Origin of the sequence: Streptomyces sp. NPDC056580 (assembly GCF_042793175.1) — a bacterium.
GTDB lineage: Bacteria > Actinomycetota > Actinomycetes > Streptomycetales > Streptomycetaceae > Streptomyces.
In genome coordinates this window covers 312,384-356,044 of sequence record NZ_JBHTVE010000010.1, presented here as the reverse complement: position 1 = coordinate 356,044, position 43,661 = coordinate 312,384, and the positions used below count along the sequence as shown (strand labels likewise).

Below are 43,661 nucleotides of genomic sequence, written 5' to 3'. Positions count from 1 at the left end.
GGTTACATTCCGAACCCGGAAGCTAAGCCTCACAGCGCCGATGGTACTGCAGGGGGGACCCTGTGGGAGAGTAGGACGCCGCCGAACAAATATTGGGAAAACCCCCGCATCGAAAGATGCGGGGGTTTTCTGCGTTCACGGTCCATTAGGGTCTGGGTATGCGCTACGACCTCGTCATCTTCGACAACGACGGCGTCCTCGTGGACAGCGAGCCGATCTCGAACCGGCTCCTGGCCGCCCATCTGACGGAGCTGGGGCACCCGACGACGTACGAGGACTCCATCCGGGACTACATGGGGTCGGCGATGCACAGGATCCACGACCTGGTCCTGGAGCGGACGGGGGAGCGACTCCCGGACGACTTCGACGACGTCTTCCACGCACGCGTGTTCGCCGCGTTCGAGCGGGAGTTGCGGCCCGTCGCCGGCGCCGGCGGGGTGCTGGAGAAGCTCGCCGCGGACGGGGTGCCGTACTGCGTGGCGTCGTCCGGGAGCCATGAGCGGATCCGGGTTGGCCACCGGACGACGGGACTCGACCGCTGGTTCACGGAGGACCGGATCTTCAGCTCCCAGGACGTCGGACGGGGCAAGCCGGCCCCCGACCTCTTCCTGTACGCGGCCGAACGGATGCGCGCCGCCCCCGAGCGCTGCCTGGTGGTGGAGGACTCCCCGCTGGGGGTCCAGGCGGCCGCGGCGGCCGGGATGGACGTGTACGGGTTCACCGCGATGACCCCGGCGGAACGGCTCAGCGGCGCCGACCAACTCTTCTCCACCATGGGCGAGTTGGCTGACCTGCTGGTATGACGGGCGCCATCGGCCGGTGCCTGACATCTGTCATGCGGACCTCCGGACGATCGTTCCTACCGCGGGGCCCCGCCCGGCGGCGAGGCTGGGGGCATGACGAAGACCACGGGGAACCAGGACCGGACCGACGAACCGCGCCACGCGCAGGGCCCGGGCCCGCTGCGGAACCTCAAGCCGCTGCTGGTGGACGTGGCGCTGCCGATCGGCTCCTACTACCTCCTCAAAGGGGCCCTCGGGATGGGCACCTTCGGGGCACTCGCCTGGAGCAGCGTGGTGCCGGCGGTGCGGACCGTGTGGGGCGTGGTCAGAGAGCGGACGGCCAACGCGTTCGCCCTCCTCACCCTGGTGGTGAACGTCGTGAGCCTGGTGGCCGGATTCGTGTCCGGCGACCCGCGGCTGATGCTCGCCAAGGACGGCGCCGTCAGCAGCGCCCTGGCGATCGGCATCCTCGTCTCGGTGGCGCTCGGCAAGCCGGCCATGACCGCCGGGATGAAGCCCTTCCTCGTCAAGGGCGACGCGGCCCGTGAGGCTGCCTGGGAACGCCTGGCCGGCGGCACGGCGGCCGGCTCGGAGGCCTTCCGGCGCAAGGAGCGGACCTTCTCGCTGGTGTGGGGCACCGCGCTGCTGCTCGAGTGCGTCGCACGGGTCGTCGGCGCCTACACCGTCCCGGTCGACACCATGGTCTGGCTCGGCACGGTCATCATCGCGGTGGTGCTGACGGCGGCGTTCATCGTCGGCGGCGGCCTCGCGGCCGAGCCGATGGCGCGGCTGCTGACCGCCGAGGCCAAGGCGGGCGGCGCCGAAGCAAGCGCGGGCGGGGCGGAGGCCGACGGGGCCGGTCCGCGGCACGGGCTGGCCGTCGCCGCCTGAACCGCACCGGACCGGGAAGCTGAACGAGATTCACCTTTGACTTGATCTACCCACGGGTAGCCCGGGGCCCTACGCTCGCCGCCATGACTGATGTGCTGCGGCGCGGCAGGGCCTCGCTGGCGTTCGGCTTCTTCGCCCAGGGCGCCGCGTTCGCCCTGCTGGTGACGCGCATCCCGGCCATCCAGGACCGCTACGGAATCTCCGACGCGCTGCTGCCGGTCTTCCTGGCCGCCGTTCCGATCCTCGCCGGAGCCGGCAGCGTGACGACCGAGCACCTGGTGAAGCGGATCCGGCCCAGCCGGCTGCTGCGCTGGTCGCAGCCGGTGGTGCTGCTGGCGCTGGTCGGCGTCGGGGCCGGTGACCGGATGGCCGGGGTGGCCGTGGCCCTCGCCGTGTTCGGGCTGGCCGTGGGCGCGCTGGACGCCTCGATGAACATGCTCGGGGTGAGTCTGCAGCGGGCGTACGGGCGCAGCATCATGCTGAGCTTCCACGCGGCCTACAGCCTGGGCGGGATCGTCGGCGCCTCGCTCGCCTGGGCCGGGGCGCACTGGCACCTCGCGCTGTGGGTGTCGTACCTGCCGGTGGCGGCCGTGCTGCTGCCGGCGACGCTGGTGGGCAGCCGGTGGTACGTCGACGGGGTCGCGGAGCCCGCGGCGGAGCAGCCGGCCGGGCAGGGCGGGGGCGTCGTCTTCAAGCTGCTGCTGCCGCTGTGCCTGGTCATGACGTTCGCCTACATCGGGGACTCGACCGTCTCCAACTGGAGCGCGAAGTACCTGAAGGACGTGCTGGGCAGCTCGGAGCAGCTCGCGACCGTGCCGTACAACGTGTACATGGTGACTACGCTGGCCGGGCGGGCGATCGGCGACTTCGGGGTACGGCGGTTCGGCGCGGCCGCGGTGGTCCGGCTCGGGGCGCTGGTGGCGGCCGGCGGGTTCGCGGTGGTGGCCGCGGCACCGGACGCGTGGCTGGGGATGCTCGGGTTCACCCTGCTGGGGCTGGGCCTGTGCGTGCTGGTGCCGCAGACGTTCGCGGCGGCCGGCCGGCTGTTCCCGGGGGCCTCGGACGCGGCGATCGCACGGCTCAACATCTTCAACTACGTTGGTTTCCTCGTCGGTTCGCCTCTGGTGGGCGCGCTCGGGGACGCCTGGAGCTACCGCGGGGCCATGCTCGTGCCGATGGCGCTGGTGCTGGTGACCCTCGTGTACGCCAGGTCGTTCGCGGCTCAACCGGACCGATACGGTGGCGGGCATGAGCGGCCGCGCACAGCTGATGTGGGACGAGGCAGTAACGGGCTATGACTTCGGCCCGGGCCATCCGATGGATCCGGTCCGGCTGGAGCTGACCCGGAAACTGGTGGGCGCCTTCGGGCTCGACCGGGAGCTGCGGGTCGTCGCGGCGAAGCCGGCCGGGGAGTCGACGCTGCGGCTGGTCCACCGCCCGGACTACATCGAGGCCGTGAAGGCGGCGTCCGCCGATCCGCGCTCGGCCCGCGGGGAGTACGGGCTCGGCACGGAGGACGACCCGGCGTTCGCCGGGATGCACGAGGTGTCGGCGCTCATCGCGGGCCAGTCGGTGGGGGCCGCGGAGGCGGTGTGGCGCGGGGACGCGCTGCACGCGGTCAACTTCACGGGCGGGCTGCACCACGCGATGCCGGGCGGCGCGTCGGGGTTCTGCATCTACAACGACGCGGCGCTGGCCATCGCGCGGCTGCTGGAGCTGGGCGTCGAGCGGGTCGCCTACGTGGACGTCGACGTGCACCACGGGGACGGGGTGCAGGCGGCGTTCTGGGAGGACCCGCGGGTGCTGACGATCTCGATGCACGAGCATCCCCGTACGTTGTTCCCGCAGACCGGGTGGCCGCAGGAGACCGGGGCGGGGGCGGGGGAGGGCACGGCCGTGAACGTGGCCCTGCCGGCCGGCACCGGGGACGCCGGATGGGTGCGGGCGTTCCACGCGGTGGTGCCGGAACTGCTCGCCGGGTTCCGGCCGCAGGTGCTGGTCTCGCAGCACGGGGCCGACACGCACTTCGAGGATCCGCTGGCGCACCTCGCGGTGTCGCTCGACGCGCAGCGGGCGGTGCAGGTCGCGTGCCACGAGCTGGCGCACGATCACGCGGACGGGAAGTGGGTGGCGCTGGGCGGCGGCGGTTACGCGGTGGTCGAGGTGGTGCCGCGGTCGTGGACGCACCTGGTGGGCATCGCGGCGGGGCGGGAGGTCGATCCGGCGGCGGTGATCCCCGAGGAGTGGCGGCAGGAGGTGTTCGCACGGACCCGGCAGCCGGCCCCGCGGCGGATGACCGACGGGCGGTGGCCGGTGTCGCACGCGCCGTGGGAGTCGGGCTACGACCCCGCCGACCGCTTGGACCAGGCGGTGCTGGCCACCCGCCGCTCGGCCTTCCCGCTGCGCGGGCTGCTGCCCTGAGCGCCCGGGGCGCCCACTGGGCCGACCGTGCGGTGTTCCCCCGTTCCGCCTCCGCGTCGCCGCCGAGTGCGTCACCATCGCATCCGTGCTGACCCCCGACGGCCTTCGTGCGCATCTGCTGGCTGCCCGGCTGGCCGGGGAGATCGGGACCTCCCGCGAGGTGAGTCTGCGCCGGTACCGGCTGTTCGCGGCCCGGGATCCGCGGGTGCTCATCGGAATCGACCCCGAGGCGCCCTGGGGGCAGCGGGATCTGCTGGCCCTGATGGCGCGGAGGTGCGGTGTCTCGGCCGACCCCCGGTGCACCGCCGGCCCGGACGTGATCGATCCGGAACGGACGATGGCCGCGCTGGAGGCGTTCGCGGAGCGGATCCGGAGCGTGGCCCGGCGGGGCGCGCCGGTGCTGCTGGGCACCGGGCATCCGCACCGGCTGCTCGGGTTCTACGCCCGCTTGGCGGACGCGTTGTCGGCGGCGGGATGTGAGGTGCTCACCCCGGCGCAGGGTCGCTGTGTCGACATATTGACCCGGTTCGGTCTACGCACGCACCGCGTCGACTACGTCCGCGGGGTTGGCCTGGTGCGGGAACCGGGGAGCGGGCGCCCCGGTCGTGAGCCGGGTGCGCACTGCCACTCACCACTGCCGGTTCGGGTCGCCCTGGACGCCGCCGCGGAGGCCGGCGGACCGCTGCCCGAGCTGGTGATCGGTGACCACGGCTGGGTCTGCGGTGCTGGTCAGCTCGGGTTCGAGGCGATCGGCCTGGCCGACACCGACGATCCGGCGCTTTTCGTGGGGGAGGCGCAGGGGGCCGTGTCCGTGGCCGTTCCGGTTGACGACGGGATGCCGTCTGGTCACTACCTGCCGCTGGCCCGCTACGTACTCAATCGAGCCTGTCTGTCACAGTAGCCGCTGATGGGTGCACCTCTTCCCCACTCGCATCACCCGCCCCTACATTGGGGAGTGAGCACGCAACGACGAAGAGTCACCGGAAGGGGAAGCCGGTGGCCGTCGAGTGCGGAAGGTTCAGGTGTGTCATGGCTGCAGCTGGCGAAAGGCCTCTGAACGAGGTTCAGTTCCTTACCGTGGCGGAAGTCGCCTCGGTGATGCGAGTGTCGAAGATGACCGTGTACCGGCTGGTGCACAGCGGTCATCTGCCCGCGATCCGGGTCGGGCGGTCCTTCCGCGTCCCGGAGCAAGCGGTACACGAATACCTCCGCGAGAGTTATGTGGGGGTGGAGACGGCCTGACGGCGCTCGGGGAGACCCCGAGCAACCCCTCGATTACAAGCTCGGCGCTCGACCGGGTAGGCTGACCCCTCGTAGGTCGTGTGGGCCCATGGCGCCCAAACAACCGAGTGATGAGAAGTGAGCGAGGGTAGTCGTGGGCTCTGTTATCAAGAAGCGGCGCAAGCGGATGGCCAAGAAGAAGCACCGCAAGCTGCTCAAGCGCACGCGCGTTCAGCGCCGCAACAAGAAGTAAGCGGCAGCGCGAGAGCGTGTTCTGTGGCCCCCCGCCTGAAAAAGGCGGGGGGCCACAGTCGTGTCCGGAGCCGGCGCCGCCCGGGGCTCAGGAGACCGCGGCATATTCCGACTGGGGAAAACTGGTCACGTCGCGCATCGGGGGGCCATCACAGCGCAACATCCAACCGCTAAGTTTGCCGACACGGGGAACGCGGCAGGGACCGGTTTCCGCACGAGGTCGGGAAGGAAGGCGCTGATCTTGGGCAAGGTCGTGCTCGTCACCGGAGTGGCCCGGCAACTGGGCGGCCGGTTCGTCCGGCGGATCCAGCGTGACACGGACGTGGACCGGGTGATCGCCGTGGACGCGGTGCCGCCGGCGCACCACCTGGGCGGAGCCGACTTCATCCAGGCCGACATCCGGCAGCCCGGCATCGCCCGGGTGCTCGCCGAGACGGGCGCCGACACGGTCGTCCACCTGGACGTGACCGGAACCGCGCTGGGCGGCGGCAGCCGGGCCACGGTCAAGGAGACCAACGTCATCGGCACCATGCAGCTCCTCGGCGCCTGCCAGAAGTCGCCGACCGTGCGGCGGCTGGTGGTCAAGTCCAGCACCAACGTGTACGGGTCGGCGCCGCGCGACCCGGCCGTGTTCACCGAGACGACCCCGGCCAAGTCGCTGCCCAGCGGCGGGTTCGCCAAGGACACGGTGGAGGTCGAGGGGTACGTGCGCGGGTTCGCGCGGCGGCGGCCGGACGTCGCCGTGTGCGTGCTGCGCTTCGCCAACATCCTCGGGCCGGCCGCCGACACCCCGCTCGCGGCGTACTTCGCGCTGCCGGTGCTGCCGACCGTGTTCGGCTACGACCCGCGGCTGCAGTTCGTGCACGAGGACGACGTCATCGACGTACTGCGGCTGGCCTCCCACGAGCCGCGCCGGGGCACCCTGAACAGCGGCACCTTCAACATCGCCGGGGACGGCGTCCTGCTGCTCTCGCAGTGCTCGCGGCGGCTCGGGCGGCCCACGGTCCCGTTGCCGCTGCCCGCCGTCACCTGGGCCGGCTCATTGGTGCGTACGCTGGGAATGACGGACTTCTCACCGGAACAGATCCGGCTGCTCACCCACGGCCGGGTGGTGGCCACCGACCAGATGCGCGAGACGCTGGGCTTCCAGCCGAAGTACACGACGGCGGAAGCGTTCGCGGACTTCGCGAGCGGCCAGGGCCCCGGCCTGTTGCCGCCGGAGGCCCTCGCGGGGGCCGTGGACCGGGTCGCGGCGCTCGCCGCCAAGGGCGGCGGGCACATCCCGACGCAGAGCGCCAACTGAGGAGCGCAGCAACGATGGCGGACGCCAAGGTCATTCCGTTCGACGACGACCGGTCCCGCGGGAGCGCCGCCCAGCGGCCCGCGCGGCGCCGCGGCACGGGCAACCGGCGCGGGGCGGCCGGGGAGACGGGTCCGGTCCGCGAGGTCCAGCCCCTGCCCACCAGGGCGGCCGCGCAGGACGACGTCCCGGGGACCGGGGAGGGCCGGCCGCCCGGCCGGCCGGACGACGACGGGAGCCTGGAGCGGCGCGTCGCGAGCGGCCTCGCGTTCCTGCGCCGCCGGCTCACCGGGGACTACGAGGTCGACGACTTCGGCTACGACGAGGAACTGACCGACCAGGTCCTGATGTCGCTGCTGCGGCCGGTGTACGAGAAGTACTTCCGGGTCGAGGTGAAGGGCGTCGAGAACATCCCGGCCGAGGGCGGGGCGCTGATCGTCGCCAACCACTCCGGGACGCTGCCGCTGGACGGCCTGATGATGCAGGTCGCCGTGCACGACAACCACCCGGCCGGCCGGCACCTGCGGCTGCTGGCCGCCGACCTGGTCTTCGTGCTGCCGCTGGTCAACGAACTCGCCCGCAAGCTGGGCCACACCCTCGCCTGCGCGGAGGACGCCGAACGGCTCCTGGCGCAGGGCGAACTGGTCGGCGTGATGCCGGAGGGCTTCAAGGGCATCGGCAAGCCGTTCAGCGAGCGGTACAAGCTCCAGCGCTTCGGCCGCGGCGGTTTCGTCTCCACGGCCCTGCGGCAGGGGGTGCCGATCATCCCGTGCTCGGTCGTGGGCGCCGAGGAGATCTACCCGATGCTCGGCAACGCCAAGACCCTGGCCCGGCTGCTGGGCTTCCCGTATTTCCCGCTGACGCCGACCTTCCCGTGGCTCGGGCCGCTCGGGGTGATCCCGCTGCCCACCAAGTGGACCATCCAGTTCGGCGAGCCGATCCCCACGGACGCCTATCCGCCGGAGGCGGCCGACGACCCGATGCTGATGTTCAACCTGACCGACCAGGTCCGCGAGCAGATCCAGCACACGCTGTACAAGCTCCTGGTGCAGCGGCGGTCGGTGTTCTTCTGAGGGGTGTTCACCTGGTACGGCGACGGGGGCGGCCCCTGCTCGGAAAGGGGCGCCCCCGTCGCTGTCGTACCGCGCTGGTCCGCGCTAGTCCGCGTTCTGGCTGTCGATGCCCAGACCGGGCAGCAGGCCCGGGAGGAGCGGTGGAAGCGTGACGTCCGGCGCGCTCGTCGAGGGCTTGCCGGTGGTCGGGGAACCACCGTCGCCGCCGAGCTTCGGCGGGTCGAGCAGGCCGCCCGTGTCGCCCCCGATCAGGCCGCCGCCGCTGTCGTGGGTGGCCGGGCCGGTGGGGGTGCCGGAGCTGGTGTGCTCCCCCGCGGACGGCGTGCCGCCGCTGCTGGGCGCCGTCGGGTGCTGGCTGTCGGTGGAGCCGGTGGGCGCCTTGCCGGAGCCCTGCCGCTTGCCGTCGCTCGTCGACGCGGGCGGTTGCGGCAGCAGGGACTGCAGCGGCGCGACCTCTTCGTCTATGGCGTCGAAGACCGACGACACCTCCTGTTTCACGTCGCCGAGCTGCAGGGGCAGCCTGTCGCTCAGCGCACTCCAGGCGTCCCGGTGGGACTGGGAGAAGCTGGACAGCGCCTGGATCGGGCCGAGCGAGTCGGGGTCCCGTTCGTAGGCCGCGTGCAGCAGGCGGTGTCCCTCGGTGACGTCGTTCCGCATCCCGGAGAGGGTGCGGCGGATCTCGCCGATGGACTCGTGGTCGAGCTGGCCGCCGCGGCCGCGCTCCATCAGCCGACGGGCCTCGTTCAGCCGGGTGGAGGCCTGGTCGAGGTACGTCTGACCGCGCTGGTCGTCGCCGTCGCTCAGGTAGTTGAGCCGGAAGTCCTCGATGCCCCGCTTGAGGCCGTAGAGCGAGTCACCCGGCAGCGCGTCGGAACTCGCGGCGGCGACTCCGCCGAAGGCCCCGGCGGCCACGCCCACGCTCAGTCCGCCGGCCGCGAGCCCCTTGGTCAGTTTCGAACGCGGCCGGAGCTTGCCCAGCGGGCTCGCCCGGTGCGCACCGCGCCCGCGCGAGCGCTGCTCCGGTACGGCTGTATCCGCCGCCCCGCCCTCCTGGAGCATGGCCTCCATCGCGGCCACGAGCTGGGCGCGCTGGACGACCTTGACCTCGGGGTCCAGCTCCGGCCTTGGCAGCGCGCCGAGGTCCGCTGCCAGGGCCAGGAGCTCGCCCCGCTCGGACTGTTCCTCGGCGGTCGGCGGCGATCCCGCCGCTGCGGACTGCTCGGCCGCCGTGTCCCGGTCGGACTGCTCCTCCAGCGCCTGGGCGAAGGCGTTCGCCCGCCGGTGCGCCGATACGTTCGCGATCACTGGCGGCACCTCCTCTCGTCATGACGGTCGACTCCCCAGGGGGTCCTGAGGGTTGCACGCCCGCGACCTCTTCCACACGATCGAGCGAGGGGTCGGCCAGGGCGTGACCACAGGGAGCCTGTATCCCGCACAACGAGCGGTCCGGCACTTGGGTTACGGACGGCGGAGGATCGGGTCGGAAAGTCAACGGCCGTCAACTCGGAGTGAGTTGACGGTGGCTGAGCGTGTTCGGCGTCAGCGGGCGTCGTCCGGCAGGAGCCGGGCGAGCGTCCGCACGGCGCGGTACTGGAGGGTCTTGATGGCGCCCTCGTTCTTGCCCATCACCCGGGCGGTCTCGGCGACCGAGAGGCCCTGCAGGAAGCGCAGCGTCACGCACTCCTGCTGCTGCGGGTTGAGCCGGCGCACGGCGTCCAGCAGTGCGGCGTTGGAGAGCGACTCGAGGACGGAGTCCTCCGGGGAGCGCTCGACCTCGTTGGCGTCGAGCATCTCGCCGGTGGTGACCTCGAGCCGGAACCGGCTGGACTTGAAGTGGTCCGCCACCAGGTTCCGGGCGATCGTCACCAGCCAGGCGCCGAAGTCGCGGCCCTGCCAGGTGAAGGTGCCGATCCTGCGGAGCGCCCGCAGAAAGGTCTCACTCGTCAGGTCCTCGGCGGTGGCCTTGCCGCCCACCCGGTAGTAGATGTACCGGTAAACCGTGTCGCTGTACTGGTCGTAGAGGCGGCCGAAGGCCTCGGCCTCGCCGGCCTGGGCGCGCTCCACGAGGTCCATCATCCGGGCGCTGTCGCTGTCCGCGGCTGGACGGCGGGTGGTGGCCGCACCGTTCGCGCGGCCGCGTCTGCCGACCGCGGCACTGCCCTCGGCCAGTGCGTAGCACGGGCCGAGGGGGGCGGCGGTGGCGAAGGCGGGGACGGCGTACGCGGTGGGGACGACGCCGCGCAGCGTCTCTTTGACCGCCGCGACCGTCGCGCGCAGCGTAGCCAGGCCCGAGGCGTCAACCCCGACGTGTGGGTACACGGGACTCCCAGAGGCAGAGCTTGCATCACGTGCAGTGCGGAACCGTTCACCCGTCGTAGCGACGGAGGGGTACCGGATTGCGTCTGAGGAGAATAACGCTTCGTGCAGGCACTGCTACACCGAGTTGCTCAAACTGTCGTTTGCGTCGCTTGTGTTACCGATTGATGGTCTCTCAGGCGTCACAACGTGATCGGTTGTCGATCGGAAAAGGGCATGTTTCGACGAAGTACGGGGTGTCCCGGGGGTCGGGCGGCATAATCCGGGGTTCGCCGCACCACTCAGGCGTGTCGCCGTCGTCCACGGGCCGGTGGCGCGGCGGCCGGCGGCCCGCGGCCGTTACCGGCGGCGCCGGCTCAGGGCGATGGCCGCGGCGGTGCCGCCGGCGACCGCGCCGACGCCCGCCGCCGCCGGGATGCCGACCTTCGCGGCCTTGCGGCCGGTGCGGTAGTCCCGCAGGCGCCAGTCCTGCTCGCGGGCGTGCTTGCGCAGCTTGGCGTCCGGGTTGATCGCGTACGGGTGGCCCACGAGCGACAGCATCGGGATGTCGTTGTGGCTGTCGCTGTAGGCGGCGCAGCGGGACAGGTCCAGGCCCTCCGCCGAGGCCAGCGCGCGTACCGCCTCCGCCTTGGCCGGCCCGTGCAGGGGCTCGCCCACCAGCTTGCCGGTGTAGACGCCGCCGACCGACTCCGCGACCGTGCCCAGCGCGCCGGTCAGGCCGAGGCGGCGGGCGATGACCTGGGCGATCTCCACGGGGGCCGCGGTGACCAGCCACACCTTCTGGCCCGCGTCCAGGTGCGCCTGGGCCAGGGCCCGGGTGCCCGGCCAGATGCGGTCGGCCATGTACTCGTCGTAGATCTCCTCGCCGATGGTCTCCAGCTCGGCGACCCGGTGGCCCTTGACGATGGAGAGCGCCGAGTCGCGGGCCTCCTGCATGTGCTCGGGGTCCTCGACGCCGGCCAGCCGGAACCAGGCCTGCTGCCAGGCGAACCTGGCGAGGTCGCGGGTCTCGAAGAACTTCCGCTTGTACAGCCCGCGCCCGAAGTGGAAGAGCGCGGCGCCCTGCATGACGGTGTTGTCGAGGTCGAAGAAGGCGGCGGCCTTGTCGTCGCCGAGGACCGGGAACTCCGGTTCCGGCGCGGCGGCCGGCGGGGCTTCCCGCGAGGACTTGCGGGCGGCCTCCGCCGAGGCCTCGCCTGCCAACACGCTCCGCGCCGTGGCGGAGCGCCTATGGGGAGTGAGCCATCCGAGAGCGGCCATGGCGTGAGCATAGCCAGTTCGTTCGGAGGTTCCGGAGCCGCCGGGTTCGAAGGGTGTGAACTCTGCGCGACCGGGTCATTGACCAGGGGCGAGAATGGCCCGTATGAGCCCCCTCTTCCGGCGCAACGCCGTCCCCCGGGAACGACTGGTCACGCTCATCCGCAAGCCCGGCTGCCACCTGTGCGACGACGCGCAGGCGGTGGTCGAGAAGGTCTGCGGGGAACTCGGCGTGCCGTGGGAGCAGAAAGACATCACCCAGGACCCGCGGTTGCACGACCAGTACTGGGAGCAGATCCCGGTGGTCCTCGTCGACGGCAGCCAGCACACGTTCTGGCGGGTGGACGAGGCCCGGCTGCGCAGGGAGCTGACCGGCGGCCGAGCCGGAAACTGACCGATCAGTACAACAGTCGTGCGGAGGTCGCTTAGGATCGTTGGAGTTTTTGTCTCGGGGGCGGGATTCACGAGGAGTGTCGAGGTTTTGCCCCCACGAATGACATGCGTGACCCCGGTCACGTTGGCCGGGCAAATCGGACACCATCTTTGTGCACGCGTTCACAAAGGCATAGCCTGCAGGGGACGGGGCGGTCTGGGGACGTACGACCGCCTGCAGCCCCGCTCTACCCGCAGGAGCACCGTGGCAACTGGCCGAACTCACCGACCGGCGACCCGCAGCCGAGGGATTCCCGAGGCCACCGTCGCCCGGCTTCCGCTGTACCTCCGCGCGCTGACCGCACTGTCGGAGCGCTCGGTGCCCACGGTCTCCTCCGAGGAGCTGGCCGCGGCGGCGGGGGTCAACTCCGCGAAGCTGCGCAAGGACTTCTCGTACCTGGGCTCGTACGGAACCCGCGGTGTCGGCTACGACGTGGAGTATCTCGTCTACCAGATCTCCCGGGAACTGGGCCTGACCCAGGACTGGCCGGTCGTCATCGTCGGGATCGGCAACCTCGGCGCCGCCCTCGCCAACTACGGCGGGTTCGCCTCCCGCGGCTTCCGGGTGGCCGCGCTGATAGACGCCGACCCCGCGATGGCCGGGAAGCCGGTCGCCGGCATCCCGGTGCAGCACACCGACGAACTCGAGAGGATCATCAAGGACAACGGCGTCTCGATCGGCGTGATCGCGACCCCCGCCGGCGCCGCCCAGCAGGTCTGCGACCGGCTCGTGGCCGCCGGCGTCACCTCGATCCTGAACTTCGCGCCGACCGTGCTGTCCGTCCCCGACGGCGTCGACGTGCGCAAGGTCGACCTCTCCATCGAGCTGCAGATCCTCGCCTTCCACGAGCAGCGCAAGGCCGGCGAGGAGACCGCCGCGGGCGACGGCGCCGGGCCCGCCGTCACCGCCCGTGACACGTCCACCGACCAGGGACCCGACGGGGACGTCCCCGCCGTGATGCCGGCATGAGCCTCCTCGTCGTCGGGCTGAGCCACCGCAGCGCGCCGGTCAGCGTGCTGGAGCGGGCCTCGCTGAACGCGGACGCCCAGGTCAAGCTGGTCCAGGACACGGTCGCCGCGGAACCGGCCACCGAGGCCGCGGTGCTCGCCACCTGCAACCGCATCGAGCTGTACGCCGACGTGGACAAGTTCCACGCCGGTGTCGCCGAGCTGTCCACGCTGCTCGCCCAGCACAGCGGGGTCGGCCTCGAGGAACTGACCCCGTACCTCTACGTGCACTACGAGGACCGGGCCGTCCACCACCTGTTCTCGGTGGCCTGCGGCCTGGACTCGATGGTCGTCGGCGAGGGGCAGATCCTCGGCCAGATAAAGGACTCCCTGGCCCGCGCCCAGGAGCTGCACACCGCGGGCAGGCTGCTGAACGACCTGTTCCAGCAGGCCCTGCGGGTCGGCAAGCGCGCCCACTCCGAGACCGGCATCGACCGCGCCGGCCAGTCGCTCGTGACCTTCGGCCTGGAGCAGCTCGCCGTCGGCGGCGCCGTCGAGGAATGGGCCGCGGGGCGCAAGGCGCTGGTCATCGGCGCCGGGTCGATGTCCTCGCTGGCCGCCGCGACGCTCGCCCGCGCCGGGGTCGCCGAGGTCGTCGTCGCCAACCGCACCTTCGAGCGCGCCGAGCGCCTCGCCCGGATACTCACCGAGGGCGACGACACCGCGGTGTCCGCGCGCGCGGTGCCGATGGCCGCCGTGCCGGACGAGCTGACACGTGCCGACGTCGTCGTCTCCTGCACCGGTGCGACGGGCCTGGTGCTGACCGCCGAGTCGGTCGCGCAGGCGGTCGAGGGCCGGACCCGGGGCGACGCCGCCGAGGCCGCCGACGACGGCGCCCGTGCCTCCGCGGGGACCGCGCCGGCGCCCGTCACCGGCACGGCCGGTGCCGCCGCCGAGGAGAACTGCCCGCTCGACCTGGCCGCCGTGCAGGGCTCGACCGGCTTCTCCGTGCACGGCGAGGCCGCCGTGGCCGGCCTGGACGCGGCCACCCTGGAGCAGCACGGGGCCTGGGTCGCGGGTGGCGCCATGGACCGCCGGGAGACCGCCCGGCGCAGCCCCGAGGGCGACGCCGAGCTGATCACCGCGCTCGCCGCGACCGCCGCCACCGTCGGCCGCATCCCCGAGCTCCGCAGGCCCGAACCGGTCGCCGTGATCCCGCGCCCCGCCCCGGCCCTGTTCCTCCTCGACCTCGCCATGCCGCGCGACATCGACGCGGCCGTGCACCGGCTGGCCGGGGTGCGTCTGGTGGACATCGAGTCCCTCGCCGGCGCCTCCGCCGACGCGCCGATGGCTGCCGACGTGGACCAGGTGCGGCGTATCGTCTCCGACGAGGTCGCGGCCTTCGGCGCGGCGCAGCGGGCGGCGCACATCACGCCGACCGTGGTCGCGCTGCGCACCATGGCCGCCGACGTCGTCGCCAGTGAGATCGCGCGGCTCGACGGCCGCCTGCCCGGCCTGGACGAACGCCAGCGCGGCGAGATCCGGCAGGCCGTGCACCGGGTCGTGGACAAGCTGCTGCACGCGCCGACCGTACGGGTCAAGCAGCTCGCGGCCGAGCCCGGCGGCGCCGGGTACGCGGACGCGCTGCGCACCCTGTTCGACCTCGACCCCGAGACGGTGGCCGCCGTCTCCCGGGCCGTGGAGAGCACAGACAAGAAGGACCGACCGGCATGACACAGAAGGCTTTGAGGCTGGGGACCAGGCGCAGCAAGCTCGCCATGGCCCAGTCCGGGCAGGTGGCGGACGCCGTCCGCCGGGTGACCGGGCGCGCCGTCGAGCTGGTCGAGATCACCACGCACGGCGACGTCTCCCGCGAGCACCTCACCCAGATCGGCGGCACGGGCGTGTTCGTCGCGGCGCTGCGTGACGCGCTGCTCGGCGGCGAGGTGGACTTCGCGGTTCATTCGCTCAAGGACCTGCCGACCACGCAGCCCGACGAGCTGGTCCTGGCCGCCATACCGGTGCGCGAGGACCCGCGCGACGTGCTCGTCGCCAGGGACGCGCTGAAGTTCACCGACCTGCCCCGCGGCGCCCGCGTCGGCACCGGGGCCCCGCGCCGCATGGCGCAGCTCAACGCGTACGCCCGCGCCCACGGACTGGACATAGAGACGGTCCCGATACGCGGCAACGTCGACACCCGGATCGGTTTCGTGCGGGACGGTGAGCTGGACGCGGTCGTCCTGGCCGCCGCCGGGCTGAACCGCATAGGCCGGATCGACGAGGTCACCGACTTCCTGTCGGTCGACACGGTTCTGCCCGCCCCCGGCCAGGGGGCCCTGGCGATCGAGTGCACCGCGGCCGCCGCGGACCTCCTCGCCGCGCTGGGCGAGCTCGACGACCCGTTCACCCGGGCCGCCGTGACCGCCGAACGGTCACTGCTCGCCGCCCTGGAGGCCGGCTGCAGCGCCCCTGTGGGCGCGCTGGCCGACCTGCCCCCGCTCTCGGCTCCGCTGGAGCGGGAGGCCCCCCGGGCCGACGGGCAGATTGTCAAGGAAATGCGCCTGCGCGGCGTCGTCGGCACGACCGACGGCACCCGCATGGTGCAGCTGTCCACCACCGGTCCCGTGCCCCAGACGCACGACCAGGCGATGTCACTCGGGCGCGAACTCGCCACCGAGATGCTCGACCAGGGCGCGGCCGGTCTTATGGGGGAGCGAGCACATTGAGCCCCACCACCCTTCCCACCGGCCTCGAACACGGGCACGTCACCTTCCTGGGTGCCGGACCCGGGGATCCGGGACTGCTGACTCTGCGCGCCGTGGAGGCGCTGTCGAACGCGGACGTCCTGATCGCCGAGCACGACGTGCTCGACGTGATCCGGACGCACGCCCGGCAGGGCGTGTCCGTCGTGCCGATGGACGCGGACTCCTCCTCGGTGTCACCACCGGGCACGGGCGCGCCGCAGCTCACGGTCGTTGACGGCGCGTCAACAACCGCTGCGGTCCCGACTCCTGCCCGGGATGCCGCTCATCTTGTCATGGAGGCCACGCGGGGCGGCAGGCGGGTCGTCCGTGCGGTGTCCGGGGACCCGGGACTTGATACGTACGCGGCCGAGGAAATGCTCGCCTGCGCGGCCGCCGGTGTGCCCTTCGAGGTCGTGCCGGGCGTGGCGGCCGCCGTCGGGGTGCCCGCGTACGCCGGTGTGCCGCTGCGCGACCCGCACGGCGCGGACGTCCGGTTCGTGGACGCCCGGACCGCCTCCGACCGCTGCTGGACGGAGGTGGGCGCCTCCGACGGCACGGTGGTGGTCTCCACGTCGCTGGACTCGGTGGCCGCAGCGGCCGCCGAACTGGTGTCCGCGGGCCGCAAGCCGGACACCCCGCTGACCGTCACCGTCGCCGGCACGACGACCCGGCAGCGCACCTGGACGGCGACGCTCGGCACCATCGCCCAGACGCTGAAGCAGGCGAAGGTGCTGCCGTCCCCGGACGGCGGCCGGCCCGTGATAGCCGTGGTCGGCGAGCGCAGTGCCGCCGCCCAGCGCGACCAGCTGTCGTGGTTCGAGTCCAAGCCGCTGTTCGGCTGGAAGGTGCTCGTGCCGCGCACGAAGGAGCAGGCGGCGTCGCTCTCCGACCAGCTTCGGTCCTACGGCGCCGTGCCGCACGAGGTCCCGACGATCGCCGTGGAGCCGCCGCGCACCCCGCAGCAGATGGAGCGCGCGGTCAAGGGCCTGGTCACCGGCCGGTACGAGTGGATCGCCTTCACGTCCGTGAACGCGGTCAAGGCGGTGCGCGAGAAGTTCGAGGAGTACGGCCTCGACGCCCGTGCCTTCGCGGGCATCAAGGTGGCGGCGGTCGGCGAGCAGACCGCGAAGGCGCTGATCGCCTTCGGCGTGAAGCCGGACCTGGTGCCGAGCGGCGAGCAGTCGGCGGCCGGCCTGCTGGAGGACTGGCCTCCGTACGACCCGGTCTTCGACCCGATCGACCGTGTCTTCCTGCCCCGGGCCGACATCGCCACCGAGACCCTGGTGGCCGGTCTGATCGAGCTGGGCTGGGAGGTCGACGACGTCACGGCCTACCGGACCGTGCGGGCCTCGCCGCCTCCGGCGGAGACCCGCGAGGCCATCAAAGGCGGCGGCTTCGACGCGGTGCTGTTCACCTCGTCCTCGACCGTGCGGAACCTGGTGGGCATCGCCGGCAAGCCGCACAACGTCACGGTGATCGCCTGCATCGGCCCCGCGACGGCCAAGACGGCCGAGGAGCACGGCCTGCGCGTCGACGTGATGGCCCCCGAGCCCTCCGTCCACAAGCTCGCCGAGGCCTTGGCCGACTTCGGTGTGAAGCGCCGGACGGCCGCCCTGGAGTCCGGGGACCCGGTGACCCGGCCGAGCGAGCGGCGCCCGGGTGCGCGCAGGCGTCGCTCGACGACCTGAGCGGCTGAGGCGGTGAGGTGACGGGGCGTGCCGCGGGGCGCGCCCCGTCGCCGTGCACCGCCGTGCACCGCACCCTGCCCGGCGTGTTGCGTGCATGCCATCATCGAGCGCATGGGTGAGGGCAGCGGGTACGCGGGGATCGTCTACTGGCGGCGGAGTCCGTGGAACGGCGCGCGGTGCGTGCCCGTGCTGCTGAGCCTGCTGCCGGGGGCACTGCGCGCCCAGAACCGGGAGGGGCGGGTGGTCTTCCAGGAGGACCCCCGAGGGGTCGAGGGCCGGCTCTCCCGGCTGGGGACCCTGCTGGTCGACGTCGGCGGGAAGCGTTACGCCCTGGTCGGTCGGGGAGCTCTCGTGTCGCCCGGGCCGAGCGCCGGGCAGCAGGCCGCGGTGAGTGCCCTCCGGCCGCCGTCGGCCGCGGGCGGCGGCGCGGTCGACCTGCTGCTGAACGGCGGGGCCGCGGCGCGGATGCGTGCCTGGCACACCCTGCTCGGGGAGGCCGGCGCCCGCCTGCGCTGACCGACGCGGTACCGGCGTCGACCGCTGCCGCGACGGCGCATCCGGCGGCCGCTCTCGCCCGGAATCCACTGACGGGTTCCCCGTCCTGCGGCCTTCCCCGAGGCGGGGCGGGGAACCCGCCCGGCCGCCGTGCTCACACGGGCCCGGCTCCGACGTCCCGTCGGCAAAGGTGCTCGTGCGGCGGGCGTAGCGTAGTGGGTATGACGAAGTACGGATCTTTTCCCGGTACGCGTCCCCGCCGGCTGCGGACCTCGCCCGTCATGCGGCGGATGGTGGCCGAGACGCGACTGCACCCCGCCGACTTCATCCTGCCGGCCTTCATCCGTGAGGGCGTCGGCGAGCCGGTGCCGATCTCGGCCATGCCCGGGGTCGTCCAGCACACCCGCGACAGCCTGAAGAAGGCGGCGCTGGAGGCGGTGGAGGCCGGGATCTCCGGGATCATGCTGTTCGGCGTGCCGGAGGACGACAAGAAGGACGCCCTGGGCACGACGGGCACCGACCCGGACGGGATTCTCCAGGTCGCGCTGCGCGACGTGCGGGCCGAGGTGGGCGACGACCTGCTCGTCATGTCCGACCTGTGCCTGGACGAGTTCACCGACCACGGCCACTGCGGGGTGCTCGACGACGAGGGCCGGGTCGACAACGACGCCACGCTCGAGCGGTACGCCGAGATGGCCCAGGTGCAGGCCGACGCGGGCGCCCACGTCGTCGGGCCCAGCGGGATGATGGACGGCCAGATCGGCGTCGTGCGGGACGCGCTCGACCAGATCGGCCGGGAGGACGTCGCCATCCTCGCCTACACCGCGAAGTACTCCTCCGCCTTCTACGGCCCCTTCCGCGAGGCCGTGGGCTCCTCGCTGCAGGGCGACCGCAAGACGTACCAGCAGGACCCCGCCAACTGGCGCGAGTCGCTGCGGGAGCTGGAGCTGGACCTCGCCGAGGGCGCCGACATGGTGATGGTGAAGCCGGCCGGTCCGTACCTCGACATCCTCGCCCGGGTCGCCGACGCCGTGGACGTGCCCGTCGCCGCCTACCAGATCTCCGGTGAGTACTCGATGATCGAGGCCGCCGCGGAGAAGGGCTGGATCGACCGGGACCGCGCCATCCTCGAGACCCTGACCGGCATCAAGCGGGCCGGGGCGCGGAGCATCCTCACCTACTGGGCGACCGAAGTGGCGCGAAAGCTGCGCTGACGGACACGGTTGGAGATCGTTCCGGTACCGAAACGGCGGCGGCCCGGCTGCGGTGTGCTGTCGTTTCGGCAACGGAACGAGCGCGGTTCCTGGAACATCCGGTGATGATTCGGCGGACACTCCGGGATCATGGGTGTTTCTGTCCTGAAAACGATGTTTGAAGCCCTCGGGCCGCACATCCTCGGCGCTTATGACGCGCTCCTGCCAACCCTCTAATCTCTGCGCTGGCCCGATCCGTTCCCGGAGGGGCTGAACGTCGATCCCTGGGGGGATGTCATGAGCTGGTTCCTCGCCGCACTCAAGAAGTACGCCGTGTTCAGCGGGCGCGCGCGCCGCAAGGAGTTCTGGCTGTTCGCGCTCTTCGCGTACCTCATCTACATCGTGCTGGGCGTCCTCGGCGCCGCGACGAAGACGCCGGCCCTGATGGCCGTGGCCGGCATCATCGCCCTCGGCTTCCTGCTGCCCACCTGGGGTGTGACGGTGCGCCGCCTGCACGACACGGGCCGCTCCGGCTGGTGGATCCTGTTCGGCATCGTCCCGCTCGTCGGCCCCATCACCCTGCTGGTCTTCTACTGCCTGGACAGCGAGGCCGGCGCCAACAAGTACGGCCCGAACCCGAAGGAGACCCCGGCGCTCGTCTGACGCCGGGCGCGCGGCACGCGTGCCGCGCCCTCGCACTCGCCGTCCCGAGGCCGCCCGGCCGACGATGTCCGGGCGGCCTCGGGCATGCCCGGGCCGGCCACCGGCACGGCGGTGGTCCGCGGCGGTCCGGATCGCGGAATAACGGGTGTAGTCGCCACGTAACTCCCTAGGTTGCGGCCGGAGAACGTTTCCGCAGCTGAAGGAGCCGCGTCATGACCGTTGCCGAGCCCGCCCCGCCCCGCGCCGCCCTGCCTCCGCTCGCGGCCCGCGTTCGCGACGTGGGCGGCTCGGCCGTGCGGGACATCCTCGCCGTCACCGCCCGCCCCGAGGTCATCAACTTCGCCGGCGGTCTGCCCGCGCCCGAGCTGTTCGACCGGGCGGGCATCGCGGCCGCCTTCCACGCGGTGCTGGCGGAGACCCCGGCGCAGGCGCTGCAGTACTCCACCACCGAGGGCGAGCCGGCGCTGCGGTCCGGACTGGCGGCCCGGATCACATCGCAGGGCCTGCCGACCACCTCCGACGACCTTCTCGTCACCACCGGCTCCCAGCAGGCGCTGTCCCTCCTCGCGACCGCGCTGCTCGAACCGGGGGACACGGTCCTCGTCGAGAGCCCCTGCTACCTGGCGGCACTCCAGGTCTTCGGTCTCGCGGGCGCCCGGGTGGTGCCCGTGCCGGGGGACGAGGACGGAGTGGACCCGGACGCCCTGGAGGACCTGGTCGCGCGGGAGCGCCCGAAGCTCCTCTACCTGGTCCCCACCTTCCAGAACCCCACCGGCCGCACGATGCCCGCGCCCCGCCGCGAGGCCCTCGCCGCCGTGGCCGCCCGCCGGGGCCTGTGGATCGTCGAGGACGACCCCTACGGCGAACTCCGCTACGACGGCGAGCGCGTCCCCTGGATCGCCTCCTGCCCCGGAGCGGAGGACCGCGTCGTGCTGCTCGGCTCCTTCTCCAAGGTCATGGCGCCCGGCCTGCGCCTCGGCTGGCTGCGCGCCCCGGCCGGGCTGCGGCGGGCCTGCGCGGTCGCCAAGCAGGCGGTGGACCTGCACACGCCGAGCCTCAACCAGCTCGCCGCCGCCCGTTGCCTGGACAGCCTGGACGCCCATGTCGGCAGGGTCAGGGCGGTGTACGGCCAACGCCGGGACGCCATGCTGGCCGGGCTGCCCGGGGCGCTCCCGGAGGGGTCGGTGTGGACGCGGCCCGACGGCGGCATGTTCCTGTGGGTCAGGCTGCCGGAGCCGTACGACACCACGGCCCTGCTGCCACGGGTGGTGGAGCAGGACGTGGCGTACGTCCCCGGCGCCCCCTTCTACGCCGCCGCCCCGGACCGCTCCACCCTCCGGCTCTGCTTCGTGACGCAGACGCCGGACGAGATCACCGAAGGGCTGCGGAGGCTGGGCAGGGGGCTCGCCCGGTGACCCGGTGAGGGGCGCCGCCGGTCAGTCCCACCAGAAGGTCCAGCTGGGCTCCCCGACGAGGGCCTTGGCGTAGGCGCGCAGGCCGCCCGCGTCGCCCTGGGCGATGTTGTCCGGGCAGAAGGCGAAGTGCTCCGCCGCCAGGGCCTCCGCGTCGGCCAGGGTGCTCGGCGGGGCGGCCACCGACACCACCAGGAGGTCGAAGCCGAGGGCGACGACGCGTATGCCGAAGCGGTCCTCCCAGGAGCGCAGGACCGCGCACAGACGTGCCACGTCGCTCTCGTGGTTGACCGGGCCGGTCCAGCCGATGGCGGCCGGGATGTCGGCGGAGCGCCGGGAGGGCACGAGGGCCAGGCGCGCGTCCCTGAGCCAGGTCCCCGCGGCCACCGAGTCGGCCACCTGGGCGGCCCTCGTGCCCGGGTCGGCGGTCAGCGCGCCGGCCGGGGCGAGACCCGGCCAGTTGGGACCGAACGGCTCCAGCAGCTCGGCCAGTTCCTCGTCGAACACCGCCCGCGGCTCGTGCTCGGGGTCGTCCTCCGCTCCTTCGCCGCTCCAGTACTCCGCGAGGACGTCCTCCGCGTCGTGGTCCCCGGGATAGGTCATGTCGCCGGGCATCAGCTCCCAGCCGTCAGGTCCGCCCTGGGCGCCGCCCAGCTCCACGAGGACCGGCAGCAGACCCGCCCGCGAGGCGGGCGCGCCCAGCGCGGCCCAGGTGCCGGGCGCGGCCTGCTTCTCCGCGTGCCACAGCAGAGGCTCGTGCCAGGGGCCGTCGTCCGTGGTGTCGACCAGCCTGCCGGGCGGCAGCCGCAGGCCGAGGGAACGTCCGCTGGGGTCGGTCGCCAGAGAGGGCAGCGGGTTGGGAAGAGTCGCCATGACGGTGACTGTAAGGGCGCCCACTGACAACGCCGTTGACCAGCGGCGTCACCTCAGGGACGCGGTGAAGGCGGCCCAGGTCGCGGGGGAGAGGCGCAGAGTGTGTTCGCCGGCGGCGGGCTGCTGCTTGGAGTCACGGACGTGGATCGCCTGGGGGGTGGCGGCCACTTCGAGGCAGGCCCCGCCTTCGCTACCGCTGTAGGTCGACTTGAACCACTGAAGAGCCTCGGTGTTCATGTATCTCCTAGCAGGCGGTCAAGCAGGCCCATTGAGTCCTGGGTGTTCAAGGCCTGCGTTCGCAGCATCGCATACTTGCGCGCGAGCGTGGACACCTCATCGGGGCTGGAGACCCACTGGCTGCCGCGCTGGCCCTCGACGTAGGCCAGGTGCTGGTGATCCGGAGATTCCAACAGGATGAACGGGCCGTCGAGACCGGCATGGTGTGGGCTGCTCAATGGCAGGAACTGCACCGTCGCTACCGCGAGTTCGGCCATCTCCTTCAGGTGCTGGAGCTGTTCTCGCCGGACTTCTCGGCCTCCGATCTGCAAGTGCAGCACGGGCTCCCAGATGACGAAGCTCAGCGTTGGTGGGATCTCGCGGCGCAGGATCTCCTGTCGGTCCATTCGTGCCGCGAGTTTGGTCTCCCCCTCTGCTTCTCCGTAGGCGGGGATCCGTTCCCGAAGGACAGCTCGGGCGTACGACTCCGTTTGCAGCAGGCCAGGCAGCACCGCGTTGTCGTACCAGGACAACGCGATGGCCACCCGCTCCTGGTCCATGTACTCCTCGGCCCACAGCGGGAACTGGTCGACCTCGGGCAGGTTGGCCACCCCCGCGGCCAGCGTCCCCTTGGTGCCCAGGAAGTCGTCGAGGATCTCGGCGATGTCCGGCTTCAGGGTGCGCCGGCCCTGCTCGATCGACGCGATCGTCTCCTCGTTGATGTTCAGCGCGGTGCTCAGGCTCGACTGGCTCAGTCCCGCCGCCCGGCGTGCGGTGGCGAGTTGACGGCCCAGCATCCGCATGGCCGAGTGGTTCCTCCGTGCAGACGTCATACCGCTGAACTCCCCAGCCCGGGTCGTACACGACCCCGTACCAACCCGTACAAACACGCTGTACGGGATCACCCACTGAATGACACTAGTCACTCTGCGCGATCTTCGTCCCGTGAACGCACAGACCGAACTCGCCCGTCAGCGTGACCAGTTCTACGGCCGGGACCGCCGCTCCGTGCCCGCCGCCAGACGGTTCACCGAGTGGTCGCTGGCCTACTGGGGGCTCGCCGGATGGCGGCGGGCGGAAGACGTGACGCTCTGCGTGAGCGAGCTGGCCACGAACGCGCTGGTGCACGGGGTGCCGCCGGGGCGGGGCTTCCTGTTGCGGCTGCGGTACGACGGCACGGTCGTACGGGCCGAGGTGCACGACAGCGGGACCGGCGCGCCGCGGATCGCGGAGGATGCCGGGGGAGACGAGGCGGAAGGGGGACGCGGACTGCTGCTGGTCTCGTCCGTTGCCGACAAGTGGGGCGTCGGGCTACGGGCGCCGGGCAAGCTGGTGTGGTGCGAGTTCGTCACGCCCCGGACGGCGCCCCGGGCCGACGGACAGCGCGGCGGCCCGCCCTCGACGTGAGGACGGGCCGCCGCGACGCCGGACCGGCCGTCAGAGCTTCTCGGGCGTCCTGACGCCCAGCAGGGCCATGCCCCGGTGCAGGGTGCGGGCCGTCACGTCGCACAGGAACAGGCGGTTCTCCACCAGCTCCGGCGTCTCGGCCTTCAGCACCGGGCACTTGTCGTAGAACGTCGTGTACAGGGAGGCGAGCTGGTACAGGTACGCGGCCAGCTTGTGCGGCGCGTACTCCGCGGCCGCCTCCCGCACCGTCTCCGCGAACGCGTCCGCGTGCAGGCCCAGCGCGCGCTCGGCCGGCGCCAGTTCCAGCTCCGGGTGCGCGGCCGGGCGGACCTCGCCGGCCTTGCGCAGGATGGACTGGATACGGGCGTAGGCGTACTGCAGGTACACGCTGGTGTCGCCGTTGAGCGAGACCATCTGGTCCAGGTCGAACTTGTAGTCCCGGATCGCCGACGTCGACAGGTCCGCGTACTTCACCGCGCCGACGCCCACCTGCGCGCCGCGCTCGGCGATCTCCTCCTCGGACAGGTCCTGGGACTTCTCCCGGACCACGGCCGAAGCGCGGTCGATCGCCTCGTCCAGCAGGTCGACCAGCCGGATCGTCTCGCCCGCACGCGTCTTGAACGGCTTGCCGTCCTTGCCGAGGACGGTGCCGAACGCGAGCTGCTGCGCCTCGACGTCCTCGTTCAGCCAGCCGGCCCGGCGGGCGGTCTCGAAGACCATCCGGAAGTGCAGGGCCTGACGGGCGTCGACGACGTACAGCAGCGTGTTCGCCTTCAGGTTGAAGACGCGGTCGCGGATCGCGGAGAGGTCGGTCGCCGCGTAGCCGTAGCCGCCGTCCGACTTCTGCACGATCAGCGGCACCGGGTTGCCGTCCGGGCCCTTGACGTCGTCGAAGAAGACGCACAGCGCGCCCTCGGAGCGGACCGCGACGCCGGACTCCTCCAGGAGGCGGCAGGTCTCGGCGAGCATGTCGTTGTAGCCGGACTCGCCGACGATGTCGGCGTCGCGGATCTCCATGTCCAGCTTCTCGAACACGGAGAAGAAGTAGATCTTCGACTCGTCCACGAACCGCTGCCACATGGCGAGGGTCTTCGGGTCGCCCGCCTGCAGGTCGACCACCCGGCGCCGGGCACGCGTCTTGAACTCCTCGTCGGAGTCGAACAGCTTGCGCGCGGCCTTGTAGAGGCGGTCGAGGTTCGACATCGCCTCCTCGCCGCTCACCTGGGAGTCCTTGTGGTCCAGCTCGTGCGGGTGCTCGTCCAGGTACTGGATGAGCATGCCGAACTGGGTGCCCCAGTCGCCGATGTGGTGGCGCCGGACCACGCTCTCCCCGGCGAACTCCAGGAGCTGGACGACCGAGTCGCCGATCACCGCGGAGCGCAGGTGGCCGACGTGCATCTCCTTCGCCACGTTCGGCTGGGCGTAGTCGATCACCGTCGTGCCCGGGTTCGCGGCCCGCGGCACGCCGAGGCGGCCGGTGTCGTCCGCGTACCGCGCGGCCAGGTTCGCGGTGATCGCCCGGTCGGAGACCGTGATGTTCAGGAAGCCGGGTCCGGAGACCTCGATGTCCTTGATCACTTCGCCCGACTCGACCCCGGCGACGACCTGGGCCGCCAGCTCCCGCGGGTTGGCCTTGGCCTTCTTGGCGAGCGCCAGGATGCCGTTGGCCTGGAAGTCCGCCCGGTCGCTTCGTCGCAGCAGCGGGTCCGCGCCGGCGGCCTCAGGCAGGGTGGCCGAGAGGGCGGACGCGAGGCGCTGCTGGACGGAATCGCTGAGGGACGTGACCGAGGCCATAGGAAGGGGTGCCGTTCTCCTCGTGGGGATGGATAGACCCGGCCAGTATCCCACGGGGGGCAAAGGGGTTTTCCCGGTCGCCTGCGGGTCTGTGACAATGGAGTGTCACCCGTTCAGAAAGAAGGACGTGCCGATCGTGGCTCAGAGCACCGAGACCACCGACTGGGTCTCCCGTTTCGCGGATGAGGTCATCGAAGCGTCGGAGCGCCGTGCCCCGGGCAAACCGGTCGTCGTCGCGTCCGGGCTCTCCCCCTCGGGCCCGATCCACCTGGGCAACCTGCGCGAGGTCATGACCCCGCACCTGGTCGCCGACGAGATCCGCCGCCGCGGCCACCAGGTCCGGCACCTGATCTCCTGGGACGACTACGACCGGTACCGCAAGGTCCCGGCGGGGATCGCGGGCGTGGACGAGTCGTGGTCCGAGCACATCGGCAAGCCGCTGACCTCGGTGCCGGCGCCGAAGGGTTCGCCGTACCCGAACTGGGCGGAGCACTTCAAGGCCGCGATGGTCGCCTCGCTGGCCGAGCTGGGCGTGGAGTTCGACGGGATCAGCCAGACGGAGCAGTACACCTCCGGCGTCTACCGCGAGCAGATCCTGCACGCCATGAAGCACCGCGGCGACATCGACGCGATCCTCGCCCAGTACCGCACCAAGAAGGCCCCGGCCAAGAAGCAGCAGCAGAAGCCGGTGGACGCGGCGGAGCTGGAGGCCGAGGAGGGCTCGGGCGCCGCCGCCGAGGACGACGGCAGCTCCGGCGCGGCCGGCTACTTCCCGTACAAGCCGTACTGCGGCAACTGCGGGAAGGACCTGACGACCGTAACCTCCTACGACGACGACAGCACCGAGCTGGCTTACACCTGCACCGCCTGCGGCTTCGCCGAGACGGTCCGGCTGAGCGAGTTCAACCGCGGCAAGCTGGTCTGGAAGGTCGACTGGCCGATGCGCTGGGCCTACGAGGGCGTGGTCTTCGAGCCGAGCGGCGTCGACCACTCGTCCCCCGGCTCCAGCTTCCAGGTGGGCGGGCAGATCGTCGGGATCTTCGGCGGCGAGCAGCCCATCGGCCCGATGTACGCGTTCGTGGGCATCTCCGGCATGGCCAAGATGTCGTCTTCGCGCGGCGGCGTGCCCACCCCGGCCGACGCGCTGCAGATCATGGAGCCGCAGCTGCTGCGCTGGCTGTACGCCCGGCGCCGGCCGAACCAGTCCTTCAAGATCGCCTTCGACCAGGAGATCCAGCGGCTCTACGACGAGTGGGACAAGCTGGCCGCGAAGGTGGCCGACGGCTCCGCGCTGCCGGGCGACGTCGCCGCGTACACGCGGGCCGTAGGCACCGCCGCCGGTGAGCTGCCGCGCACCGCGCGCCCGCTGCCGTACCGCACGCTCGCGTCCGTCGCCGACATCACCGCCGGGCACGAGGACCAGGCGCTGCGCATCCTCAGCGAGCTGGACCCCGAGCAGCCGCTGGCCTCGCTCGACGAGGCACGGCCCCGGTACGACAAGGCCGAGGCGTGGATCAACACCCACGTCCCCGCCGACCAGCGCACCATCGTCCGCGACGAGCCCGACGCCGAGCTGCTGAAGTCCCTCGACGAGGCCGCCCAGCAGTCGGTGCGGCTGCTGCTCGACGGGCTCGCCGAGCACTGGTCGCTGGACGGGCTGACCCACCTCGTCTACGGCGTGCCGAAGGTGCAGGCCGGGTTCGCGGCCGACGCCACGCCCAAGGAGCTGCCGCCGGAGATCAAGACGGCCCAGCGCACGTTCTTCGCCCTGCTGTACCACCTGCTGGTCGGCCGGGACACCGGGCCGCGACTGCCCACGCTGCTGCTGGCCGTGGGGCAGGAGCGGGTGCGGGCCCTGCTCGGGGAGTAACGCGGAAGCGGCCGGACACGTCCGACCCGAAAGAGGGGCCCTCGTCACGAGGGCCCCTCTTCTGCGTTCCTCCCGTGCGGCGTCCTCCGTCGTCCGGGGGCGCCGCCGTGCCGTTAGGCGATGTGGTCCTCCTCCAGCTCCGCCGAGTGGCGCTGCTGGAAGCGTTCCGCGAGCTCCTTCAGGGCGCCCGGGCTCAGCGTGTTGCCGTAGGTCGCCTCGATGTTGTCGCCGAGCACGCGGGGCGTGGGGTAGCTGCCGTCGATCGACCGCCGGAAGATCTGGTAGTACGCCTCCTCGTCCGGCTCCGGGGCGCCGCCGCCCTCGCCGAGTTCGCGGGTGCGGGTGGCGTTCACCGGGATCGGGAAGCTGCCCGTGTCCTCCGGGGAAGGCTGCTGGAACTGCTCCGCCGGCTGCTCCTCGTACCAGTCCTCGTACTCCTCCTCGGGGACGTACTGGGGGTCCGGTACGGGGTTGTAGGCGGGGTCGTAGCCGCCGTGGTAGTCCACCTCGCGGGGAGCCTGGAACCAGGGGCTCTCCTCGTCCACCGGGGGCTCGGGCTGCCGCTGCCCGGGAGGCGCCGCCTGCTTCGGGACGTGCGCCGCAGCGGCGGCCGGGCCGCCCGCGGGCACGGCGTCCCGGGCCGCGGTGAGCTGGGGCTGGGGGACCGGCGGCAGGAGCATCGGTTCGATGCCCGCCGCCGCGAGGCCGGCCGGGGCCGTCTCCGCGAGGGGGACGCCGTAGCGGGCCAGGCGCAGGGGCATCAGCGACTCGACCGGGGCCTTGCGGCGCCAGGCGCGGCCGAAGCGGGAGCGCAGACGGGCCTGGTAGACCAGGCGCTCCTGCTCCAGCTTGATCACCTGGTCGTAGGAGCGCAGCTCCCACAGCTTCATCCGGCGCCAGAGCAGGAACGTGGGCACCGGGGAGAGCAGCCAGCGGGTGAGGCGGACGCCCTCCATGTGCTTGTCCGCCGTGATGTCCGCGATCCGGCCGATGGCGTGCCGGGCCGCCTCGACGGCGACCACGAACAGGATCGGGATCACCGCGTGCATACCCACGCCCAGCGGGTCCGGCCAGGCGGCGGCGCCGTTGAAGGCGATCGTCGCCGCCGTCAGCAGCCACGCCGTCTGGCGCAGCAGCGGGAAGGGGATCCGGATCCAGGTCAGCAGCAGGTCCAGGGCGAGCAGGACGCAGATGCCCGCGTCGATGCCGACCGGGAACACGTACGAGAAGTTCCCGAAGCCCTTCTTGATGGCCAGCTCACGGACGGCCGCGTACGAGCCGGCGAAGCCGATGCCGGCGATGACCAGCGCGCCGGACACGACCACGCCGATGAGTATGCGGTGCATCCGAGTCAGCTGCATTGGCGCGGCCACTCGTACTCCCCTCCCCTTGCGTGTTGTTGCGCGCAACAGGGTGGCACACGTGTGCGGCGCGCGTGACGCGGGTCAGTCCTTCTTCGCGGCCGACTTGGACGGAGAAGCGCTGGACGAGGGCGACTTGGACGTCTGCTTCGACGGGGACTTCGAGGCGCTCGCGGACGGGGAGGCGGACCCGCCCGAGGACGAACCGGCGCCGGAACCCTTGCCGTTGGCGGCCGAGACGGAGGCGACCGCCTCCTTGGCGGCCCTCTGCGCGTCCTTCGACAGGTCGTCCGCGCTCGGGGTCTTCTCACCCGCGAGGCCGGCGCCGTTGTAGTCGAGCGTGACGACGACGTTCTCGACCCGGGCGACCACCGTCTGCTGCTTGAAGGTGCCCTCCTTCTTCTTCAGGTCGTAACGCACCAGCGTCGCCTCGGCGCCCGTCCCGGCGACCGGCTCCGACTTGGTGTTCTTCGCGCCCGAGACACTCTTGGCGTCCTCGACCTGCCGAGTGAGGTAGGCGTGCGCCTGCTCGTCGCCGGAGCCCCGGGCGGTGTCCGAGTCGAAGCGCAGCAGGGAGACGTTCAGCCAGCGGAACTGCGAGCCCTTGACGCCGTTGTTGTCCAGGCTGCTCCAGGAGCAGGAGGCACGGGTGGCGGTGTCGTCGCTGCTGCCCTCCTTGCCCGACTTGGCGCCCTTGGGCACCAGCTCGGTGAGCGTCTTCTTGGGCAGCACCGCGCACGAATCGGGCAGCTTGCGGTAGGCGGCGGCCTGCACGGTCGGGGACGCGCTCGCCGACGGCGTCGCCGAGGAGCTCCCGGCGGTCCGAGTCGCGCCGCTGGCGCCGCCCTTGTCCGAGGAGTCGCCGGAGTCCGAGGAGCAGGCGGCGGTGATCAGCACCGCGGGAACGGCCGCTGCGCAGACAAGGGCGCGGCGCAGGCGCTTGGCTCGCTGGTCATGGGCACGGACGTTTCGCTGGGCTGCTCGCTGCATGGTTCCTTCACTCGTGACACTCGGTGTTCGTGCGGGTTCCTGCGGGGCCCCACGGTACGCGGTGAAGGAGCTGTGCGGTCTCCCTTCACACAGTTCGCGGGCGGCGGCGCGGGGGCCCGCCGGGGGCGTCATCCGCCCAGCGCGTCAGCCAGCCGGGAGGCCAGAGTCCGGGCCCTGTCCTGCAGTTCCTTGCTGTCCGGTACGGTCCCCGTCGCCATCGGCTGCTCCTCGTACTCGATGGTGACGACGACGTTGGACGTGCGGAACACCACAGTCACCGTTCGCTGTTCGGCCGTCGAGCCGGAGGTGCTGAGCCGGTCGTCCAGATACGCCTCGTCACCGAGGTCGGGCAGCACGCGCGGCTGCAGCTCGGCCGGCGGGGCGCCGGCGGCGCCGGAGGAGGACTCCGGGGCGGACGCGTCAGGGGACCCGGAGCCCGACGGGGAGGCGTCGTCGCCCGCGCTCGCCGTGGGGGTGGGGGTGGCCGAGACGGGGGTGCTCGGCTCGGGCAGGTCGGCTGCCGTCTCCTGCTCCTGGAACAGCTTCTGCGCCTGGTCGTCGTCGCTGACCGCGTTGTCGTACGACACCACGCGCTCGAAGTCGACCGCGAGCCGGTCGGTGGCGGCGCCGGACGAAGCCTTCCAGCGGCAGCCCACCTTGCGGTCGGTGCTGTAGGTGAGCGTCGCCTCGCCCTCGTAGGCCTTCTCCCGCTGGTCCGGATCGGCGATCTGCGCGATGCCCGGCAGCAGGGTGTCGAGGGCGTCGTGGCCGAGGACCCCGCACGGCTCGGGCAGGCTGCGGTACTTGCCGGGCTGGGCGGCGGGCGTGGCCGTACCGGCGTTGCCCGGGTTGGCGTCGTCGGTGGGCCCGTCGTCCCGCGAACCGCTCGTGCAGCCGGCCAGCAGTGCCACGAGGAGGGCGGCGGTGCCGGTCACATACGCCTTCCGCTGCACGGTCGGGCTCCTCTCGACGGTCTCTGCTCGCTGGTGCGCTCCAGCGTCCCCCGCTGGTTATTCGCTTGCCGCCGCGGGGCGCTGCCTGGAGACAATGTGTACCGCACGCACTGCCGTGAACGACGGCCCCCTGTCCCTTTTCATGGACCTTGTCGCCGCTTTTGCGTTCTGTTGCTCCTTAAGTCTTTTGTTGTTGTTACCGGGGGAATGAGGAACCCATGTCGTACGTGGAGATGCCGGGCGCGAAGGTGCCGATCCGGATGTGGACGGACCCCGCGACGGTGGAGGACGTGGCCCTGCGCCAGCTCCAGAACGTCGCCACCCTGCCGTGGATCAAGGGCCTGGCAGTGATGCCGGACGTCCACTACGGCAAGGGCGCGACCGTCGGTTCCGTCATCGCGATGCAGGGCGCGGTGTGCCCGGCCGCGGTGGGGGTGGACATCGGGTGCGGCATGTCGGCGGTGCGGACCTCGCTGACCGCGAGCGACCTGCCGGGGGACCTGTCCCGGCTGCGGTCGAAGATCGAGCAGGCGATTCCGGTGGGGCGGGGGATGCACGACGACCTCACGGAGCCCGGGCAGTTCCACGGCCTTGCCACGTCGGGGTGGGACGACTTCTGGAAGCGATTCGGCACGGTCGCCGAGGCGGTGCGCTTCCGCGAGGAGCGGGCCATGAAGCAGATGGGCACGCTGGGCTCGGGCAATCACTTCGTTGAAGTTTGTACCGACACCAGCGGCGCCGTCTGGCTGATGCTGCACTCCGGTTCCCGCAACATCGGCAAGGAACTCGCCGAGCACCACATCGGCGTGGCCCAGCGGCTCCCGCACAACCAGGGTCTGGTCGACCGCGACCTCGCCGTCTTCGTCTCCGACACCCCGCAGATGGCGGCCTACCGCAACGACCTGTTCTGGGCGCAGGAGTACGCGAGGTACAACCGCACGCTGATGATGGCGCTCCTGAAGGACGTGGTCCGCAAGGAGTTCAAGAAGGCGAAGCCGGTCTTCGAGCCGGAGATCTCCTGCCACCACAACTACGTGGCGGAGGAGCGGTACGCGGGCATGGACCTGCTGGTCACCCGCAAGGGCGCGATCCGGGCCGGCTCCGGCGAGTACGGGATCATCCCGGGCTCGATGGGCACCGGTTCCTACATCGTGAGGGGCCTCGGCAACGAGCGGTCCTTCAACTCCGCCTCGCACGGCGCCGGCCGGCGCATGAGCCGCAACGCGGCCAAGCGGCGCTTCTCCACCAGGGACCTGGAGGAGCAGACCCGGGGCGTGGAGTGCCGCAAGGACTCCGGAGTGGTGGACGAGATCCCGGCGGCCTACAAGTCGATCGACCAGGTCATCGACCAGCAGCGGGACCTCGTCGAGGTCGTCGCGAAGCTGAAGCAGGTCGTCTGCGTGAAGGGCTGACGACCGCTCAGCGGAGATCGCGGGTCAGGGGCTGCTCGCAGGCTCACGCCGGGACCAGGACCTCGTGCGGCGTGGGCTACTTCGCGTGGCGCACGGCGTAGATCATGACGAACGCCATGGATGCCGAAGAGGAAGTAGGCGAGGAAGTACCAGACCTGGCGCTCGTTCCTCGTCTCCTCGGCCAGACGGCGCTTTTCGAGCGCGTCCCCGTCGGGCATCACGACTCCCTGTGCACCTTGGTGTTGGACGCCTGGGCGCGCGGGCGCAGCACGAGGAGGTCGACGTTGACGTGGCTGGGGCGGGTGACCGCCCAGGTGATCGTCTCCGCCACGTCGTCGGCGGTGAGGGGTTCGGCCACGCCCTCGTAGACCTTCGCCGCCCGGTCGGTGTCGCCGCCGAAGCGGGTCAGGGCGAACTCCTCGGTCTTCACCATGCCGGGCGCGATCTCCACGACGCGCACGGGCCTGCCGACGATCTCCAGGCGCAGGGTCTCGGCGAGGACGTGGGCGCCGTGCTTGGCGGCGACGTAGCCCGCGCCGCCCTCGTACGTGCCGTGACCGGCGGTGGAGGACACCACGACCACCACTCCGTCGCCGCTCGCCTCCAGCTTGGGCAGCAGCGCCTGGGTGACGTTGAGGGTGCCGATGACGTTGGTCTCGTACATCGTGCGCCAGTCGGCCGGGTCGCCGCTGGCGACCGGGTCGGCGCCGAGGGCGCCGCCCGCGTTGTTGACCAGGACGCCGATCGTCGCGAAGGCGGTGGCGAACTCGTCGACCGCCGCGCGGTCGGTGACGTCGAGCTGGTAGGCGGCCGCCGAGTGACCGGCCGCGGTGAGTTCCTCGGCCAGCGCCTCGATGCGGTCCTTGCGGCGGGCGGTGAGGACGACGCGGTAGCCGGCCCGGGCGAGCTGCCGGGCCGTGGCGGCGCCGATGCCGCTGCTCGCACCGGTGACGACGGCGATGCGGGAGGCGGCGGACGGGGCTGCGGTGGCCATGGGCTGCTCCTGGGACTGCGTCGGGTCGGTTCAGTCCAGCCTAAGTGAGCCCTCAGCCGCCGTTGCGGGGCGCCCACATGATGACCGCCATCCCGGCCAGGCAGACCAGCGCGCCGGTGATGTCCCAGCGGTCCGGGCGGTAGCCGTCGGCGACCGCGCCCCACAGGATCGACCCGGCCACGAAGATCCCGCCGTAGGCGGCGAGGATGCGGCCGAAGTGGGCGTCCGGCTGGAAGGTGGCGACGAACCCGTAGGCGCCGAGCGCGAGGACGCCGCCGGTGATCCAGAGCCAGCCGCGGTGTTCGCGCACCCCTTGCCAGACCAGCCACGCGCCGCCGATCTCGAAGAGGGCGGCGACGACGAAGAGGACGGCGGAGCGCAGGACGAGCATGACGGCAGCTTCGCACGGGGGCGCCGCGTCACCTGTTGGAGGGCGCCTGCCGGCCGGTTTCCGTGGCATAGATCGGTACGGCGGGCACGGGCGCCGGGCGCGAGGAGGCAAGGCATGCGGGTGAGGTCGTGGGTACTGGGTGGTGCGTGCGGCGCCCTGGTGGTGGCCGGCGCCGGGCCGGCCGGGGCGGTGCCGGCGCCCGAGGCGGATCTGACGCTGCACGGGAGCGCCGTGCTGACGGGGGACCGGGTGGAGGTCTCCGTCACCCCGCGCAACGCCGGCCCGGCCGCGGCGCCGGACGCGAGCGTGCTGCTGCGCTGGTCGGTGCCGCTGGCCGGGGACCAGCGGCTGCCCGGGGGGTGCGCGCGCACGGACGAGCGCTCGGTGGTCTGCGGGATCGGCGCGCTGGCGGCGGACGAGGTGGGGGAGCGGCTCACGGTGGCGGTGCGGCTGGCGCGGCGGCCGTCGGAGGTGACGCTGGCGGTGGACACCGCCTGGCTCGGCGGCGCCGTGGACCGGGACCGGACGAACGACCGGCTGACGGTACTGGTGCTGGGCACCGGGGACGCGTACGCCTTCTGAGCGCCCGGCCGCGTGGCCGTACGATCACTGGACCACGCGGACGACAAGGGGAGTGCGGCATGGCCGGGAAGGGAACCGGGCGGTCCGGGCTGCTGGCGGAGCTCTCCGTGGTCTCCCGGCGGTACATGGCCTCGTACGCCCTGTTCAACCAGGCCGTGGCCGACCGGATCGGGCTGCACCCCACCGATCTGCAGTGCCTGAACCTGCTCACGCTGGAGGAGGCGCCCGTCACCACGGGCCGGATCGCGGAGCTGACGGGGCTGACCACGGGGTCGGCGACCCGGCTGGTGGACCGCCTGGAGCGGGCCGGGTACGTCGTACGGCGGCGGGACGAGGTGGACCGGCGGCGGGTGCTGGTGATGACCGTGCCGGAGCGGATCGCCGAGTTCGGGCGGCTGTGGGACTCGCTGGCCGGTGACTGGTTCTCCCTCTTCGACGAGCTGGACGACAGCGAGCTCGCGGTGATCGTGCGGCACATGGAGCGCACGGTGGAGTTCGGCTGGGAGCAGATCGCGCGGTTGCGCGAGCGGCGCGGCTGAGCCGGCCGGGGGGTCGGGGGCGGGGAATAGCGGCAGGCCGGGACCCGTTCCAGGGCTATAGTTGAACGGTCAACAACCTGGGAGGCTGGCCATGCAGTTCGGGATCTTCACCGTCGGCGACGTCACGCCGGACCCCACCACGGGGCGGACGCCGACCGAGCGCGAGCGGATCAAGGCCATGGTCGCCATCGCGCTCAAGGCCGAGGAGGTCGGGCTCGACGTCTTCGCGACCGGCGAGCACCACAACCCGCCGTTCGTGCCCTCGTCCCCGACGACCATGCTCGGCTACATAGCCGCGCGGACCGAGCGGCTCGTCCTGTCCACCTCCACCACCCTCATCACCACCAACGACCCGGTGAAGATCGCGGAGGACTTCGCGATGCTGCAGCACCTGGCCGACGGGCGCGTGGACCTGATGATGGGGCGCGGCAACACCGGCCCGGTCTATCCCTGGTTCGGCAAGGACATCCGGCAGGGCATCGACCTCGCCGTCGAGAACTACGCCCTGCTGCACCGGCTGTGGCGCGAGGACGTCGTCGACTGGGAGGGCAAGTTCCGCACCCCGCTGCAGGGCTTCACCTCCACGCCGCGGCCCCTGGACGGCGTGCCGCCGTTCGCTGGCACGGCTCGATCCGCTCGCCGGAGATCGCCGAGCAGGCCGCGTACTACGGCGACGGCTTCTTCCACAACAACATCTTCTGGCCGTCGGACCACACCAAGCGGATGGTCGAGCTGTACCGCAAGCGCTACGCCCACTACGGGCACGGCACGCCCGAACAGGCGATCGTCGGACTCGGCGGCCAGGTGTTCATGCGCCGCAACTCGCAGGACGCGGTGCGGGAGTTCCGCCCGTACTTCGACAACGCGCCGGTGTACGGACACGGCCCGTCGCTGGAGGACTTCACCGAGCAGACCCCGCTGACGGTGGGCTCGCCGCAGCAGGTGATCGAGAAGACGCTGTCCTTCCGCGAGTACGCCGGCGACTACCAGCGCCAGCTCTTCCTGATGGACCACGCCGGACTGCCGCTGAAGACGGTGCTGGAACAGCTCGACATGCTGGGCGAGGAGGTCGTGCCCGTGCTGCGCGAGGAGTTCGCCAAGGGGCGTCCGGCGAACGTGCCGGAGGCGCCGACCCACCAGTCGCTGCTCACCACGAAGGAGGCGGCCGCCGTATGAAGGACACCCTGAAGCTCGTCGTCGTCTCGGCGGGACTGACCGTCCCCTCCTCCACCCGGCTGCTGGCCGACCGGCTGGCCGCCGCTGTGGACCGGCGCGCACCGGTGGACGTGCAGGTCGTCGAGGTGCGGGACCTCGCGGTGGAGATCGCGCACAACTTCACCAACGGGTTCGCCGGGAAGGCCCTGGCCGCCGCGCAGGAGGCGGTGGCGGGGGCCGACGGGCTGATCGTCGTCACGCCCGTGTTCAGCGCCTCGTACAGCGGGCTGTTCAAGTCCTTCTTCGACGTGCTGGACCGGGACGCGCTGACCGGCAAGCCGGTGCTGATCGCCGCGACCGGGGGCACCGGACGGCACTCGCTGGTGCTGGAACACGCACTGCGGCCGCTGTTCGCCTACCTGCGGGCCGTGGTGGTGCCCACCGGCGTCTACGCCGCCTCGGAGGACTGGGGGGCCGAGGGGCTGGCGGAGCGCGTCGAGCGGGCGGCCGGGGAGCTGGCCGGGCTGTCCGCGGCCGGCGCGGACGTCGCGGCCGGCGCGGACGCACCGCAGGTCGTGCCCTTCGCCGAGCAGCTCGCACGGCTCGGGGCCGCCGGCGCCTGAGGAGGCGCCGCTGTGACGGTGAGAGCGCGGTAAAAAGCGTGATCGTCGGCCTGCGGGCCCGGCGGAACCGTCCGGGGCCTTGGCAGACTGGGAAGGTGCCCCAGACTGTGCTGCTCGCCGAAGACGACCGTGCCATCCGTCATGCCCTCGAGCGTGCCCTGACGCTCGAGGGCTACGAGGTGACGGCCGTCGCCGACGGGGTCGAGGCGCTGGCCCAGGCGCACCGGACCCCGCCGGACGTCCTGGTGCTGGACGTGATGATGCCGGGCATCGACGGGCTCCAGGTCTGCCGGGTGCTGCGGGCCGAGGGCGACAGCACGCCGATCCTCATGCTCACCGCCCTGGTGGAGACCGCCGACCGCATCGCCGGTCTGGACGCCGGCGCCGACGACTACGTGGTCAAGCCGTTCGACGTCGAGGAGGTCTTCGCCCGGCTGCGGGCGCTGCTGCGCCGCACCAGCCCGGTACCGGCGGGCGGCGCGGGCGGGACGCCCGCCGTCGACGGCGGGCGGGACGTGCAGGCCGCCGACCGGCAGGTGGGCGCCGCGGACATCCGGATGGACGTGCAGGCCCGCCGCGCCTGGCGGGGCGGCCGCGAGCTGGAGCTGACCCGCACCGAGTTCGAGCTGCTGGAACTGCTGGTCCGCAACGCCGGGATCGTGCTCGACCACTCCACGATCTACGACCGGATCTGGGGCTACGACTTCGGACCCGGCTCCAAGAACCTCGCCGTCTACGTCGGCTACCTGCGCCGCAAGCTGGACGAGCCCGGAGCCCCGCAGCTGATCCACACCGTGCGGGGCGTGGGCTACGTGCTGCGGGAGGACTAGTGGCGCGCGGCCGGCGGCCCGGGGCCGGGCCCCGGCCCAGACTGATCTCCCTGCGCACCACCTTCGCGGTGTCCTTCGCGGCCGTCACCGCCGCCGTGACCATCCTCGTCGGCATCCTGTCCTACAGCTCCGCCGCGCGCCTGGTCCGGGTCGACCAGCAGTCGGTGTTCACACAGGTCGTGTCCGACGTACGGGACGAGGTGCGGCAGCACGAGATGGTCCCGGAGGACTTCTCCTCCTCCCGGCCCGGCCACGACCTGGTCCGGCCGGCCCGTACCGACGTGCAGGTGCTGGGCGCGCGGGGCGAGATCGTCGACCACGGCAGCCCGGTGCTGCCGGTCACCGCCCGGGACCGGGCCGTCTCCGGGGCGCGCACGGCCGGCCGGCTGGTCGAGCACAAGGACGTCCGGGTCGGCGAGGACCTGTTCCGCGTCGCCACCGTCTCGCTCGGCGACGGCAAGGGCGCGGTCCAGGTCGCCCAGGAGTTCAGCGACACCGAGGACCTGCTGCGGGCGCTGCAGCAGCGGACGCTGATCCTGATGTCGGCGGTCGTGGTCGCCGCGGGCCTGTTCGGCTGGTGGCTGGCGCGCCGGATCACCCGGCGCCTGGTCGTCCTCACCTCGGCCGCCGAGGACGTGGCCCGCACCCGCCGGCTGGGCATCGAGGTGCCCGTCACCGGGCTGGACGAGGTGGGCCGGCTCGGCCGCGCCTTCGACCGCATGCTGGGCCGCCTCGCCCAGTCGGAGGAGGACCAGCGGCGGCTGGTGCAGGACGCGGGGCACGAGCTGCGGACGCCGCTCACCTCGCTGCGCACCAACATCTCGCTGCTGCGCCGGATCGACGAACTGCCGCCGGACAGCCGGGAGGAACTCGTCGCCGACCTCTCCCAGGAGGCCCGGGAGCTGACCGACCTCGTCAACGAGCTGGTCGACCTCGCGGCCGGGCAGTCCGACAGCGAGCCGCCGCAGCAGGTGGACCTGGCCGACATCGCCGAGGACGTGATGGGGCTGGCCAAGCGCCGTACCGGCCGGGAGATCGTGCTGCGCGCGAGCGGCGACACGCGTACCGAGGGACGGCCCGGGATGCTCCAGCGGGCGCTGTCCAACCTGGTCGAGAACGCGGCCAAGTTCGACCGGGGCGGCAAGGAGCCGATCGAGATCGCCCTCACCGGCCCGCCGCGCCCGGGAACGGTCCGGGTCGAGGTGCTCGACCGTGGGCCGGGCATCGCCGAGGGCGATCTGATCCGCATCTTCGACCGCTTCTACCGGGCCGCCGACGCGCGGTCCCTTCCCGGCTCGGGCCTGGGCCTGTCCATCGTCCGCGAGGTCGCCATGGCCCACGGCGGGGCGCCGTTCGCCTACCGCAGGGAGGGCGGCGGAGCGGTCATCGGATTCTCCGTGGGCGGCGGGACGACGGGGGACGGGAGCGGGTGAGCGCCCCCCACCGTAGGGCGTGCGTGCGGTAGGTTGCCGGCCATGCCCGAACTCGGTTCCGCAGATTGGCCGCCCGCCCCGATCAGGACCGAACGGCTCGTGCTCCGCGAGCCCGAGGCCCGGGACCGCGGACCGTTCGTCGAGCTGTTCACCTCGCCGGAGGTGCACACCTACCTCGGCGGTCCTCGATCGCGCGAGGAGTGCGAGCGCGCGATTCCCGAGACGCCCGAGAGGCGCCCCGGCCTCTTCGTGATCGAGGCCGGCGGAACGATGATCGGCATGGTCGAGCTGAAGCCCCACGGCACCAACGGCTCGGGGAACGCCCGCCGTGATGTCGCGGAGGCGGAGATCGGCTACCTGTTCCTGCCGCGGGCATGGGGCCGCGGCTACGCCGCCGAGGCGTGCGCGGCGGCGCTCGGCTGGTTCGCGGGCGCGCTTCCCGGCGAGCCGGTGGTGCTCTGCACCCAGACCGCCAACGACCGCTCGATGCGCCTGGCGGCGAAGCTGGGCTTCACCGAGGTGCAGCGGTTCGAGGCCTGGGGTGCCGAGCAGTGGATGGGCGTGTGGTCCCCGTCCCCGCAGGCCGGCTGAGCAGGAACGTTTCCCAGACCGCCCGGGCCGCGTCCCCCGGGCGCCAGGACGCGCCCCACCGGGCACGCCCCGGCAGGACGCCGGGCAGCGGCCGGCCCGACGGCGCTACCGCTACGAGCGGCTCCCCAGCCCCGGCAGGGTGAGGAAGCCCTCGGCGCGGGCGCTGGCCAGGCCGATGCGGGGGATGTCGCCGCTCTTCGCGAACAGCAGGAAGCGGGGCTCCCACAGCGGGCGGTACTTGGCGTTGGCGCGGTAGAGGGACTCGATCTGCCACCAGCGGGAGAAGAAGGTGAGGACCGAGCGCCACAGGCGCAGCACCGGACCCGCGCCGAGGCGGGAGCCGCGTTCGAAGACCGAGCGGAACATGGCGAAGTTCAGGGACACCCGCTTGACGCCCATCTCCTCGGCGCGCAGCAGGAGTTCGACCACCATGAACTCCATCAGGCCGTTCTCGCAGGCGCGGTCCCGGCGCATCAGGTCCAGCGACAGGCCCTGTCCGCCCCAGGGGACGAAGCTGAGCAGGGCCCGGGGGGCGCCTTCCGCGTCGCGGCACTCCAGCATCACGCAGCGGCCGTCGCCGGGGTCGCCGAGGCGGCCCAGGGCCATGGAGAAGCCGCGCTCCGTGGCGCCGTCGCGCCAGTGGTCGGCGCGGTCGACGAGCAGGGCCATCTCGTCATCGGGGATGTCCTCGTGGCGGCGGATGCGGACGGTGTACCCGGCCCGGCCGACCCGCTTGTGGGCCTGGCGGACCGCCCGCATGGCGCGGCCCTCCAGGGTGAAGTCGGCCAGCTCGACGATCGCCTCGTCGCCGAGTTCGAGGGCGTCGAGGCCGTGCCGGGAGTAGACGGTGCCGGCCTCCTCGCTCGCGCCCATGACGGCCGGGGTCCAGGCGTGCCGGCGGGCCTCGGCGAGCCAGGCGTCGATGGCGCCGGGCCAGGCCTCGGGGTCGCCGATGGGATCGCCGGAGGCGAGGCTCACCCCGCCGACGACACGGTAGGTGACGGCCGCCTTGCCGCTCGGCGAGAAGACGGCGGCCTTGTCCCGGCGCAGCGCGAAGTAGCCGAGGGAGTCGCGTTCGCCGTGCTTGGCGAGCAGGTCGCGCAGGCGCCGCTCGTCCTCCGGGCCGAGCAGACAGGCGCCGCGCGGGGCGCGGAAGCAGGCGTAGAGGACGAGGAGGAACGTCGCGGCCATCAGGACGTTGACGGTCATGTCCGCCCAGCGGGGGGCGTGCACGGTGTCGACGCGGTCGGCGAGCGGGCCGACGCTGACCCCGCGCAGCAGCGTGTAGGAGATCTCCTCCTTGAGCGCGGCGCCGGGGATCCGGTTCGTCTCGTGCACCAGCAGCGTGCCCAGCGTGGCGCTGACCAGGGCGCCGCCCGCGCCCACGGCGAGTGCGAGGCGCGGGTTGGAGCGGTCGCCGATGGCGTCGAACTCGCGCCGGCCGACGAGCAGGGCCGCCACGAACAGGGCGGTGAGGGCGACGGAGAGCCAGTTGAAGACGTGCTCGCGGTAGGGGGCGCGGGTGAGCGCGAGGGCGTACAGGCAGAGCAGCGGGCCGGCGAGGAGGAGGTTGAAGACCCAGGCGGCTCGTTTGCGGCGGTGCATCACCACCGCGAGGAACAGGGCGAGGAACGCGGAGACCAGGCCGGCGGTGGCGAGGTAGGGCGTGAAGAACGAGCCGACGTTGTGCTCGTGCACCTCCTCGCGGAAGGGCAGGGAGAGCACCGCGAGGATGTTGAGCGCGGCCATCAGGCGCAGGTACCAGACGGTGGCCGCCGCCGCCCGCTCCCTCAGCCGGTGGTCACCGGCGGGCGGGGCGGGGACGCCGGGGCGGGGGGCGCTGCGCTGGGCGGGAGCCTGCGGGGAGGCCGGGCTCGGCTGTCGTGCGGGCATGGTGACGGGCACCTTGGGAGAGGGGACGGGCCGAGGCCGACCCTACAACCCGTAGGGTAACGCGAGTGCAAAGGTGTGCACATCGGGTGCACAGGTTCTCATCCGGACGTGTCCGCGCCGCGCCGGGCCACCGCCAGCGTCCAGGCGAGGTTGCCCGCCGCGGCGCCGGCCGCCACCGCGGCGACGATCACCCCGCCGGTGGCGAGGCCGTCGCTGAACAGGTGCGGACGCCGGTCCAGGCTGTGCAGACCGAAACCGCACAGCTCGTAGACGCCCACGGCGGCGACGACGAGACTGACGACGAGCACGGTCAGCGTCGGGGCCAGCCCGCGTACGGCGAGCCGCGCGGCCGGGGCCGGCTCGGTGTGTGTGTCCCGCATGGTGTCCCCCGAAGAACGGACGTGTGTGGCTGGCGTGCCGGGACCCACGATATGGCCGCGCACGCGCCCGCCGTCGCACGAGGCCCGCCGGCCGCGCCCGGCGACCCGGTTGCGCCCGCCGCGGACGCGGGCTGCGGGCGTGCCCGGGGCTGGGGTGGGAGGGCGGGTGGCGTCCGCCGCGCCGGGGCGCCCGCTGTGGGGTGGGCGGCGGTCGTGGGGGTGGCCGGGCGCAGGTGGTGAGCGGGGGTGCCGGGGCCGGGGCGAGCCGGGTCGGTCATCCGGGTCAGGCGTCAGTACCGCAGCGCCGTGTTGACCACCGCGTGGACGTCGCCGGTCAGCTTGCGGTGGCTCCGGGCGGTGGCGACGCCGGTGGAGCCGGCCGCCACGTCCTTGAGGGTCACCACGGTGACGTCCAGCAGGTTGCCGTTCTTGTCGGTGAAGTTGACCTGGACGGCGAAGGACTTGGCCGAGGACGCCGTGTTCCTCGCGCTCACCTTGACCGTGGCCCGGCCGTCGGCGCCGGCGGCCGGGGTGCCGAGTGTGACGTCGTCCTTGGCCTTGACGCCGTTCTTCACGCCGTTGAGCTTCTGCCGGGCCTCCGCGGAGGCGGCGGCCAGGGCGTCGGCGCCCTTCGAGGCGAGCGAGGAAGCGGCGGAGGAGGCCGCCGAGGCCGCCTTGCTGGCGGCGCCGGACGTGTTCCCCGAGTCGCCGTCGGAGCACCCCGCCGCCGCGACCGCGACCACCCCGGCGAGGACCGCGCCCGCCGCTCCCCGTGTCCACCTACTTTTCATGGTCCGCCTCCAGCGACTCGCGCAACGGGCTGTCCTCCCAGTGAAGGGGCCGCCGCCGCGGCCCGCACGTCGGGCGGCACGCCCGCGGGCGTGCCGCCCGACGGGAGTGCGGGGCCCCCGGGCGAGTGCTGCAAGGGCCGGAGGGGTCCCGGCGCCCCGAGGGGCCTCGGCGCCCGCGGTGGCCCCCGTGGCGGCACCCGCCGGTGCCCGCCCCCGTGGCCGCCTTCGTGGCGGCCGGGCCACCGCCGCCGACCGGGCGAAGATGCTCGGCCGCGCAGCGCAACGCGGTCCGCGCCGTCGTGCCGGCCCGGTGCCCCGGTGCTTGGCTGACGGCGCAGCCTCCGGACCTCACCGGCCCGGCGGGTCCGGGCGCGCAGGCGAGGAGCAGGGCATGGTGAGTTCCACCGAGGGCGCACCGCGGGGCGTGATCCCCGCCCAACTGCTGAAGGGCCAGAAGGCGCTGGTCACCGGCGCGAACTCGGGGATCGGCAGGGCGACGGCCGTCGCCCTGGGCCGGGCCGGGGCCGACGTCGCGGTGAACTACGTGGCCGGCCGCGAGGAGGCGGACCAGGTGGTCGAGGAGATCGCCGCCTTCGGGGTCAAGGCCGCCGCGTACGAGGCGGACGTCTCCAAGGAGGACCAGGTCGTCGCCATGACCGACCGGATGGTCGAGGAGTTCGGCACGATCGACATCCTGGTCGCCAACGCGGGACTGCAACGGGACGCCCGCCTCACCGACATGACCCTGGCCCAGTGGCAGAAGGTCATCGACGTCAACCTCACCGGGCAGTTCCTCTGCGCCCGGGAGGCGACCAGGGAGTTCCTGCGCCGCGGAGTGGTCCCGGAGGTGTCCCGGGCGGCCGGGAAGATCGTCTGCATGAGTTCGGTGCACCAGCTCATCCCGTGGACCGGGCACGTCAACTACGCCTCCTCCAAGGGCGGCGTGCAGATGATGATGGCGACCCTCGCGCAGGAACTCGCCCCGCACAAGATCCGCGTGAACGCGGTCGCCCCCGGAGCCATCAAGACCCCCATCAACCGCGACGCCTGGGAGACCCCGGACGCTGAGCGTGACCTTCTGCGGCTGATCCCCTACGGCCGGGTCGGCGAGCCCGAGGACATCGCCAACGCGGTCGTCGGCCTGGCCTCCGACCTCATGGACTACGTCGTCGGCACCACGCTGTACGTCGACGGCGGCATGACCCTGTTCCCCGGCTTCGCCACCGGCGGCTGACCCGTCCCCCTTTCCGTGCCGGCCCCGGAAGACGCGACGGCTCCCGTGCACACGGTCCTGACGCCGGCGGACGTGCCCCCGCAGACCCTCCCGGCCCGGTCGACGACGGCTTTCGCCCTGGCGGCCTCGTCCGGGGCCTGGTCCAGGCTCACGGCGGTCGGCGCGGTCGCCTGTACCGTCCTCGCCCTCCAGGAACGGCATGCCGAGCCGCTGTGCGAGCCGCGCTCCGACGGTGGACTTCCCGGACGCGGACACGCCCAT

Annotated in this window: 43 protein-coding genes, 1 rRNA gene and 1 pseudogene; 30 read left to right on the top strand and 15 right to left on the bottom strand. The window is 72.4% G+C overall.

The genetic code is table 11. The features are described from left to right. From rrf to ACFQ9Z_RS24325, 10 genes are all read left to right on the top strand, one after another. Positions 1-87: ribosomal RNA gene (rrf, locus tag ACFQ9Z_RS24370) — 5S ribosomal RNA — on the top strand; the annotation flags it as partial. Between the two features lie 71 nt (positions 88-158). After that, entirely contained in the window at positions 159-803 is a 645-nt protein-coding gene (locus tag ACFQ9Z_RS24365) for an HAD family hydrolase (RefSeq protein ID WP_383022399.1), read from the top strand. Between the two features lie 93 nt (positions 804-896). Then, positions 897-1,673, top strand: coding sequence for a VC0807 family protein (locus tag ACFQ9Z_RS24360; protein ID WP_383022396.1), 777 nt, complete (start codon positions 897-899; stop codon positions 1,671-1,673). An 83-nt stretch (positions 1,674-1,756) separates the two neighbouring features. Further along, positions 1,757-2,971, top strand: a complete 1,215-nt coding sequence (locus ACFQ9Z_RS24355) for an MFS transporter (RefSeq protein WP_383022394.1) — start codon at positions 1,757-1,759, stop codon at positions 2,969-2,971. Then, positions 2,922-4,094 (top strand): acetoin utilization protein AcuC, encoded by a 1,173-nt coding sequence (locus tag ACFQ9Z_RS24350; RefSeq protein WP_383022391.1) that lies wholly within the window; start codon positions 2,922-2,924, stop codon positions 4,092-4,094. Before ACFQ9Z_RS24355 ends, ACFQ9Z_RS24350 begins: the two co-directional genes overlap by 50 nt. An 85-nt stretch (positions 4,095-4,179) precedes the next feature. After that, positions 4,180-4,995: a phosphatase gene (locus ACFQ9Z_RS24345; RefSeq protein ID WP_383022388.1), complete on the top strand. Its 816-nt coding sequence runs from the start codon at positions 4,180-4,182 to the stop codon at positions 4,993-4,995. Positions 4,996-5,123: 128 nt separating this feature from the next. After that, positions 5,124-5,336: a helix-turn-helix domain-containing protein gene (locus ACFQ9Z_RS24340; protein WP_004984898.1), complete on the top strand. Its 213-nt coding sequence runs from the start codon at positions 5,124-5,126 to the stop codon at positions 5,334-5,336. Between the two features lie 133 nt (positions 5,337-5,469). Next, complete coding sequence (locus ACFQ9Z_RS24335; protein WP_003948845.1) at positions 5,470-5,568, top strand: 30S ribosomal protein bS22; 99 nt, start codon at positions 5,470-5,472, stop codon at positions 5,566-5,568. A 240-nt stretch (positions 5,569-5,808) separates the two neighbouring features. Next, entirely contained in the window at positions 5,809-6,870 is a 1,062-nt protein-coding gene (locus ACFQ9Z_RS24330) for an NAD-dependent epimerase/dehydratase family protein (RefSeq protein WP_383022386.1), read from the top strand. Positions 6,871-6,884: 14 nt separating this feature from the next. Then, complete coding sequence (locus ACFQ9Z_RS24325; protein WP_383022383.1) at positions 6,885-7,940, top strand: lysophospholipid acyltransferase family protein; 1,056 nt, start codon at positions 6,885-6,887, stop codon at positions 7,938-7,940. A gap of 84 nt (positions 7,941-8,024) precedes the next feature. Here the strand turns inward: ACFQ9Z_RS24325 and ACFQ9Z_RS24320 are convergent, their stop codons facing one another. The 3 genes from ACFQ9Z_RS24320 to ACFQ9Z_RS24310 all read right to left on the bottom strand — a co-directional run bounded on the left by ACFQ9Z_RS24320 (position 8,025) and on the right by ACFQ9Z_RS24310 (position 11,516). Next, positions 8,025-9,245, bottom strand: coding sequence for a DUF5667 domain-containing protein (locus tag ACFQ9Z_RS24320; protein WP_383022381.1), 1,221 nt, complete (start codon positions 9,243-9,245; stop codon positions 8,025-8,027). Positions 9,246-9,479: 234 nt separating this feature from the next. Then, positions 9,480-10,259 (bottom strand): ECF subfamily RNA polymerase sigma factor, BldN family, encoded by a 780-nt coding sequence (locus ACFQ9Z_RS24315; protein WP_383022379.1) that lies wholly within the window; start codon positions 10,257-10,259, stop codon positions 9,480-9,482. 336 nt (positions 10,260-10,595) lie between these two features. After that, on the bottom strand, positions 10,596-11,516 hold the full coding sequence (locus ACFQ9Z_RS24310; protein ID WP_383022376.1) for an HAD family hydrolase: 921 nt from the start codon (positions 11,514-11,516) through the stop codon (positions 10,596-10,598). Positions 11,517-11,610: 94 nt separating this feature from the next. On the opposite strand from ACFQ9Z_RS24310, the gene ACFQ9Z_RS24305 reads away from it, so the two are divergent. The 9 genes from ACFQ9Z_RS24305 to ACFQ9Z_RS24265 all read left to right on the top strand — a co-directional run bounded on the left by ACFQ9Z_RS24305 (position 11,611) and on the right by ACFQ9Z_RS24265 (position 21,091). Beyond that, positions 11,611-11,907 (top strand): glutaredoxin family protein, encoded by a 297-nt coding sequence (locus ACFQ9Z_RS24305; RefSeq protein WP_383022374.1) that lies wholly within the window; start codon positions 11,611-11,613, stop codon positions 11,905-11,907. Between the two features lie 243 nt (positions 11,908-12,150). Then, on the top strand, positions 12,151-12,915 hold the full coding sequence (locus ACFQ9Z_RS24300) for a redox-sensing transcriptional repressor Rex (protein WP_383022371.1): 765 nt from the start codon (positions 12,151-12,153) through the stop codon (positions 12,913-12,915). Next, entirely contained in the window at positions 12,912-14,627 is a 1,716-nt protein-coding gene (locus ACFQ9Z_RS24295) for a glutamyl-tRNA reductase (RefSeq protein ID WP_383022369.1), read from the top strand. The genes ACFQ9Z_RS24300 and ACFQ9Z_RS24295 overlap by 4 nt, the downstream gene beginning before the upstream one ends. Continuing rightward, on the top strand, positions 14,624-15,619 hold the full coding sequence (hemC, locus tag ACFQ9Z_RS24290; protein WP_383022367.1) for a hydroxymethylbilane synthase: 996 nt from the start codon (positions 14,624-14,626) through the stop codon (positions 15,617-15,619). Before ACFQ9Z_RS24295 ends, hemC begins: the two co-directional genes overlap by 4 nt. Further along, positions 15,616-17,325 (top strand): bifunctional uroporphyrinogen-III C-methyltransferase/uroporphyrinogen-III synthase, encoded by a 1,710-nt coding sequence (locus ACFQ9Z_RS24285; protein ID WP_143628193.1) that lies wholly within the window; start codon positions 15,616-15,618, stop codon positions 17,323-17,325. Before hemC ends, ACFQ9Z_RS24285 begins: the two co-directional genes overlap by 4 nt. Before the next feature lie 111 nt (positions 17,326-17,436). Beyond that, positions 17,437-17,841: a hypothetical protein gene (locus ACFQ9Z_RS24280; RefSeq protein ID WP_383022364.1), complete on the top strand. Its 405-nt coding sequence runs from the start codon at positions 17,437-17,439 to the stop codon at positions 17,839-17,841. A gap of 200 nt (positions 17,842-18,041) precedes the next feature. Then, positions 18,042-19,034, top strand: coding sequence for a porphobilinogen synthase (hemB, locus tag ACFQ9Z_RS24275; RefSeq protein ID WP_383022361.1), 993 nt, complete (start codon positions 18,042-18,044; stop codon positions 19,032-19,034). A 276-nt stretch (positions 19,035-19,310) separates the two neighbouring features. Continuing rightward, the gene (locus ACFQ9Z_RS24270) at positions 19,311-19,676 is read left to right on the top strand and encodes a DUF805 domain-containing protein (RefSeq protein WP_383022359.1); all 366 of its coding nucleotides are present in this window, start codon (positions 19,311-19,313) and stop codon (positions 19,674-19,676) included. Positions 19,677-19,888: 212 nt separating this feature from the next. Continuing rightward, complete coding sequence (locus ACFQ9Z_RS24265; RefSeq protein WP_383022357.1) at positions 19,889-21,091, top strand: PLP-dependent aminotransferase family protein; 1,203 nt, start codon at positions 19,889-19,891, stop codon at positions 21,089-21,091. 21 nt (positions 21,092-21,112) lie between these two features. Here the strand turns inward: ACFQ9Z_RS24265 and ACFQ9Z_RS24260 are convergent, their stop codons facing one another. The 3 genes from ACFQ9Z_RS24260 to ACFQ9Z_RS24250 are packed head-to-tail and all read right to left on the bottom strand — an operon-like array spanning position 21,113 to position 22,980. Continuing rightward, entirely contained in the window at positions 21,113-21,961 is an 849-nt protein-coding gene (locus tag ACFQ9Z_RS24260) for a DUF4253 domain-containing protein (RefSeq protein ID WP_383022355.1), read from the bottom strand. A gap of 48 nt (positions 21,962-22,009) precedes the next feature. Continuing rightward, a complete protein-coding gene (locus ACFQ9Z_RS24255) occupies positions 22,010-22,198 on the bottom strand; it encodes a DUF397 domain-containing protein (RefSeq protein ID WP_383022353.1) in 189 nt (62 codons plus the stop codon). Further along, entirely contained in the window at positions 22,195-22,980 is a 786-nt protein-coding gene (locus ACFQ9Z_RS24250) for a Scr1 family TA system antitoxin-like transcriptional regulator (RefSeq protein ID WP_383022351.1), read from the bottom strand. Before ACFQ9Z_RS24250 ends, ACFQ9Z_RS24255 begins: the two co-directional genes overlap by 4 nt. A 142-nt stretch (positions 22,981-23,122) precedes the next feature. Between ACFQ9Z_RS24250 and ACFQ9Z_RS24245 the strand changes: the two genes are divergently transcribed. Further along, on the top strand, positions 23,123-23,584 hold the full coding sequence (locus ACFQ9Z_RS24245) for an ATP-binding protein (protein ID WP_383022349.1): 462 nt from the start codon (positions 23,123-23,125) through the stop codon (positions 23,582-23,584). A 30-nt stretch (positions 23,585-23,614) separates the two neighbouring features. On the opposite strand, the gene argS is transcribed toward ACFQ9Z_RS24245, so the two are convergent. Continuing rightward, positions 23,615-25,378, bottom strand: coding sequence for an arginine--tRNA ligase (argS, locus tag ACFQ9Z_RS24240; protein ID WP_383022347.1), 1,764 nt, complete (start codon positions 25,376-25,378; stop codon positions 23,615-23,617). A 127-nt stretch (positions 25,379-25,505) separates the two neighbouring features. Here argS and lysS point away from each other — a divergent pair, with 127 nt between their 5' ends. After that, a complete protein-coding gene (gene lysS, locus ACFQ9Z_RS24235) occupies positions 25,506-27,248 on the top strand; it encodes a lysine--tRNA ligase (RefSeq protein ID WP_383022345.1) in 1,743 nt (580 codons plus the stop codon). Positions 27,249-27,361: 113 nt separating this feature from the next. On the opposite strand, the gene ACFQ9Z_RS24230 is transcribed toward lysS, so the two are convergent. The 3 genes from ACFQ9Z_RS24230 to ACFQ9Z_RS24220 all read right to left on the bottom strand — a co-directional run bounded on the left by ACFQ9Z_RS24230 (position 27,362) and on the right by ACFQ9Z_RS24220 (position 30,552). After that, positions 27,362-28,594 carry a DUF2637 domain-containing protein gene (locus ACFQ9Z_RS24230; protein WP_383022342.1) on the bottom strand — a complete coding sequence of 411 codons (1,233 nt, stop codon included), beginning with the start codon at positions 28,592-28,594 and terminating at the stop codon, positions 27,362-27,364. Positions 28,595-28,693: 99 nt separating this feature from the next. Next, positions 28,694-29,599 (bottom strand): DUF3558 family protein, encoded by a 906-nt coding sequence (locus ACFQ9Z_RS24225; protein WP_383022340.1) that lies wholly within the window; start codon positions 29,597-29,599, stop codon positions 28,694-28,696. A gap of 128 nt (positions 29,600-29,727) precedes the next feature. Then, positions 29,728-30,552: a DUF3558 domain-containing protein gene (locus ACFQ9Z_RS24220; RefSeq protein WP_383022338.1), complete on the bottom strand. Its 825-nt coding sequence runs from the start codon at positions 30,550-30,552 to the stop codon at positions 29,728-29,730. Positions 30,553-30,770: 218 nt separating this feature from the next. Here ACFQ9Z_RS24220 and ACFQ9Z_RS24215 point away from each other — a divergent pair, with 218 nt between their 5' ends. Beyond that, the gene (locus ACFQ9Z_RS24215; RefSeq protein ID WP_383022335.1) at positions 30,771-31,964 is read left to right on the top strand and encodes an RtcB family protein; all 1,194 of its coding nucleotides are present in this window, start codon (positions 30,771-30,773) and stop codon (positions 31,962-31,964) included. Between the two features lie 217 nt (positions 31,965-32,181). Here the strand turns inward: ACFQ9Z_RS24215 and ACFQ9Z_RS24210 are convergent, their stop codons facing one another. Further along, entirely contained in the window at positions 32,182-32,958 is a 777-nt protein-coding gene (locus ACFQ9Z_RS24210) for an SDR family NAD(P)-dependent oxidoreductase (RefSeq protein WP_383022333.1), read from the bottom strand. Between the two features lie 52 nt (positions 32,959-33,010). After that, entirely contained in the window at positions 33,011-33,349 is a 339-nt protein-coding gene (locus ACFQ9Z_RS24205) for a YnfA family protein (protein WP_383022331.1), read from the bottom strand. Positions 33,350-33,463: 114 nt separating this feature from the next. Here ACFQ9Z_RS24205 and ACFQ9Z_RS24200 point away from each other — a divergent pair, with 114 nt between their 5' ends. The 7 genes and pseudogenes from ACFQ9Z_RS24200 to ACFQ9Z_RS24170 all read left to right on the top strand — a co-directional run bounded on the left by ACFQ9Z_RS24200 (position 33,464) and on the right by ACFQ9Z_RS24170 (position 39,102). Beyond that, the gene (locus tag ACFQ9Z_RS24200; protein WP_383022328.1) at positions 33,464-33,931 is read left to right on the top strand and encodes a hypothetical protein; all 468 of its coding nucleotides are present in this window, start codon (positions 33,464-33,466) and stop codon (positions 33,929-33,931) included. A gap of 59 nt (positions 33,932-33,990) precedes the next feature. After that, positions 33,991-34,470, top strand: a complete 480-nt coding sequence (locus tag ACFQ9Z_RS24195) for a MarR family transcriptional regulator (protein ID WP_383022326.1) — start codon at positions 33,991-33,993, stop codon at positions 34,468-34,470. 91 nt (positions 34,471-34,561) lie between these two features. Further along, positions 34,562-35,646 (top strand): annotated as a pseudogene (locus ACFQ9Z_RS24190) (LLM class flavin-dependent oxidoreductase). Between the two features lie 8 nt (positions 35,647-35,654). Next, positions 35,655-36,248 (top strand): CE1759 family FMN reductase, encoded by a 594-nt coding sequence (locus ACFQ9Z_RS24185; RefSeq protein ID WP_383022414.1) that lies wholly within the window; start codon positions 35,655-35,657, stop codon positions 36,246-36,248. Positions 36,249-36,343: 95 nt separating this feature from the next. Then, positions 36,344-37,078 (top strand): response regulator transcription factor, encoded by a 735-nt coding sequence (locus tag ACFQ9Z_RS24180; RefSeq protein WP_383022324.1) that lies wholly within the window; start codon positions 36,344-36,346, stop codon positions 37,076-37,078. Next, positions 37,078-38,511, top strand: a complete 1,434-nt coding sequence (locus ACFQ9Z_RS24175) for an ATP-binding protein (protein WP_383022322.1) — start codon at positions 37,078-37,080, stop codon at positions 38,509-38,511. The genes ACFQ9Z_RS24180 and ACFQ9Z_RS24175 overlap by 1 nt, the downstream gene beginning before the upstream one ends. 42 nt (positions 38,512-38,553) lie before the next feature. Further along, positions 38,554-39,102: a GNAT family N-acetyltransferase gene (locus ACFQ9Z_RS24170; protein ID WP_383022319.1), complete on the top strand. Its 549-nt coding sequence runs from the start codon at positions 38,554-38,556 to the stop codon at positions 39,100-39,102. A gap of 111 nt (positions 39,103-39,213) precedes the next feature. Here the strand turns inward: ACFQ9Z_RS24170 and ACFQ9Z_RS24165 are convergent, their stop codons facing one another. The 3 genes from ACFQ9Z_RS24165 to ACFQ9Z_RS24155 all read right to left on the bottom strand — a co-directional run bounded on the left by ACFQ9Z_RS24165 (position 39,214) and on the right by ACFQ9Z_RS24155 (position 42,166). Continuing rightward, positions 39,214-40,995 carry a phosphatidylglycerol lysyltransferase domain-containing protein gene (locus tag ACFQ9Z_RS24165; RefSeq protein WP_383022317.1) on the bottom strand — a complete coding sequence of 594 codons (1,782 nt, stop codon included), beginning with the start codon at positions 40,993-40,995 and terminating at the stop codon, positions 39,214-39,216. Positions 40,996-41,093: 98 nt separating this feature from the next. Further along, the gene (locus ACFQ9Z_RS24160; RefSeq protein ID WP_383022315.1) at positions 41,094-41,375 is read right to left on the bottom strand and encodes a hypothetical protein; all 282 of its coding nucleotides are present in this window, start codon (positions 41,373-41,375) and stop codon (positions 41,094-41,096) included. A 290-nt stretch (positions 41,376-41,665) separates the two neighbouring features. Further along, a complete protein-coding gene (locus ACFQ9Z_RS24155) occupies positions 41,666-42,166 on the bottom strand; it encodes a hypothetical protein (protein ID WP_383022312.1) in 501 nt (166 codons plus the stop codon). Positions 42,167-42,557: 391 nt separating this feature from the next. On the opposite strand from ACFQ9Z_RS24155, the gene ACFQ9Z_RS24150 reads away from it, so the two are divergent. Continuing rightward, positions 42,558-43,400, top strand: a complete 843-nt coding sequence (locus tag ACFQ9Z_RS24150) for an SDR family oxidoreductase (protein ID WP_383022311.1) — start codon at positions 42,558-42,560, stop codon at positions 43,398-43,400. Positions 43,401-43,661: the final 261 nt, after the last annotated feature.

Bases quoted from the DNA above. Each gene is read 5' to 3' on its own strand.
- ACFQ9Z_RS24365 (WP_383022399.1), top strand. From the start codon at position 159: ATGCGCTACGACCTCGTCATCTTCGACAACGACGGCGTCCTCGTGGAC.
- ACFQ9Z_RS24360 (WP_383022396.1), top strand. From the start codon at position 897: ATGACGAAGACCACGGGGAACCAGGACCGGACCGACGAACCGCGCCAC.
- ACFQ9Z_RS24355 (WP_383022394.1), top strand. From the start codon at position 1,757: ATGACTGATGTGCTGCGGCGCGGCAGGGCCTCGCTGGCGTTCGGCTTC.
- ACFQ9Z_RS24350 (WP_383022391.1), top strand. From the start codon at position 2,922: ATGAGCGGCCGCGCACAGCTGATGTGGGACGAGGCAGTAACGGGCTAT.
- ACFQ9Z_RS24340 (WP_004984898.1), top strand. From the start codon at position 5,124: ATGGCTGCAGCTGGCGAAAGGCCTCTGAACGAGGTTCAGTTCCTTACC.
- ACFQ9Z_RS24325 (WP_383022383.1), top strand. From the start codon at position 6,885: ATGGCGGACGCCAAGGTCATTCCGTTCGACGACGACCGGTCCCGCGGG.
- ACFQ9Z_RS24310 (WP_383022376.1), bottom strand. From the start codon at position 11,516: ATGGCCGCTCTCGGATGGCTCACTCCCCATAGGCGCTCCGCCACGGCG.
- ACFQ9Z_RS24305 (WP_383022374.1), top strand. From the start codon at position 11,611: ATGGCCCGTATGAGCCCCCTCTTCCGGCGCAACGCCGTCCCCCGGGAA.
- ACFQ9Z_RS24295 (WP_383022369.1), top strand. From the start codon at position 12,912: ATGAGCCTCCTCGTCGTCGGGCTGAGCCACCGCAGCGCGCCGGTCAGC.
- hemC (WP_383022367.1), top strand. From the start codon at position 14,624: ATGACACAGAAGGCTTTGAGGCTGGGGACCAGGCGCAGCAAGCTCGCC.
- ACFQ9Z_RS24280 (WP_383022364.1), top strand. From the start codon at position 17,437: ATGGGTGAGGGCAGCGGGTACGCGGGGATCGTCTACTGGCGGCGGAGT.
- hemB (WP_383022361.1), top strand. From the start codon at position 18,042: ATGACGAAGTACGGATCTTTTCCCGGTACGCGTCCCCGCCGGCTGCGG.
- ACFQ9Z_RS24270 (WP_383022359.1), top strand. From the start codon at position 19,311: ATGAGCTGGTTCCTCGCCGCACTCAAGAAGTACGCCGTGTTCAGCGGG.
- ACFQ9Z_RS24265 (WP_383022357.1), top strand. From the start codon at position 19,889: ATGACCGTTGCCGAGCCCGCCCCGCCCCGCGCCGCCCTGCCTCCGCTC.
- ACFQ9Z_RS24260 (WP_383022355.1), bottom strand. From the start codon at position 21,961: ATGGCGACTCTTCCCAACCCGCTGCCCTCTCTGGCGACCGACCCCAGC.
- ACFQ9Z_RS24255 (WP_383022353.1), bottom strand. From the start codon at position 22,198: ATGAACACCGAGGCTCTTCAGTGGTTCAAGTCGACCTACAGCGGTAGC.
- ACFQ9Z_RS24250 (WP_383022351.1), bottom strand. From the start codon at position 22,980: ATGCGGATGCTGGGCCGTCAACTCGCCACCGCACGCCGGGCGGCGGGA.
- argS (WP_383022347.1), bottom strand. From the start codon at position 25,378: ATGGCCTCGGTCACGTCCCTCAGCGATTCCGTCCAGCAGCGCCTCGCG.
- ACFQ9Z_RS24230 (WP_383022342.1), bottom strand. From the start codon at position 28,594: ATGCACCGCATACTCATCGGCGTGGTCGTGTCCGGCGCGCTGGTCATC.
- ACFQ9Z_RS24225 (WP_383022340.1), bottom strand. From the start codon at position 29,599: ATGCAGCGAGCAGCCCAGCGAAACGTCCGTGCCCATGACCAGCGAGCC.
- ACFQ9Z_RS24215 (WP_383022335.1), top strand. From the start codon at position 30,771: ATGTCGTACGTGGAGATGCCGGGCGCGAAGGTGCCGATCCGGATGTGG.
- ACFQ9Z_RS24210 (WP_383022333.1), bottom strand. From the start codon at position 32,958: ATGGCCACCGCAGCCCCGTCCGCCGCCTCCCGCATCGCCGTCGTCACC.
- ACFQ9Z_RS24205 (WP_383022331.1), bottom strand. From the start codon at position 33,349: ATGCTCGTCCTGCGCTCCGCCGTCCTCTTCGTCGTCGCCGCCCTCTTC.
- ACFQ9Z_RS24200 (WP_383022328.1), top strand. From the start codon at position 33,464: ATGCGGGTGAGGTCGTGGGTACTGGGTGGTGCGTGCGGCGCCCTGGTG.
- ACFQ9Z_RS24195 (WP_383022326.1), top strand. From the start codon at position 33,991: ATGGCCGGGAAGGGAACCGGGCGGTCCGGGCTGCTGGCGGAGCTCTCC.
- ACFQ9Z_RS24170 (WP_383022319.1), top strand. From the start codon at position 38,554: ATGCCCGAACTCGGTTCCGCAGATTGGCCGCCCGCCCCGATCAGGACC.
- ACFQ9Z_RS24165 (WP_383022317.1), bottom strand. From the start codon at position 40,995: ATGCCCGCACGACAGCCGAGCCCGGCCTCCCCGCAGGCTCCCGCCCAG.
- ACFQ9Z_RS24160 (WP_383022315.1), bottom strand. From the start codon at position 41,375: ATGCGGGACACACACACCGAGCCGGCCCCGGCCGCGCGGCTCGCCGTA.
- ACFQ9Z_RS24155 (WP_383022312.1), bottom strand. From the start codon at position 42,166: ATGAAAAGTAGGTGGACACGGGGAGCGGCGGGCGCGGTCCTCGCCGGG.
- ACFQ9Z_RS24150 (WP_383022311.1), top strand. From the start codon at position 42,558: ATGGTGAGTTCCACCGAGGGCGCACCGCGGGGCGTGATCCCCGCCCAA.